Source organism: Micromonospora sp. NPDC005174, assembly GCF_040608495.1.
GTDB lineage: Bacteria > Actinomycetota > Actinomycetes > Mycobacteriales > Micromonosporaceae > Micromonospora.
Map to the genome: position 1 here is coordinate 1 of NZ_JBEXIJ010000035.1, position 57479 is coordinate 57479.

Genomic DNA, 57479 nt, shown 5'->3' on the forward strand with positions numbered 1-57479 from the left:
CCACACCGCCACCAGCAGCGACACCACAAACCCGAAGTCCAGCAAGAAATCAACGAATCCTCGACCACGCCGCACAGGTTAAAGATCAAGCTAGTTGACGCTCTCCGGGCGGTCGAGGAAGTGCAGCCGCGCCCGCTTGTCCGGCAGCTCGATCACCGGGCCGGCCCGGAACCCGCTGCGCCGCAGCCGGCGGAGCATCCGGTCGTTGCGCACGTCCGGCTCCATCACGACGCGCCGCCGCCCCGGCTCGGCGAAGACGAACTCCAGGACCGCCCTGAACAACGCGCCGGTGAAGCCCGGCTCGGCGGTGACCGTGGGCCCGACGAGCAGGTGGACGCCGACGTCGCCGGGGCGCACCTCGTAGCAGCCGCCGACCGGATCGGCCCCGGGCTCGTACGTCTGCGTCAGCGCCGCCGGCACACCGTCGCGGTGCACCAGGTACGCGTGGTGGGTGGTCAGCGAATCCAGGTACGCGTAGATCTCGTGCACCCGCTCACGGCTGGCGTCGCGCATTCCCCAGAACCGGGCCCGGTCCATCGTGACCCAGCCGTGCAGCAGGTCGGCGTCCTCGTCGGGGCGTACCGGCCGGATGGTGACCACCCCGAACCCGGGGACGTCGCGCCGATGGTGCTGTCCGTCAGTGCTCATCCCGCTCCTCGGTGAGGCGGTCCCAGTCGGTGGTCACCGGCAGCAGCTCACCGGTCAGCCACGCGGACTGCTGGTCGTCGTGGTGCTCGTCGCCGGGCACCCCACTGGCACCCAACGGGACCACCCACCGGCTGTCCTGCCGCCGGGCCAGGTCCCAGACGAAACGCGCGGCGGGCCCTCGGAAGCATCCGTGGGTGACCCCGGGAACGCTCGACGTGGCCAGCACGCAGTCGTGGTCGCCGTCGAGCCGTGGGCCGGGCGTGGCGTCCGGGTCGGGCAGGGCCCGCCACGCCGCCAGCCGGTGCAGGTCACCCCAGCGCATCGTGCGGTCCGCCGTGCCGGCGACCTCCTCGGCCGCCGCGCGCACCACCGCCGCGGTGTCGACGCCGGGCAGCGGGGCCGCGCCGAGCAGGTGCTCCAGCGCGTAGCCGACCCGCGGGGTCAGCGCCAACCAGGGCGCGAACACCTCGGGGTACGCGGGCGGCTCGGCCAGCGCCGCCAGGGCTGGGTGTGCGGCGATCCGGCGTACGACGGCGGCCCGCAGGAGGGCGAAGTCGGCGGCGTCGGTGCTGTCCGCGTCCATCCGCCGGTCCCAGCGCAGCAGCCGGTCCCGGAGCGCGGCGGCGGCCGGACCGAGCCCGGCACTCCTGTCGAGCACCGCCAGCAGCGCGTCCGCCGAGCCGAGGTACGTGTCGGTGTGGATCGTGGCCATGTCCCCGACCGTGAGGTTCCGGCTGGCGTCGAGCAGTTCGGCGATCCGGCGCGCGCGGTGCGGTGGTGCGAACTCGACGCCGAGCGGCGCCGCCAGAGCGCTCGCGTTGGCCATCACCGCCCGGTCGGTCACCTCGGCGCGGGGCATCGGCGCGTACCAGCCACGCCAGGCGTACGCGGCCTCCCAGGCGGGGACCGGACGCCGGCCGTTGTCCGGGTGCCGCAGCGGCACCGCGCCGGCGACGCGGTGCAGCAGGCCCCCGGCGGTGTCCGCCGCCTGCACCACGTTCACGGGCTCGACCCAGTGCCGCAGGGCATCGTCCACATCGGACACCGTGCGGGCACGCAGCAGCTCCGGTAACGCCGCGAAGCCCAGCTCGCGGCGGACCCGGGGCGGGTAGCGCAGGCTCAGCGCGGCGTCGTCCCCTGGCCCGCCGGCGATCACCGGCCCTCGTTCGGTCTCCACCACCTCGACCGGGACCGGGTCCGCGCCGGCCACCTCGATCGTCTCGACGTGGACGGACGCCTCCTGCCAGCCGTCCGGACCGAGGGCCAGGATCCCGGCGTCGTGCCGGCGCAGCCGCTCGACGTAGACGTCCTGGTAGTCGGCCATCGCGTTGGTGATCGCCCACGCCACCGCGCCGGTGTGGCCGAAGTGCGGGATGCCCGGCACTCCCGGCACCGCCAGCCCCAGCACGTCGTACTCCGGGCAGGCCAGCCGGATCTGCTGGTAGACGCCCGGGTCCTCGAGGATCCGGTGCGGGTCGCCGGCGAGCAGCGCGGCTCCGCTGGCGGTGCGCGAACCGGCGAGCAGCCACCCGTTGCTGCCGGCGACGGCCGGTCCGTCGACGGCGAAGGCCTCGGCCGCCGCCGGGCCGAGGTGCCGCGCGACGTGCTCGCGCCAGAGCTTGCTCGGGAACCCCGCGAAGAGGATGTGGTGCCCCAGCCACACCGCGAGCGGCGTCCACGGCTCCCACCGGCCCGGGGTCAACCCGGTGGCGGCGAACTCCGGCGCTCGGGCCGCGCCGGCGGCGAGACCGGCGTTGACCCCGGCCACGTACGCGCCCACCCACTCGGCGGTCGCCGGGTCCAGGTTGGCGTGACAGCGGCGGGCGGTGTCGTCCAGCCGTACCTGCCGGGCGAAGCGGTCCCAACCGAGCGCGTCGACGCCGAGGAAGGCCGCGCTGGTGCCCTGCGACCGGTGCCGCTCCACCTCGATCTGCCACGCCCGGTCGTACGCGGTCACCCGGCCCTGCGCCGTCGCGAGGGCGAGCGGGTCGTCCGCGCGTATGTGCGGCACGCCCCACGGGTCGCGGAACAGCCGCGTCGTCATGCGGGCTCGGTCGCTCGCCGGCGGGCGGCCGGGACGACCAGCGGGGTGCCGGTCTCCGGGTCGTCGATCACCCGGCAGGGCAGCCCGAACACCTCGGCGACCAGGTCGGCGGTCACCACGTCGCGCGGGTCGCCGGCGGCCACCACCCGACCGTCGCGCATGGCGATGAGGTGGGAGGCGTACCGGGCGGCGTGGTTGAGGTCGTGCAGCACCGCGACCAGCGTGCGGCCCTGCTCCTCGTGCAGCCGGGCACACAGGTCCAGGATCTCGATCTGGTGGGCGATGTCGAGGTACGTGGTCGGCTCGTCGAGCAGCAGCAGCGGTGTCTGCTGGGCCAGCGCCATCGCGATCCAGACGCGCTGCCGCTGGCCGCCGGACAGCTCGTCCACCGGCCGGTCCGCGAGGTCGGCGACCCCGGTGGCGGCCATCGACTCGTCGACGATCCGCTCGTCCTCGCGCGACCACTGCCGCAGCAGACCCTGGTGAGGGTAGCGACCCCGGGCGACCAGCTCGGCGACGCCGATCCCGTCCGGCGCGATCGACGTCTGCGGCAGCAGGCCGAGGGTGCGGGCGACCTTGCGGGCGGGCTGGTCGTGGATGTCCCGGCCGTCCAGCAGTACCGCTCCGGCGCTCGGGCGCAGCATCCGCGACAGCGCGCGCAGGAGCGTCGACTTGCCGCACGCGTTCGGACCGATGATCACCGTGAACGAGCGGTCGGGCACCGCCACGGTCAGGTCCTCGGAGATGGTGCGCCGGTCGTAGGCGAGGGTCAGCGCGGTGCCGCCGAGGCGGGAGGTCATGGGTGCTCCTTGTCCAGGGGTGTTCACAGCCGGCCCGCCCGGCGTTCGACGGCCAGCAGCCAGACCAGGTAGCCGCCGCCGAGCACGCCGGTCACCACGCCGACCGGGAGTTGGTGCCCGGTGAACGCGCGCTGGGCCACCAGGTCGGCGCCGACCAGCAGCGCCGCGCCGACCGCCATCGAGGGCAGCAGGTTCGGCCCGGGCGCACGGGTCAGCCGCTTGGCGACGTGCGGCGCGACGAGCGCGACGAACGACACGGGACCGGCCGCCGCCGCCGCGAACGACACCAGCAGCACCGCCGCGGCGAGCAGCACCAGGCGCATCCCCCGTACCGGCACACCGAGCGCGCTCGCCGTGTCGTCGCCCAGCTCCATCATCCGCAGCGCCGGGGCGCAGCCGACGAGCACGAGCGGCGTCAGCACGGCGGTGACGGCCAGCAGCGGCCCGGCGTTGGCCCAGCCCCGCCCGTCCAGGCTGCCGGTGAGCCACAGCACCGCCCGGGCGGCGTCCATCAGCGGGGCCCGGGTCAGCAGGTAGCCGTTGACGCCGGTGAGGATCGCGGCGACGCCGATGCCGACCAGCACGAGCCGGTAGCCGTGCACGCCGCGTCGCCACGCGAGCGCGTAGATCACCAGGCCGGTGCCGAGCCCGCCGACGACCGCCGCGCCGGCCAGGGCCAGGCTGCCGCCGCCGAGGACGACCACCACCAGCGCGCCGGTCGACGCGCCCTGGGTGAAGCCGAGGATGTCCGGGCTGCCCAGCGGGTTGCGGACCAGCGACTGGAACAGCGTGCCGCCCAGCGCCAGCGCCGCGCCGACCAGCAGGGCCGTGACCAACCGCGGCAGGCGCAGCTCGGTCACGATGAACTGCTCCGCCACGCTCCCGCCGCCGGTCAGGGTGCGCAGCACGTCGGTCGGGCCCATCGGGTAGTCGCCGCTGCCCATCGCGACCAGGGAGAGCCCGGCGGCGAGCAGCGTCGCGCCGACACCGACGGCCAGGGCCCGGGGGCGGAACCGCACCGACAACCCACCGGGGGTACGGATGACCGCGCTCACGGGTGGGCCACCCGTGAACGGCTGACCAGCCAGAGGAACAGCGGACCGCCCAGCACGGCGGTGACCATGCCGACCTGGAGTTCACCCGGGCGGCCGAGCACCCGGCCCAGCACGTCGGCGCCGAGCAGGAGGACCGGCGCGAGCACCGCGCAGTACGGCAGCAGCCAGCGCAGATCGGGCCCGGTGAGCGCGCGTACCAGGTGCGGCACGAGAAGTCCGACGAAGACGATGGGACCGCAGGCGGCGGTCGCCGCGCCGCAGAGCAGGGTGACCGCGACGATCACGGCGGCCCGGATCACGGCCGGGCGGGCGCCCAGGGCCCGGGCCGCGTCGTCGCCGAGCGCGAGGGCGTTCAGCGGACGGGCCGCGCCGAGGGCGACCAGCAGGCCGACCAGGATGAACGGCGTCACCCGGGCCACCGTCGCGGCGTCGGCGCTGGCCAGCGAGCCGACCGTCCAGAACCGCAACCGGTCCAGCGAGGCGGTGTCCAGCAGCATGACCGCGCTGACGAACGAGTAGAGGGTGGCGTTGAGCGCCGCGCCGGCCAGCGCGAGGCGGGCCGGGGTGGCGCCCCGTCCGCCGCCAACGGCGTAGACCAGCGCGGTGACCAGGGCCGCGCCGAGCAGCGCGAACCAGACGTACCCGCCGATGGCCGTGACGCCCAGGAAGGCGGCGGCGGTGGCCACGGCGGCGGACGCCCCGGCGTTGATGCCGAGCAGCCCGGGGTCGGCGAGGGGATTGCGGGTGAGGGCCTGCATCACGGCACCGGCCACGCCGAGCGCCGTGCCGGCGAGCAGCCCGAGCAGGGTGCGGGGCAGGCGCATCCGGTGCACCACGGCGTACTCGGTCGCGTCGCGGTGCAGCAGCCCGGACCAGACGTCGGCGAGCGGCAACGACTTCGCGCCCACCGCGATGCTGAGCACCAGGATCACGCCGAGCAGCGCCACGGCGGCGAGCAGTCCGGCGGCGCGGGCCGCATGGCGTCGCTTCGGAACGGGTGCCGCCGGCGCGTCGGGCACCGAGGGTGCCGGTGCGGTGACGGTGGGTGTGGCGTCCAGTGTGGGCTCCGGGAGTGTGGCGACACGGCGAACCGCTGTTGACAATGACCGAGGTTAGGCTAACCTAACCCCGCTGTCCCGGTCGACCCCGGCCTTCCCTTGATCGAAAGACGACACCATGCCCGATGCACTGTCCGCCCGTCGCCTCTCCCGTCGTGGCCTGCTGGCCGCTGGCGGTGCCGCCACGCTGGCCGCGCTGCTCGCCGGCTGCGGCAAGGACGATGCCGCCAAGCCTGCGGGCAGCGACAACGCCGCTGGCCCCTGGTCGTTCACCGACGACCGCACCAAGAAGGTCGAAGCGCCGGCCCGCCCGGCACGCGTGGTGGCCTTCACCGGTGTGGCGGCAGCCCTGGTCGATTTCGGTCTCGACAAGCAGCTCGTCGGCGTGTTCGGCGAGACCAAGCGCGCCGACGGCACGAAGGACCCACAGGCCGGCGACCTGAACGTCGAGACCGTCGAGATCCTCGGCAACGCCTGGGGCGAGTTCAGCCTGGAGAAGTACGCGGCCCTGCGTCCCGAGCTGCTGGTCACGCACATGTACGACCCGGACGCCCTGTGGTACGTGCCGGACGAGAGCAAGGACAAGATCCTGCCGCTCGCGCCCAGCGTGGCGATCACCACCGCCCGGGTGCCGATGACCAAGCCCATCGAGCGGTACGCCGCGCTGGCGGAGTCGCTCGGGGCCGACCTGTCGGCCAAGAAGGTCACCGACGCGAAGGCCCGCTTCGACGCCGCCTCCGACGCCGTCCGCCAGGCCGTCAAGGCCAACCCGGGCATCAGGGTGATGGCCTGCTCCGGCAGCCCCGACCTGTTCTACGTGTCCAACCCCAAGGTCAGCACCGACCTCATGTACTTCGCCGAGCTGGGCGTCGACATCGTGGTGCCGACCAAGCTGGAGGCCGGCGACTACTTCGAGGCGCTGAGCTGGGAGAACGCCGGCAAGTTCCCCGCCGACCTGATCCTGCTGGACAACCGCAGCACCGCGCTGCAGCCCAAGGACCTCACCGCCAAGCCGACCTGGGCGCAGCTCCCCGCCGTCCGGGCCAACCAGGTGACCCCGTGGGACGCGGTGCCCCGCTTCTCGTACGCCGGTGCCGCGCCACTGCTGGAGAACCTCGCCACCGCCATCCGGAACGCGAAGAAGGTCGGCTGACACCATGAGCACGAGCGTCGTCGAACCCGTAGCCCTGCAGTACCGCTTCTTCGCCGCGCACGTCGTGCGGGCCCGTCGGGTCGGCGCCTCGCTGATCCGGGTCACCTTCGGCGGCGCGGAGCTGGTCGACTTCGCCGGCGGCGGCCGGGACCAGAGCGTCTCGCTGTTCCTGCCGCACCCGGGCCAGGACGCCCCGGTCGTCCCGGTCGAGCGCGGCGAGGACTGGTTCGGCGCGTGGCGGGCCCTGCCGCCGGATGTCCGCGCGGTCATGCGCTCGTACACCATTCGGGAACACCGTTCGACGGTCGGCGAGGTGGACATCGACTTCGTCGGCCACGGCGGCACCGGTCCCGCCTCCCGGTGGGCCAGCCTGGCGGTGTCCGGTGACCAGGTGCTGCTGCTCGGCCCGGCGGTCTACGACAACCGCAGCGTCTGCTTCCGCCCACCGGACGACACCGACCTCGTGGTGCTGGCCGCCGACGAGACGGCGCTGCCGGCCACCGCCGGAATCCTTGCCTGGCTGCCCGCCGGCACCCGGGTCCGCGCCTGGATCGAGGTCCCGGACGCCGCCGACATCACCGAGCTGCCCACCGAGGCCGACGCGGAGATCCGCTGGATCGTGCGCGGCAGCACCGCCCCCGGCAGCGACCTGCTGGTCAGTGCGCTGCGCGCCGCCCGGCTTCCCGCCGCCACGCCGTACGCCTGGATCGCCGGCGAGTCCGGTGTGGTGCGGTCGCTGCGCCGGCACCTGGTCGGCGAGCGCGGCTTCGACCGTCGACGGGTGACCTTCGCCGGCTACTGGCGGCGTGGGCTCTCCGAGGAGGACCTGCGCGCCGAGGTGCTGGCCGGCGCCACCGCCTGACCGGCGATACCACCCAACGCAGCACGGCCCCCGGCGCGCGGACGCGCCGGGGGAGGGTTCCGGCTGCCCATCGTCAGAACGTGGAAGGACATCCCGTGACCGTGCCGACGTACCCCGGTGAGACCGACAGGCCCTCGCCGACCGGAGCGCAGGCCGCTCCACAAGCGACCGGAGCGTCGGCCGCGGCGCGGGCGCACCTGCTGCACGACGGTTCCGTCGAGCAGTACCGGCGGGCCATCGCCGACGGCGTCGACCGGGTCGCCCGCCGGGTGGCCACGGTGGACCGGCCCGCGACCGGCGTCGCCCCGGCCGAGCTGGCTCCGCTTGTCGACGGCGTCGACCTGGACCGGCCCCTGGGCGACGCCGGCGCGGCCCTGGACGAGCTGGAGAGCGTCTACCTCCGCGACGCGGTCTGGTTCCACCACCCCCGCTACCTGGCGCACCTCAACTGCCCGGTGGTCATCCCGGCGCTGCTCGGCGAGGCGGTGCTCAGCGCCGTGAACTCCTCCCTGGACACCTGGGACCAGAGCGCCGGCGCGACCCTCATCGAACGTCGGCTGATCGACTGGACCGCCGACCGGATCGGCCTCGGCCCGGACGCCGACGGCGTGTTCACCAGCGGAGGCAGCCAGTCCAACCTCCAGGCGCTGCTGCTGGCGCGGGAGGAGGCGTGCGCCGAGGCAACCCCGGCGGCACGTCTGGAGCTGCTGCCCCGGCTGCGCGTGCTCACCTCCGTCGCCGGGCACTTCAGCGTCCAGAAGTCCGCCAAGCTCCTCGGTCTCGCCCCGGACGCGGTGATCGCGGTGCCCACCGACGCGCGGCGGCGCATCCAGCCCGCCGCCGTCCGCGAGGAGATCGCCCGGTGCCGGGCGGCCGGACTGGTCCCGATGGCCGTCGTCGGCACCGCCGGCACCACCGACTTCGGCTCCATCGACCCGCTCGCGGAGCTGGCCGAGGTCTGCGCGGCGGACGGCGTCTGGCTGCACGTCGATGCCGCGTACGGCTGCGGGCTGCTCGTCTCGCCGACGCGCCGGCACCTGCTCGACGGCATCGAGCGGGCCGACTCGGTGACCGTCGACTACCACAAGTCGTTCTTCCAGCCGGTCAGCTCCAGCGCGCTGCTGGTCCGCGACCGGCGGACGCTGCGGCACGCCACCTACCACGCCGACTACCTCAACCCGGCGCGGATGGTGGAGCAGCAGATTCCCAACCAGGTCGACAAGAGCCTGCAGACGACCCGCCGTTTCGATGCGCTCAAGCTCTGGCTGACGCTGCGGGTGATGGGCCCGGACGCGCTCGGCGCGCTCTTCGACGAGGTGGTCGACCGGGCGGCGGATGCCTGGCAGCTCGTCAGCGAGGACCCACGCTTCGAGGTGGTGACCCAGTCGCAGTTGAGCACAGTGGTCTTCCGCTACCTGCCCACCGGCCCGGCCCGCGAGCTGGCCGACGCCGCGAACCTGCACGCCCGGGAGGCGCTGGCCGCGTCCGGCCTCGCCGTGGTCGCCGGCACTCGCGTGGACGGCCGGCACTTCCTCAAGTTCACACTGCTCAACCCCGCCACGACCGTCGACGACATCGGCCACGTGCTCGAACTGATCGCCGGCCACGCCGGGCGGTACGTGCGGGACACCATCGCGGCCGACCTGACCTGCCCCGTCGGCTGACCCCGAACCCGCGCCTGGAGAACAAGATGTCCACCCACGATTTCGTCGCCATCGGGCTCGGCCCGTACAACCTGGGCCTGGCCTGTCTCACCGCGCCGATCGACGAGCTGGACGGGGTGTTCCTGGAGGCTCGGGCCAGCCTCGCCTGGCACCCCGGCATGCTGCTGGAGTCGGCCCGGTTGCAGACCCCGTTCATCGCCGACCTGGTCAGCCTCGCCGACCCCACCTCGCCGTACTCGTTCCTCAACTACCTCAAGGAGATCGGCCGGCTCTACCCGTTCTACATCCGGGAGAGCTTCTACCCGCTGCGCAGTGAGTACGACGCGTACTGCCGGTGGGCGGCGGCGAAGCTGCCGAACGTGCGCTTCGGCCAGACGGTGACCACCGTCGAGTACGACAGCGCCGACGAGCGGTACGTGGTGCGGGCCACCACCGGCGGGTCCGAGACCGCCGAGTACCGGGCCCGGCACCTGGTGCTCGGCACCGGCACGCCGCCGCACCTGCCGGCGGCCGTCGCCGAGCTGCCCGGGGACGCCGTGCACAACTCGCGCTACCTGGAGCACCGGGACGCGCTGCGGGCCAAGCGCAGCATCACCGTCGTGGGCAGCGGGCAGAGCGCCGCCGAGATCTACCACGACCTGCTCGGCGACATCGACAGGTACGGCTACCAGCTCAACTGGGTCACCCGCTCGCCCCGGTTCTTCCCGCTGGAATACACCAAGCTGACGCTGGAGATGACCTCACCGGACTACGTGGACTACTTCCACGCGCTACCGGAGGAGACCCGCTACCGGCTGGAATCCGAGCAGAAGGGCCTGTTCAAGGGGATCAACGCCGACCTGATCAACGACATCTTCGACCTGCTCTACGCGCACAGCGTCCACGGCCCGGTGAACACCCGGCTGATCACCAACACCGAACTGGTCGACGCCGCGTACCGCGACGGCGAGTACACGCTCGGGTTGCGACACGTCGAGCAGGAGCGGGACTTCACCCTGCGCACCGAGGGTCTGGTCCTGGCCACCGGCTACCACTACCGGGTGCCGACGTTCCTCGAACCGGTCCGCGACCGCATCCGCTGGGACGCGCACGGCCGCTTCGACGTGGCCCGCAACTACAGCATCGACCACGACGGGCGGGGCATCTTCCTGCAGAACGCGGGCACCCACACGCACAGCATCACCTCGCCCGACCTGGGCATGGGCGCGTACCGCAACTCCTGGATCATCCGCGAACTGCTCGGCCGGGAGCACTACCCGATCGAGAAGGGCATCACCTTCCAGGAGTTCGGAGCGGTCTCGTGAGCGTCGTCTTCACCCGCGTCGACGACGGGCTCGGTGAGTTCGCCCTGCGTACCCTCGATCCGGAGGCCGACGCCGCGCTCCTGCACCGTTGGGTGACCCACCCGAGGTCGGCGTTCTGGCTGATGCAGGACGCCGACGAGGCGCAGGTCGTCGAGGAGTACCGGCGCATCGCCGCGCACCCGCACCACGACGCGTACCTCGGTCTGTGGCGGGGCAGCCCGGCCTTCCTGGCCGAGCGCTACGACCCGGCGCACGTCGAACTGGTCGGCCTCTACGACCACCAACCCGGTGACGTCGGCATGCACTTCCTCTGCGCGCCCGCGGGCACTCCCGTGCACGGCTTCACCCGCGCGGTGATCCGTACCGTCATGGCGTGGCTCTTCGCCGACCCGGCCACCGGGCGCGTGATGGTCGAGCCGGACGTGCACAACACCGCCGTGCACGCGCTGAACGCCGTCGTCGGCTTCGAGGTCGTCGGCCCGGTCACCAAGCCGGAGAAGGAGGCGCTGCTCAGCGCCTGCACCCGCGCCCAGTTCCTGGCCGCCACCGAGCCGGCCACCGCCACCGCAGAAGAAGGAGTCCCGGCGTGACCACCACCGCCGTCCCCACCTCGCCGACCGTCGCCGGCCCGGCCACCCCGGGCGACCCCGTCGCGCACCTCACCCCGCAGCGCTGGGCGCGGGCCAACCGGATGCTGGTCCGCAAGGCGCTCGCCGAATTCACCCACGAGCGGCTGCTCACCCCGGCGCCCGTGCCGGGCCCCGACGACCGCCAGTGGTACGAGGTCCGCAGCGACGACGGCACCGTCACCTACCGGTTCGCCGCCCGGGTGCTCGCCCTGGCCCACTGGCAGATCGACGCCGACAGCATCACCCGACACCGCGACGGCACGTCGGTGCCACCCGACGCGGTGGACCTGATCGTCGAGCTGCGCGGCACCCTCGGGCTCTCCGCGCGGGTGCTCCCGGTCTATCTGGAGGAGATCACCTCCACCCTCGCCGGTACGGCGTACAAGCTGTCCCAGGGTGCGCCGAGCGCCGCCGACCTGGCCGGGGCCGACTTCCAGACCATCGAGACATCCATGACCGAGGGCCACCCCTGCTTCGTGGCCAACAACGGCCGGCTCGGCTTCGGCGTCGACGAGTACCACCGCTACGCCCCGGAGACCGCCACGCCGGTACGCCTGGAGTGGCTGGCCGCCCACCGCGACCACTCGACGTTCAGCAGCGCCACCGACCTCGACTACGACGCGCTCATCGCCGGCGAGCTGGATGCCGACACCCGAGCCCGGTTCGCGGCCACGATGACCGGCCTCGGCCTCGACCTCGCCGACTACCACCTCATCCCGGCGCACCCGTGGCAGTGGTGGAACAAGCTGGCCGTCACGTTCGCGGGGGAGTTGGCCGAACGCCGGCTGGTGCACCTCGGCCCCGGTCCCGACTCGTACCTGGCGCAGCAGTCCATCCGTACCTTCTTCAACGTCACCGAGCCCGGCCGGCACTACGTCAAGACCGCGCTGTCGGTGCTGAACATGGGCTTCATGCGCGGGCTGTCGGCGGCGTACATGGCCGCCACCCCCGCCATCAACGACTGGCTGGCCGACCTGATCGCCGGCGACGAGGTGCTGACCGGCACGGGCCTGACCGTCATCCGGGAGCGGGCCGCGATCGGTTACCGGCACCGGCAGTACGAGGCGGCCACCGAGCGGACCTCCCCGTACCGCAAGATGCTCGCCGCGCTGTGGCGGGAGAGCCCGGTGCCGAATCTGGCCCCGGGGGAGCGACTGTCCACGATGGCCGCGCTGCTGCACGTCGACGACGACGGCGGCTCGCTGGCGGCGGCGCTGATCGACCGGTCGGGCCTCGCGCCCGAGGTGTGGCTGCGCCGCTACCTGGACGCCTACCTGACTCCGCTGCTGCACAGCTTCTACGCCCACGACCTGGCCTTCATGCCGCACGGCGAGAACGTCATCCTGGTCCTCGACGAGCACCACACCGTCCAGCGGGTGATCTTCAAGGACATCGCCGAGGAGATCGCGGTGTTGAGCGCCGACGTCGAGTTGCCGGCCGAGGTGGAGCGCATCCGCGTGGACGTGCCCGACGACACCAAGCTGCTGACGATCTTCACCGACGTGGTCGACTGCTTCCTGCGCCACCTCAACGCCGTCCTCGTCGAGGCCGGGGTGCTCACCGAGGATGCCTTCTGGGGCACGGTGGCGGCCTGCGCCGCGGACTACTTCGAGCGGGTGCCGCACCTCGCCGAGCGCGTACGCCACTACGACCTGTTCGCCCCCGAGTTCGCGCTGTCCTGCCTCAACCGCCTCCAGCTCCGCGACAACCAGCAGATGATCGACCTGGCCGACCCGTCGGCCGCCCTGCAGTTCGTCGGCACCCTCACGAATCCGCTGGCCCCGCACGCCCCGGCCCGCTGAACACGGCGGATGTACGCGTGCCCGCGCGGTGGACGCCGCCGCGCGGGCCTGGCCGGCCTACCGGTAGTCGGCGAAGATCCGGCGCTCCACGCCGTCGACGGTCACCGGGCCGCCGTGGGGGAGGATCCACTGCGGTCTGGTGTGGCCGAACGGAACGCCGACGCAGACGACCGCCTCGGGGTTGTAGCGGCGCACCACGTCGACGACGATGTCGCGCTGCTGCTCGCGTAGGCCGGCCCGTTCCTCGGCCGTGGGTCTGCGGGTGAAGTCGGAGACCGGGGGACGGGCGGCCAGGAGACCGCGTTCACCCAGCGCGCGGACGATCCAGCCGACCTCGCGCGCGGGCAAAAGCTCCTCCGATGTCTCGATGATCAGCACACCGCCGTGCAGGATCTCCGGCGAGAACGGGAAACGTCCCGCCGTGAGGGTCCACTGGAGGACCTCCAGGCAGCCACCCCAGGTGGGGCCGGTGACCGCGCGGCGCGGGCCGTGCCAACTCCACGGCTCGGTCGGCTCGCGTTCCCCGTACGACTGCAACGCCCGCGGCGAAGGATGGCGACAGGACCGCGATGCGGTCGCCGGGACGCGCCTTCGGGGGACGAACAAGATCGTGCTTCATCCCGGGATTCCATCAGCGACACCCGTCGGCGCGCACCCCGTTTCGGGGGCTGGTGTTATCGATAACACGAGGCGATCAGCCATCCCACCCTCTCCTCGTCGGACCTGATCTCCCTGCTCAGAACAGGTGCACAGCGAGCTGTAATAGTTAGAACCTTGAATTCGTGCGCCATCGAGCCGTAACATGCCGAACACGGATGTGAACGCTAACGTTCGGACCCCTGCATCCTGCCGAGCCCGTCCCGCCCGGTTGTCGTCCCATCGCCGGTAGCGCTCATTTGGAGGTCCCATGTCGTCCCTGCCCCTCAGCCGACGCCGCGTATTGCAGGCGGCCGGCGCCACCGCCGTGCTCTCCGCGACCGGCGCCACGACGCTCGGCGCGGGCCCTGCCGCCGCCGCGGTGGTGCCGCCAGCGCGGGCGGACATCGGCGTCGCCGCCTACGCCTTCGACCCCGGTCAGGTGCGACTGACCAGCGGCCGTTGGTTCGACAACCAGAACCGTACGTTGAACTACCTGCGCTTCGTCGACGTCGACCGCATGCTCTACAACTTCCGCGCCAACCACCGGCTGTCCACGAACGGCGCTGCCACCAACGGTGGGTGGGACGCGCCGAACTTCCCATTCCGCACCCACATGCAGGGGCACTTCCTGACCGCGTGGTCCCATGCCTATGCGGTGCTGGGCGACACCACCTGCCGGGACAAGGCGAACTACATGGTCGCCGAGATGGCCAAGTGCCAGGCGAACAACGGCGCGGCCGGCTTCTCGGCCGGCTATCTGTCCGGCTTCCCGGAGTCGGACTTCGCCGCGCTCGAGGCGCGGACGCTGTCCAACGGCAACGTGCCCTACTACTGCATCCACAAGACGCTCGCCGGCCTGCTCGACGTGTGGCGTTACACCGGCAACACCCAGGCCCGTACGGTGCTGCTGGCCCTCGCCGGCTGGGTCGACACCCGCACGTCCCGGCTCAGCTCCAGCCAGATGCAGTCGATGCTGGGCACCGAGTTCGGCGGCATGAACGACGTGCTGACGGACGTCTACCAGATGACCGGTGACAGCCGGTGGCTCACGACGGCCCAGCGGTTCGACCACGCCGCGGTGTTCAACCCCCTGGCCAACAACCAGGACCAGCTCAACGGTCTGCACGCCAACACGCAGGTGCCCAAGTGGATCGGCGCCGCCCGCGAGTTCAAGGCGACGGGGACCACCCGCTACCGGGACATCGCCAGCAACGCGTGGAACATCACCGTGGGCGCGCACTCCTACGTGATCGGTGGCAACAGCCAGGCCGAGCACTTCCGGGCGCCCAACGCGATAGCCGGGTACCTGAGCAACGACACCTGCGAGCAGTGCAACACCTACAACATGCTCAAGCTGACCCGCGAGCTGTGGCTGCTCGACCCGAACCGGGTCGACTACTTCGACTTCTACGAGCGCGCGATGATCAACCACCTGATCGGCGCGCAGAACCCGGCCGACAGTCGCGGTCACATCACCTACTTCACCCCGCTCAAGCCCGGCGGACGGCGGGGCGTGGGCCCGGCGTGGGGCGGCGGCACCTGGAGCACCGACTACAACTCGTTCTGGTGCTGCCAGGGCACCGGCCTGGAGATCAACACGAAGTTGATGGACTCGGTCTACTTCTACAACGGCACGACCCTGACGGTGAACCTCTTCGTGCCGTCGGAGCTGAACTGGTCGCAGCGCGGCATCACGGTCACCCAGAGCACCACGTACCCCGTGAGCGACACCACCACCCTCACGCTCTCCGGCACGATGAGTGGCTCGTGGAGCATCCGGGTGCGCATCCCGGCGTGGACGAGCGGCGCGACCATCAGCGTCAACGGTGTGGCGGAGTCCGTCACCACGACGCCGGGCAGCTACGCCACCATCACCCGCACCTGGGCCGCCGGCGACACCGTCACCGTTCGACTGCCGATGCGGGTGGTCATGCGGGCCGCGAACGACAATCCCAGCGTCGCCGCCGCCACGTACGGCCCGAGTGTGCTCTGCGGCAACTACGGCAACACCACGCTCAACGCGTTGCCGTCCCTCGTGGTCTCGTCGGTCGCGCGGACGAGCACCAGCTCGCTCGCGTTCACCGCCACCGCGAACGGGTCCACCGTCAACCTCGCGCCGTTCCAGGACGCCCACGGCTACAACTACACGGTCTACTGGAACACCAGCGGCAGCAGCGGTGGAGGCAGCTACCGGCTGGTCAACGTCGGCAGCGGGATGGTCCTGGGCATCCAGAACATGTCCACCGCCGACGGCGGGCTCGCTCTGCAGTGGGACGACAGCGGCACCGCCGACCACAACTGGGTCATGATCACCGACGGCAGCGCCGTCCGGTTCCGCAACGTCAACAGCGGCAAGGTCCTCGGTGTGGAGAACATGTCCACGGCCGACAACGCCCGCGTCCTGCAGTGGTCGGACAACGGCACCGCCGACCACCGGTGGACCCTCGTCGACAACGGCGACGGCACCTACAAGATCCGCAACGTCAACAGCGGCAAGCTGCTCGGCATCCTGAACAACTCGACCGCTCGTGGCGCGCAGGCCGTGCAGGACCCGGACAACGGCAGCGCGGACAACCGCTGGCGGTTGGTGGCGAACGCCTAGACGGCGGGACTGGCCCACCCTGCCACCATGTCGAGGAGCGGTATACCTCAGAGGAATATTTATTCCTCTGAGGTATACCGCTCACCACCGCTTCCGCCCCCGAACGAGGTGACCGACGGTGACCGCGCTCAGTCGGCTGCTCCCGCGCGCCGGAACGCGCGGGCCAGCTCGGTCAGGTCGAGACCCTCGAAGTGGCGCAGGAACCGTCGACGTACGGCCGCCAGGTGGCTGGGCCAGGACTCCTGAAGGCGGGCGAAGCCCGCGTCGGTGAGCACCGCGTTCCAGCCGCGGGCGTCCTCCTCGCACCGTTCCCGCTTGACCAGCCCCTGGCTCTCCAGCCGGATGATCGTCCGGGTCATGCCGCTCAGCGAGAGATAGCAGGCCGTGGCGAGTTCGTGCATCCGCATCCGTCGGTCCGGGGCCTCGGAGAGGTTCATCAGGGCGGTGTACTCGGTCAGCGGCAGCTGGCGATCACCGACCATGTCGGCGTCGATCGTGCGTGGCACCACGTACATCACCTGGCCCAGGGCGCGGACCAGCGCCTCCTCGTCGGGTTCGAGGGGTCGCAGAGCCTCGGGGCGGGGATCGGGCATTCCGCAAGCATAGTTGCTTGATTGAGCAATTGCTTACTCAGCGTGTGAGCACGGTCATGGGAAGCCCATTTGCTTGACGAAGCAAGGAGAGGCTAGCGTTCCCGCGTCAGGTTCGGACAACAACCGAAAGGCGCAGCCATGACCAGGATCGGGATCATCCTCGGAAGCACCCGCCCGGGGCGTAACGGCGAAGCCGTCGCCCGCTGGGTCCACGAAATCGCCCAGCAGCGCACCGACGCGCAGTTCGAGCTGATCGACCTGCTCGACTACAAGCTGCCGCACCTCGACGAGGCGATGCCGCCGGCGATGGGTCAGTACAGCCAGCCGCACACGCAGCGCTGGGCCGAGACCATCGCGTCGTTTGACGGTTTCGTGATGGTGACGCCGGAGTACAACCACTCGACCTCGGGCGTCCTGAAGAACGCCATCGACTTCCTCTACAACGAGTGGAACAACAAGGCCGTCGGGTTCGTCAGCTACGGCTCCCTCGGTGGCGCCCGCGCCGTCGAGCACCTACGCCTGATCGCCGGTGAGCTGCAGATGGCCGACGTGCGCTCGCAGGTCGCGCTCTCGCTCTACACCGACTTCGAGAACTTCAGCACCTTCAAGCCCGGCGACCAGCACCTGCAGGCGCTGACCACCACCCTGGACCAGGTCGTGGCCTGGAGCGCCGCTCTCGCGCCGCTGCGCCAGGGCTGACCCTTCCCGGTACGCCTCGAGACGGCCGCGGGACTCGCTCCCGCGGCCGTCGGCGTACCCACCGCCGGCGTCGCGCACGATAGCCTCGGCGAGATGAGCAACGCGCCCCGGCTGGCCCGGGCCCCGCTGTGGCGGGACCGCTCCTTCGGCACGTACTGGATCGCACAGTCGCTCTCCGCGGCGGGCGACGCGTTCGCCTACCTGGCGGTGCCACTGCTGGTGTTGCAGGCGACCGGATCGGTGGCGCAGATGGGCCTGCTCACCGCCGTCGCGGGCGCGGCGTCCGTGGCGGCCGGCGTCTTCGGCGGGGTGCTGGTCGACAGGTACGACCGCCGTACGCTGATGATCGTCGCGGACCTGGTCCGGCTGGTCCTCTACGGTCTCGTGCCCCTCGTCTGGCTCGCCGGCCCGCGCGTGTGGCTCCTCTTCGTCGTGCTGCCGATCTGCGAGGCGGCCGGCATGCTGTTCCAGGTCGCGGCGGTGACCGCCGTCCGCAATCTCGTCGACGCCGACCGGATCACCGAGGCCAACGGCCGGCTCCAGGCGACGTTCGCGGCCACCGCCGTCCTCGGGCCGCTGCTCGCCGGAGTGGTGTCGGCCCGCTTCGGCCCGGCCACCGCCATCGCCGTCAACGCGGCGAGCTTCGCGCTCTCGGCTGCCGGCCTGCGGCTGGTCCGGCTGCGCGCCGCCCGGCCAGCAGACGCCCCGGAGGTGCCCCGGGGCAGCCCGCTGGCCGAGTTCCTGGCCGGAGCGCGGTTCCTGTGGCGACAGCCCGTGCTCCGCGCGCTGACCGTCCTGCTGTCGGTGTTCGTCTTCCTGGTCTACGGCTTCACCGACGTGCTGATCTACCACGTGACACACGACCTCGGCGGGAGCGAGGGGACGGTCGGCACCGTACTCGGCCTGGCGGCGCTGGGCACTGTCGCCGGGGCGCTGCTGGTGGCCCCGCTGCGTCGTCGGCGCGGCTTCGGCACGACGTGGATCGGCGCGCACGCCGTCTGCGGGTTCGCGGTGGCGGGCGTCGGCGCGGCGACGACGGTGCCGGCGGTCACCGCCCTGACCGCCGTGTACCTGTGCTGCCTCAGCATCGGCGGGATCTGCTCGATGTCACTGCGCCAGGAGATCACTCCCGACCATCTGCTCGGCCGGGTCACCTCGGCGTTCTGGAGCACGCACTACGCTCTCGGGCCGGCCGGCGCGGCGATCATGACCTGGACGGCCGGCCGGTACGGCGTACCGGCGGTGGCGCTCGTCGCCGGAGCGGGTTGCCTGCTGGTGGCGGTCGGCGGGCTGTTCACCCCGATCCGCCGCGCGGGCACCGAGCCGGCCGCCGACCCACGCGGGCTCGGACCGACACCGGCCGTGGGCACGACCGGCGGCTGAGGCGCGTTGCCGGCGGGGGAGTCAGAACTCCAGGTACATGACGTGCAGGCCGACCCGGCCGAGGGTCCGGTGGCGGAACGCGCCCGGCACGGTGCCGACCACGTCGAAGCCCTCGCGCCGGTACAGCTCGACCGCCGTCCGGTTCGTCTCCACCACGGCGTTGAACTGCATGCCGGCGTACCCCTGGTCGCGCGCCCAGGTCAGGGCGTCGCGGCACAGCGCGGTGCCCACGCCTTGGCCACGCGCGTCGGCGGCGACCAGGAAGCTGGCGGTGGAGACGTGCGCGCCGGGCCCGGGCCGATTGGCGCCCATCTTCGCGCTTCCGAGCACCCGCCCGCCGTCCACCGCGACGACGGTCCGCCCGGGCGGGGTCTCCACCCAGATGTCGTACGCCTCGTCAGCGGTCATCCGGGGGTCGTAGGTGAAGGTCTCCTGTGCCCGGATGACGTCCTCGACGATCGGCCACACCTGCGACCAGTCCTGGTCGGTGAACGTACGGATCAACACTGGCGCAGGCTACGCAGGACGGGCTGGCGGAGCAACGGGTTTGCGCGGCCCAGGTCGGCCGGCCCCGTCACGAGGCGGTGCCGGCTCGCCGGGCGCGGGGAGTCGACGTCGCCGTGTCGCGCGGTCGGCCCGCCACCGGCCCGGAGGTGTCCCGGCGGATCAGCTCGGCGGGGAGCACCTCGATCCGGGGCGTCGGCGCGGCCGTCCCGAGCACCAGCGACATCGCCCGCACTCCCATGTCGACGAGGGGGAGCCGCACCGTCGTCAACGCGGGCGTGACGTCGCGGGCGATCGGCATGTCGTCGAAGCCGACGACGGAGATCTGCCCCGGTACGGCGAGCGAGCGGGCCCGCAGGGTGGCGAGCGCGCCGATGGCCATCGAGTCGTTGAGCGCCACGATCGCGGTCAGCTCCGGATCGGCGTCGAGCAGCCGGGCGGTGGCCTCCGCGCCGCCGTCGCGGTCGAACTCGGCGTACCGGACCCGCCGCTCGGGCAGGTCGAGGCCGTACGCGGTGAGGGCCTGCCGGAGCCCGGCCAGCCGATCGGTGGTGGTGGTGAGGATGCGCGGGCCGGCGACCACGCCGATCGCCCGGTGGCCCAGCTCGCAGAGTTCGCGGCCGGCGAGGTCGCCGCCGGCCCGGTTGTCGGGCATGACGGCGTCGCCGGAGTGCTCGTGGCGGCCGATGACCGCGACCCGCCCGCCGGTCGCCTCGTACGCCGCCAGCTTCTCGTTGAGCTGTCGGGTGAAAGCATCGTCGTGGTAGCCGGACCCGGCGAGGATCAGCGCCGCCACCTGGTGGCCGCGCAGCAGTTCCACGTACTCCAGCTCGCGATCCGGGTCGCGGTAGCTGTTGCAGATCATCAGCAGCCGGCCCTGGTCGGTGGCGACCCTCTGCAGCCCGCGCGTGATCTCGGCGAAGTACGGGTCGGAGACGTCGTGCACGATCACGCCGACCGCGCTGCGGTGCGAGCGGGCCAGCAACTGGGCGTGCGCGTTCGGCACGTACTGCAACTCGGCCACGGCCGCGAGGACGCGCTCGCGCAGCTCGTCGGTGACGGGTTTGCTGCTGCCGTTGATGACGCGTGAGGCCGTGGCGGGTGAGACGCCCGCGCGCCGCGCCACGTCGGACAGGGTCGCCATGGCCCGCCCCCTCGGTCTGTTGACGGCGTTTCGCCGCGCCGGCTAGCGTCACCGTACCGCAGAGAAAGCCCTTTCCCGCAGGGAGGCCGGCCATGTCGGATCGCTTCGCGGCACTGCCCGGCGGGATCGGTGTCTCCCGGCTGCGCGTCTACGACACGGCCGCGCCGGACGGTGTGGTCGGTGGTACGCCGCACGTGCACCTCTGCTGCACCGAGGGGTACGTGGTGACCGGGGGCGAGGGTGCGGTGCAGACCCTGACCAGCGCCGACGGCTTCTCCGAGACCCCGCTGCGCCCGGGCGCGGTGGTCTGGTTCGAGCCGGGCACCGTGCACCGTCTGGTCAACGGCGGCGGTCTGACCATTGTGGTGCTCATGCAGAACAGTGGCCTGCCCGAGGCCGGTGACGCGGTGCTGACCTTCCCGCCGGAGGTGCTCGCCGACCCCGAGGCGTACGTCGCGGCGGCAGCGCTGCCGGACGGGGGAGCGCCGGGGGCGGACGTGCGGGCCGCGTACCACCGCAGGGATCTGGCGGTGAACGGCTTCGCGGCGCTGCGGTCCGGTGGTCCGGCGGCGCTGGCGGCCTTCCACGCGGCGGCGGCGGCGCTGCGCCAACCGCTGCTGGCGGCCTGGCGGCAGCGGTGGGCCGACGGCGCGGGTCGGGCCGCCGCCGGCACCGGCGCCCAGTTGGACGCCCTGGAGCGGGGCGACTGCGGACATCTGGGCGAGGCTGGCGTGTACGCGGTGGACGCACCCGCGGAGCGCGGCCGACTGGGCATGTGCGGCCTGCTCGACACCTACCCGGCTGCCGGCTGACGCCGCGAGCCCGGCGTGGTCCAGTGCGGATCTTGAGGGTGGTGTTCGCCCCGGGTTCAGGGAAGTCGCGGTGTCCGAGGGCGAGGGAAGGCCCGGTTTCCAGGAGGCCGAGTCCACCTCGGGCGACGCCTTCACCTGGCGGCCCGGCTGGCGTCGAATAGATCGAGGAAAGGCCTTGCCTGCCGTCTGGACGCCGCCTACGCTCCAGGAAAGCGTTTGCCTGACCCGCCGACTGGCCCGGCTCCCGGGTGCCGCGCCGGGCCCCGAGGAGGTTCGCGTGACGGAGAACTCTTTGGACACCGCAGGCCGGCGCGCCGCTGCTGACCAGGCGAGCGGTGAGCGGGAAGGCGATTCAGCCGCCACGGCTCAGTCCTCGCCCGGATCGGCCGAAGCTCCGGATCACACCGACGGCGCATCTCGATCCACAGTGGTCGCTGCGCCACCCGCCGGCGGTGGCCGATCGCCCCGACCCACGCTCGGCCGCCGCGCCGCGTCGGTCGCCGACTCGATGTGGCGCCCGGCGCTCGTGCTGGCGGCCTTCGTCCTCGCCTGGTGGTTCGTCGCCGCCCGGGAGTACGTGCCGAACTACCTCGTACCCACCCCTGGCCAGGTCTGGACCACGATGACCGACCAGTGGTCCGAGTTGGCGCGACACACCCTGGTCACCCTCTACGAGACCGTGCTCGGCTTCGTCCTGGCCGCCGCGCTGGGACTGGCCACCGCGGTCGCCATCGCCTACTCGCGCACCCTGGACAAGGCGCTCTACCCGATCGTCCTGTTCGCGCAGGTCATCCCGAAGATCGCCATCGCGCCGCTGCTGGTCGTCTGGTTCGGCCTGGGTCTCACCCCGAAGATCATCCTGGCGGTGCTCATCGCGTTCTTCCCGGTGGTCATCTCCGGGGTGGCCGGCCTGCGCTCGACCGACCCGGAACTGCTCGACCTCTCCGCCACGATGGGCGCCGGGCCGTGGCGTACCTTCCGCAAGATCCGCTTCCCGAACGCTCTGCCGCACCTGATGGCCGGTCTGAAGGTGGCGGTCACCCTCGCGGTGGTCGGCGCCGTGGTCGGCGAGTTCGTCGGCGCCAGCGAAGGGCTCGGCTACGTCCTGTTGCTGGCCAACGGCAACCTCGACGCCCCGCTGCTGTTCGCCGACCTGATCCTGATGTCCGCCATCGGCATCGTCCTGTTCGTCCTGGTCGAGATCGCCGAGGCGCTGCTCATCCCGTGGCACGCCAGCCGCCGCGCCGGCGTGTCCCTCACCACCTCCTGACCGACCCCATCACGGAGGCACCGATGAAACGCACCGCCACCACCATCCTGGCCACCGCCGCCCTGCTGCTCGCTGCCACCGGCTGCGGCGACAGCGACTCCGCCGGCACGACCGGCGCCGACGGGAAGAAGCAGGTCACCCTGACCCTCAACTGGGTGCCGTACGGCGAGCACGCCCCCTTCTACTACGGCCTGCAGAAGGGTTACTACTCCGCCGAGGGCATCGACCTGAAGATCCTGCCCGGCAACGGGTCCGGCAACACGGTCAAGCAGGTCGCCCAGAAGCAGACCGACTTCGGATGGGCCGACAGTCCCGTCCTGCTCAAGTCGGTGGCCAGCGGGATGCCGGTGCGCAGCCTCGGCGCGTACCTGGAGAAGGGCCCCTCCTCGGTGGAGTTCTTCACCGAGAAGAACATCAAGACCCCGGCGGACCTGAAGGGCAAGACCGTCGGCGGCACGCCCGGCGACGCCCTCTACGCGACCTTCCCGGCCTGGTTGGAGAAGAACGGCCTCAAGAAGGACGACGTCAAGGTGGTCAACGTGGACGCCGCCGGCAAGATCGCCGCCCTGGCCGAGGGCAAGGTCGACGCCATCATGGGCTTCTTCCACGACCAGGCACCCACCATCGAGAGCAAGACCGGCAAGAAGGTCGACGTGCTGCTCTTCGCCGACTACGGGATGAACCTGCTCGGCACCGGCCTGATCGCCAACACCCAGACCCTGCAGAAGGACCCGGAGCTGGCCCGCAAGTTCGTGCGCGCCACCCAGAAGTCCTGGGCCGACGCGGCGCGCGACCCGGCCGGCGCGGTGAGCGCCATGGTGGCGCTCGCCGAGAACGAGCCCGCCCCCGAGGTACTCACCAAGCAGCTCACCCTCAACCTGCCGCTGCTCGGTGCCGACGGCCCGCCCGGGGTGAACACCGACGCCCAGTGGTCCGAGACCATCGACCTGATGTCCCGCTTCGCGGAGCTGAAGGAACCGGGCGCGCCGGACGCGTACTGGGACTCCTCCTACGCGGCCAAGGGGTGACGGGGTGAGCGCCGCGCCGGCGACCACCGGCACCGCCATCGGGATGTCCGGCGTGACCGTCCGCTTCACCACCCGACGGTCGCAGACCACCGCCCTCGACGACGTGTCCCTGCACATCGAGCCGGGGGAGTTCGTCACCATCGTCGGCCCGTCCGGCTGCGGCAAGTCCACCCTGCTGAAGATCGTCGCCGGCCTGGTGAAGCCCACCAGCGGAGAGGTCTCGCTGCTGCGACAGCCGGTACGCGGCCCACAGAAGGAGATCGGCTTCGTCTTCCAGAAGGCCGCGCTGCTCGAGTGGCGTGGCGCGCGGGCCAACATCCTGCTCCAAGCCGAGATGCGCGGCATGGACCGGGCACGCGCGGCCCGCCGCGCCGACGAGCTGATCGAGATGACCGGCCTGACCGGCTTCGAGAAGGCGCTCCCGCACGAGCTGTCCGGAGGCATGCAGCAGCGGGTGGCGTTGTGCCGCGCGCTGCTGCACGCCCCGCCGGTGCTGCTGATGGACGAGCCGTTCGGCGCCCTGGACGCGCTCACCCGCGAGCAGATGAACGCCGAGCTGCACCGCATCTGGCGGGAGACCGGCACCACCGTCGTGCTGGTCACCCACTCCATCGCCGAGGCGGTCTTCCTCGGCACCCGGGTCGTGGTGATGAGCGCCCGGCCCGGCCGGATCATCCGCACCTTCGGTGTCGAGCTGCCGGCGCACCGCGACTACGCGCAGGTGATGTCGGACTCCCGCTTCGACCGGCTCGCCACCGAACTGCGTGGGTTGCTCGGCAGCGCGGCCGCCAACCACTGAACGACCAGCACGACGAAAGGGATCACCATGACCCGCAGGTCGATCGGCATCATCGTCAACGGCGTGACCGGACGCATGGGCTACCGCCAGCACCTCGTCCGGTCCCTGTTGGCCATCCGCGAGTCGGGCGGCGTGACGGTGGCCGACGGTACGACCATCTGGCCGGAACCGGTCCTGGTGGGACGCAACGAGACCAAACTCCGCGAGCTCGCCGAGCGACACGGCCTCACCGACTGGACCACCGACCTGACGTCCGCGCTGGCCCGCGACGACGTCGAGATCTACTTCGACGCCCTGGTGACCCAGCAGCGGGAGAAGGCGATCCGCCAGGCGATCGAGGCCGGCAAGCACATCTACACCGAGAAGCCGCTCGCCGAGGACACCGCCGCCGCGCTCGACCTGGCGCGCGCCGCCGACGCGGCCGGTGTCCGCACCGGTGTCGTGCAGGACAAGCTGTTCCTGCCCGGGCTGCGCAAGCTCAAGCGGCTCGTCGACGGCGGCTTCTTCGGCCGGATCCTCTCGGTGCGCGGCGAGTTCGGCTACTGGGTCTTCGAGGGTGACTGGCAGCCGGCCCAGCGCCCCTCGTGGAACTACCGCGCCGAGGCCGGCGGCGGCATCACCTCCGACATGTTCCCGCACTGGCACTACGTGCTCCAGGAGCTGTTCGGCCGGGTCACCGCGGTCTCCTGCGTGACCCGCACCCACGTGCCCGAGCGGGTCGACGAGGACGGCCGCACCTATGCGGCCACCGCCGACGACGCCGCGTACGCCATCTTCGAACTCGAAGGCGGCGTGATCGCGCAGATCAACTCGTCGTGGGGTGTGCGGGTGTACCGCGACGAGCTGGTGGAGTTCCAGGTCGACGGCACCGAGGGCAGCGCCGTCGCGGGGCTGCGCAACTGCCGGGTGCAGCACCGGGCGGTCACCCCGAAACCGGTGTGGAATCCGGACCTGCCGGTCACCGAGGACTTCCGCGCCCAGTGGGCCGAGGTCCCCGACAACGAGGAGTTCGACAACGGCTTCAAGGTGCAGTGGGAGGCCTTCCTGCGGCACGTCGTCGCCGGCGAGCCCTTCCAGTGGGACTTCCTGGTCGGCGCGCGCGGTGTACAGCTCGCGGAGCTGGGGCTCCGCGCGGCCCGCGAGGGTGTCCGCGTCGAGGTCCCGGAACTGCACGCATGAGGGTCGCCGAGGTGGTCCTGCCCGGCGGTCGGCGACACCGGCTGGCCGGGGCGGGTGGCTTCGGCCGCCCGGCCGGCCCGGCGACCGGCCGGATCGGGTACGCCGCCGCGCACGTGGTCGCCGACCCGAGGGCGGAGAACGTGCCGGGCGCCCCGGCGGTGGTGGACTGGGACACCACGCTCGCCTTCCGGCGGCACCTGTGGTCGTACGGGCTGGGCGTCGCCGAGGCGATGGACACCGCCCAGCGCGGGATGGGGCTGGACTATCCGGCGACCCGGGAGCTGATCCGGCGCAGCGCCGCCGAGGCCCGCGCGGTGGGCGGCCGGATCGTCGCCGGCGTCGGCACCGACCAGCTCCCGACCGGCCCGGCCACCCTGGCCGAGGTCACCGCCGCGTACCGCGAGCAGCTCGACGACGTCCGGGCCGCCGGCGCCCGGCCGGTGCTGATGTGCAGCCGGCACCTGGCCGCCGCCGCCCACGGCCCCGAGGACTACCTACGGGTGTACGACGAGCTGCTGTCCGCCGCCGGTGAGCCGGTGGTGCTGCACTGGCTGGGCCCGATGTTCGACCCGGCGTTGACCGGTTACTGGGGGTCCGCCGACCTGGACCTGGCCGCCGACACGGTCCTCGAACTGATCAAGGCGCACCAGCGGACCGTGGACGGCATCAAGGTGTCGCTGCTCGACGCCGACCGGGAGGTGGCGTTGCGCCGCCGGCTGCCGGCGGGCGTACGCCTCTACACCGGCGACGACTTCCACTATCCGGAGCTGATCCGGGGTGACGAGGTGGGCCATTCCGACGCGCTGCTCGGCGTGTTCGCGGCCATCGCGCCGGCCGCCGCAGCCGCGCTGTCCGCCCTCGACCGGGGGGACCTGCCCGCGTACGACGAGATCTTCGCCCCCACCGTGCCGCTGGCCCGGCACCTCTTCGCGGCGCCGACCTGGCACTACAAGACGGGCATCGTGTTCCTGTCGTGGCTGGCCGGGCACCAGGACCATTTCACGATGGTCGGCGGTGCGCAGGCCGGCCGGTCCCCGGCGCACCTGGCGACCCTGCTCACCCTCGCCGACGCGGCCGGGCTGCTGCCCGACGCCGAGCTGGCCGCCGCTCGTGCCCGGGCGTTCTTCACCGTGGCGGGGGTTGTCCAATGAGTCTCGCCCGTTTGTCGTTCAACCAGGCGACCGCCCAGCACTGGCCGCTGCCCGAGGTGGTCGCCGGTTGTGTGGCGTCCGGCGTACCGGGCATCGGGCTGTGGCGGGAGCCGGTGGCCGGGTACGGGTTGGCCCGCGCGGCGAAGCTGGTCCGCGACGCGGGGCTGACCGTCACCTCGCTGTGTCGGGGCGGCTTCTTCTCCGCCGACGACTGGCAGGCGGACAATCTGCGCGCCATCGAGGAGGCGGCCACGCTGGGCGCGCCCGAGCTGGTACTCGTCTCCGGCGGACTGCCGGCGGGCAGCCGGGACGTCGACGGGGCCCGGCGTCGGGTCGCCGACGCCATCGGTGAGCTGGCGCCGCACGCGGCGGCGGCCGGCGTACGGCTGGCGATCGAACCGCTGCACCCGATGTTCGCCGCCGACCGATGCGTGATCGCCACCCTCGGCCAGGCGCTCGACATCGCCGAACGGTTCGACCCGGCGGTGGTCGGCGTGGTCGTCGACGCGTACCACGTGTGGTGGGACGACACGGTGTACGCGCAGATCGACCGCGCCGGCGCGCGGATCGCCGCGTTCCAGGTCTGCGACTGGGTGACGCCGCTGCCGGAGGGCGTGCTGCTCGGACGCGCCCTACCCGGCGACGGGTGCATCGAGCTGCGACGGTTGCGCGAGGCCGTGGACGCCGCCGGCTACCGGGGTCCGATCGAGGTGGAGGTCTTCTCCGCCGAGGTCTGGGCACGGCCGGGCGCGGAGGTGCTGGACGCCGCGATCGCCGGCTACCTGCGCCACGTCGTCTGACCACCGCGACGGGTACGGGCCCTGGGCCGATGCCACCCGGCGGGTAAGGTCGTCCGCGTGGATCTGTCCGAGACCGCGGCCCTGCTCGGGGCACCTGTCGAGGCCGTCGAGCGTGTGCACCGGCTCGCCGGCGACCGGCCCTCGGCCCCGCTGCCCGCCAAGGCCGACGTGCCCGCGATCCTCGAGCGGCTCGCGGTACCTCCGGACGACATCACCGAGATCATGGCAGGCTGGCCGGACGACGGGTCACCACTGTGGACGCCCGAGCTGCGCTGGCTGCTCGACCGTTCGATCGCGCTGGTCCGCGCGGATCTCGGCGGCTACGCCTGGCTGCCACCCGGCCCGGAGCTGCCGCTCGACCGTGGCCCCGCCTGGCGGCATCTCTACGTGTACGCGTACCTCGCCCTGGTCGAGGTCGTGCGGGGCTACCACCGCGACCACGGCGTTCCCGACGCCGTGTCCTGGGCGACCCTCGCGGACCTGGGCCGCAACCTGGCGGTCGACCGGCGGATGCGCGGCGAGGGTTGGCCGGTCATGCAGAGCTGGCTGACGCTGCACGTGCGCGGCGCGGTCTACGAGTTGGGCCGGTTGCAGCACCACCGCGGCGACGGCGCCATCGGGCTGCACATCCCCGACGCGGGGCCGCTGACCCCGGAGGCGGTCTCGGCGTCGCTCGACGAGGCCCGCGTCTTCTTCGCGCGCCACTTCCCGGACGAGCACTACACGGCGTTCTCCTGCGGCTCGTGGCTTCTCGACCCCCAGTTGCGGGAGTACCTGCCCGAGGACTCCAACATCATCCGGTTCCAGCGACGGTTCGAGCTGGAACCCTACGAGGAGCCGGAGGGGCTGGACGCCGACGTCGAGGTGCTGCGGTTCGTGTTCCGTACGCTGACCACGCCGCTCGACGAGCTGCCGCGCCGCACCGTCCTGCAACGCGCGATCGTCGATCATCTGTCGTCCGGCCGGCACTGGCAGTGGCGTCAGGGTCGCTTCCCGATCTGAGCCGCACTGACGCGGCCCGGCTGGTCCGGGTGTGCGTGGACCCCGGGTCCCCGGTTCGCTGCACCCGCCGGAGCCCGCTGGCCGGAGCGGCTGATTCTTCCTCAGTCGCGGCGAAAAAACATGATCTAGGCACGGTCGAAACATCGTGATCTTATGTGCACCGGCGATCCGTAACACCGTTCGAACCCTCGATTAACCGTCGCGGGCTTAGGTGGGGGAGCGCTCCCATGCGGGTCGCGGTCAACAGGAAAGCTCCACAGAGGAGCGATGGAAGGGAGTCTCGTGTCGACAAGCACGAGCGGGAACAACCTGCGAAGACTGGCGCTACCCACGCTGGTCATCGCGATGATCACCGGCACAACCGGTGTCGCGGGATCGGCGTCCGCGGCCCCCGCGGACCGGCCGGCCAGCGGTAGCCCCGGCTACTTCTCCAACGGATCCGACAAGCGCACCACACTGACCGACGGGGCCGACCGTCGCGCCGACGCCGACGGGACCAGCCCGAAGAGCGCCGTGGACGCCAACGGCTCCGGGGTCTACGTCGTCGAGCTGGCCGAGGAGCCGCTGACCACGTACGTCGGCGGGACGTCGGGGCTGGCGCGGACCCGCCCGACGCCGGGCAACCGGCTGGACGTGACGTCGGCACCGTCGCAGGCGTACCGCCGGCACCTCGACGCGCAGCGGTCCGCCGTCACGTCCGCGGCCGGTGTCCAGGTCAAGACGGCCTACACCGCCGCCTTCAACGGGTTCTCGGCGACGCTGACCGCGAAGCAGGCGACCGCGTTGCGGGCCGACAAGCGGGTCCGCGCCGTCACCGCCGCACGGGCACTGGGCACGCGCTCGGCGACGCCGCTCGCGGCCTCCCCGAACGCCACCACCGCCGGCACGCCGACCTCCACCGCGGTCGCTCCGTCCACCACGGACGACGCCGCCAAGCCCACCGCCCCCGCCAAGCCGGTCAAGCCCGGCCCCGGTACCGGAGCGGGCATGGTGGTCGGCGTCCTGGACACCGGCATCTGGCCGGAGAGCGCCTCGTTCGCCAAGACGATGCCCGCGCCCAAGACGTGGCACGGCACGTGCCAGACCGGCGTGGCCTTCGTGGCGGGGCACTGCAACGGCAAGATCGTCGGTGCCCGGTACTTCGCCGACACGTGGCTCGCCGGCGGCGGCTCGGTGCCCGAGGGTGAGGTGCTGTCCCCCCGCGACATGTCGGGACACGGTACGCACACCGCGTCCACGGCAGCCGGTCTGCCGGTCCGGGACGTCACGATCGACGGCCGCTCCTTCGGTTCCGTCTCCGGTGTCGCGCCGGACGCCCAGATCGCCGTCTACAAGGTGCTCTGGGGCGGGATGGGCTTCGACGCCGACATCATCGCCGGCATCGACGCGGCAGTCTCGGACGGTGTGCAGGTCCTGAACTTCTCCATCGGCAGCGACCTCGGCGACTGGGAGGCCAACACCCCGATCGGCGTCGCCTTCCTCAACGCCACGCTGTCCGGGGTCTTCGTGGCGGCGTCGGCGGGCAACACCGGCATCGTGAGCGGTGCCATCAGCAACGCGGCGCCCTGGGTCACCACCGTGGGCGCGGCGGTGACCAACCCCAACGAGGCGACGGTCAAGCTCGGTGACGGCACGAAGCTGGTCGGCGGCTCGCTGGACGCCCTGCCCGGCGACGCCTCGCGGCCGATGGTCTTCGGCGACCAGGCCGGCTCGCTGGAGCAGGGCTCGGCGTACTGCGAGCCGGGCAGCCTGGACCCGGCCAAGATCAAGGGCAAGGTGGTCGCCTGCGCGCTGTCGACCCCCTTCAACTCCGCGCTGGAGGTGAAGGAGAAGGGCGGTGCGGCGATGGTCGTGTTCGTCCCGGAGGGCAACTACCGGGTCAACTCGGTCTACAACTTCCCGGTGGTCTACCTGAACACCGAGAAGCAGGCCGGCACGCTGTTCAACTACCTGATGCGCCACCCGGCCGACGCCAGGGTGTCGCTGCGCACCGGCGGCGACGGCTCCAGCGTTCCGGGCGTACCGAGCGTGGCGGACTTCTCCTCCACCGGCCCGGACAAGGTGACCCTCGGCGTCTTCAAGCCGGACCTGGTCGCGCCGGGTACGGACATCATCGCCGCGGTCTCGCCGGCGGGTAACTTCGGCCGGAACTACGACGCGTACTCCGGCACCTCGATGGCGTCGCCCTATGTGGCCGGCGCGGCGGCGATCCTGCGGGCCACCCACCCGACCTGGTCGCCGGGAACCGTCGCCTCGGCCCTGCGGACCACTGCCACCGACACCCAGGGCACCAGCAGCCCGTTGGACCAGGGTAGCGGTTTCATCAACCTCGCCGGGGCCAAGGACCCGGGTCTGGTCATCGAGCCGACCGCCGCCGATCTGGTCACGTTCAGCGAGACGGCCCAGCCCGACGGCAAGGAACTCAACCTTCCGGCCATCTCGCTGCGCGAGTACGACGGCACCCGCCCGGTGACCCTCACCCGCACGCTCACCAACGTGGGCAACACGCGGGAGACGTACCGGTCGTCGGTGTCCGGCCTGCCCGGTATGACGGTGACGGTGTCGCCCGCGTCGGTGACGCTCGCGCCCGGAAAGTCCGCGACGGTGACCATCACGTTGCGTCGGGGCAGCGCCCCCTGGGACCGGTACGTCACCGGGTCGATCACCTGGAAGGGCAAGGCCCACAGCGCCCGGATGCCCGTCGCCGCCCGCCCGTGGGGCATCACCCCCCGGCCGTACGCCGACGACGGCGAGGAGTTCGGCCGGATGACCAGCGGCTCGTTCGGCTACGCCCAGCCGGGCTTCACCGGGCCGCTGACCGGACGCAGCACCGGCTACACGCCGATGCGCCGGGAGTCGTACTCGATGCCGGCCGGCGTGTACGGCGGCGTGTTCGACCCGAGCGCGTCCGGGGTGAAGAAGGTCGACTTCACGGTGCCGGCCAACACCGCCGGCATCATCGTCGAGGCCAACACCGAGGATCCGAACACCAACCTCGACCTGTACCTGTACAAGGGCGACAAACTCGTCTACAGCAGTGACAGGTACTGGACCAGCGCGGAGCAGGCGTACAAGTTCCTGCCCGAGCCGGGGCGCTACACCGCGTACGTGTTCGCGCAGGTGCCCGGTGGCCCGGTCGTGGACTTCCAGTTGAGCCACGCCATCATCGGCCGCAACGCCACGTACGCGCCGGCCACGCTGACGTTGCCGTCGACGACGGAGCGCGGGCAGAGTCTCAACTTCACGTTGAAGCCCAACCGGCCGCTGCCCGAGGGTGACTTCTGGGCGTACACCGAGTACCGCACCAACGGCACGGTCGTCCCCGGCAACCTCGTGTCCACCCAGCAGAGCGCCTGGGAGGAGTAGCCGTACGAAACAGTGGGGCGGCGCCGTCGTGCGCCGCCCCACTGTTCTTTCTAGCGCTGCCAGGCGTCAACGGCGTGCACGCCGTCGCGCATGGTCCGGTCGAGGATGGTCGGGTTGCCGCTGCTGCCCTCCCAGCCCTGGTCGTCGAACACCGTCACGACCCCGTCGACCCGGGCCACGGCGATCTGGCTGGAGCCGGCACCGCCCGAGCGCTCACCGTTCATGCTCGTCGCGCTCCACGTCCGGGTCACGAGCAACGCGTCGTCCCCGACACCGGTCACCGCCTTGCTCTCGACCGTGACCGTGCTGCCCTGCTGGTCGAAGGAGGGGCACGCCCGCACCGCATCGCCCACGCGCCGCAGGTAGTCGGTCGCGCCGTCACCGTCGAAGGTGAAGATGGTCTGGTGGATCATGCCCTGCGGTGTGTTGCTGTCGGGCTCGCCGGCCTTCTTGTACGTCACCGTCATCGCCGCGCTGGCGGTGACCTGCCGGCCTCCGGTGCCGAATTCGTTGGCGCAGAGCTTCGGCAGGGCTTCGGCGACGGGCGTCGACCGGCGGGGAGACTTCCGCAGCTCGGGCGGTAGCTCCACGAAGGCCGACGTCGGAATGGTCGTCGGAGCGCTGGCGCTTCCGGATGGCTGGTCGGCCGGACTCGCCGGGGGCGACGTCGTCGACGCGGTCGACGGCGCCGCGTCGGACGTGCCGTCGCCGGTCGTGCAGGCCGTGCTCAGCGCGACGATGCCCAGCAACGGCAGGATAAGTGCTCGGGTGGTCGACGACAGTGCGTATGTGCTCACGGTTCCCCCTCTGCCTCGATTTGAGCAGTTCCCTGCCGCGAGCGAGCGGAAACGATCAACCACCGCGCCGGCGTGTCCCGGTGGCGTCAGCGCGTCTGTGCACTCAGGCGCGGGTCTGCGAGACGAGGATGCCTATGCCGGTCGTCAGCGGCTCCGCGGGGGCGGGCAGGGTGTCCCGCCCGCCCCCGGGCCATGGATCAGGTGACCGTGACGCTCAGGTTGAGCGAGCGGGTCTCCCCGCCGGTGTAGGTGACCGTCACCCGGGCGGTGAAGGTGCCCTTACGTGCGTAGCTGTGACTCGTCGACCGCAGCGTCGTACCGTGCGTCACGGCGCTGTTGTCGCCGAAGTCCCACGCGTAGTCGGTGATGCTCTGCCCCGACGGGGCTGTCGCGGTGGCGGTCAGCGTGGTCGTCAGTGGAGCTGCGCCGCCGGTCGGGTTGGCCGCGATCGTGAGGGTGCCGCCCGGCTCCTGCTTGACGCCGGCGCCGTTGAAGCGCATCCAGTCCAGCGACATCAGGTCCGGTGTGCCGCCGACCTGGGCGGCGTTGACGAACGTCGTGTACAGGGTGGTGGTGCCGGTCGGTTTGTTGGTCAGGGTGACGGTGGGTGACACCAGGTTGTCCCACCCTCCGGTCGAACCGATGGTGGCCGTGCCGATCAGGGTGCCGGTGGGCGAGCCGGTGCGCAGCTCGATGGTGCCGCCGAGACCACCGTTGGTCACCCCGAGCGTCACCGAGCCGATGTTGCGCAGGTCCACCGGCCCGTACGCCGACCAGTCGTTGTGGTCGACGTCGCCGAGCCGCTTGCCGGCGCGGGCGGTCGTCCGGTCGTTGACGATTAGGCCGGACTGCGCGCTGAAGTGCTCCGACTCCTTGCTCTTGGGCTGCAATTGGACCCGGGTCGAGCCGGTCAGCGCCGGTACGCCGCCGGCCGCGCCGCCGTCGGTGTACTGCGCGGTGATCAGGGTGTAGAGGTTCTGCCCCGGCCCGTGTCCGTCGCCGGCGTCCGCCTCGGTGGCCAGCAACCCGGAGCAGCCGGTGTAGACGTCCAGCGGGTGGGCGTGCGTGTCGTGGCCGAGCTGTGTCTGCACGGTCACCTTGGCGCAGTCGATGGTGGTGTCCTCCGGGTCGGTGACCGTCACCGTGTACGGGATCTTGTCGCCGAAGTCGAAGAACCCGCCGTTGGGCACGGTGATGGTGACCGTCGGCCTGGTGTTGCCGACGACGACGTCGGTCACGGCGGTGGCGGTCAGCCCGTTGCCGCTGTTGCGCACGGTCAGTCGGGCGGTGTGTGTCCCGGCGGTCGGGTAGGTGAAGCTCGGGTTGGCGGCGGTGGAGTCGGTGGTGCCGTCGTTGGTGAAGTCCCAGGCGTAGCTGAGCGCCGTGCCGTCACCGGCCGTCGTGCCGGCCGAGGAGAAGGTGAACGTGAGCGGTGCGCGCCCGCTGTCCGGGGTGGCGGCGATCTTCGCGGTCGGTGGTCGGCCGTTTGCCACGTAGTCGATCCGGTAGATGCCGGCGCCGGCGTTGCTGCCGCCGCGACCGCTGCCGGTGCCTTCGCCGAAGTCGATGACGTAGAGCGAGCCGTCCGGGCCGAACTCCGCCTCGAAGGGCTGGATCCAGCTCATGTTCTCGAAGATCCCGTTGATCGACTGGAGGTCGCCGACGGCGGTGGGACCGAAGCGCGAGGTGGTGAAGGTCTGGGCCGTCCGGTGGATCGAGAGCGTCTTGAACCACTTGCGGGTGAACTCGTACGTGATCCACTTGCCGTCGAAGTACTCGGGGAACTTGGTGGTACGGGTGTTCGCCGGGTCGTAGTCGTAGACCGGGCCGCTCATCGGGCCGCCCCCGCCGGTGCCCACCTCGGGGAACTGGGTCGAGGCGGAGTAGGCGTACCAGACCAGCGCCGGCTTCGCCGCCGGCAGCGTGGTGAGGCCGGTGTTGTTGGGGGAGTTGTTCGTCGGTGCCGCGCAGTTGAACTTCGCCCCGGAGGTGCTGGTGGCGAAGTTGTAGTCGTTGAACGGGATGTTGTTGCCGACGCAGTACGGCCAGCCGTAGTTGCCGGGGGCGGTGATGCGGTTGAACTCGACAGTCCCCTCCGGGCCACGGTTCGCATCCGCGGCGCGGGCGTCCGGGCCGTAGTCACCGACGAGCACCGCGTTCGTTCCCGCCTCGATGGTGATCCGGAACGGGTTGCGCATGCCCATCGCGTAGATCTCCGGCCGGGTCTTCGCCGTACCGGCCGCGAAGAGGTTGCCGCTCGGCACGGTGTACGTACCGTCGGCCTGCGGGGTGATCCGCAGGATCTTGCCGCGCAGGTCGTTGGTGTTGCCGGCGGTGCCCTGGGCGTCCCAGGCGGCCCGGCCGGACTGCTCGTCGACGGGGGTGTAGCCGCTGGAGGCGAACGGGTCGGTGTTGTCGCCGATCGCGGCGTAGAGGCGACCGGCCGCGTCCATGGCCAGCGACCCGCCCATGTGCGAGTTGGCCCGACCCACGCCTCGGTACGTCGGGACAGTCAGCAGCCGCTTCTCCGAGGAGAGCGCGACGCTGTTGTTCGCCACCGTGAACCGGGACAGGTTGAGCTGTTTGAGGGTCTTGTCGGACCAGAGCAGGTAGACCCAGCCGTTGCTGGCGAAGTTGCGATCCAGGGTCATCCCGAGCAGTCCGTCGGACTGGTCGGTCATCGCCGAGGTGTACGCGAAGTCGAGCAACGTGGTGACCTGGAGCGTGTTCGAGTCGACCACCTTGAGCGCGCCGGTCCGCTGGATGTAGTAGACCCTGCGGTCGGGGGCGACGGCCAACTCGAAGGGGTCGGCCAGGTTCTCGGTGACCAGACCCACCCGCTCGAAGGTGCCGGTCTCGGTCGCCGAGCAGTCGCCGGCGACCGCGCCGGCGGCCCACTCGATGCCGTAGCGCAGATGCTCCAGGAACGCCGGCTCGCTGAACCGGGAGCTGGCGTGCCCGCCGGCGGTGAACCAGGACCGTCCGCCGTCGTAGCGCTGACACCAGGAGTACGCGTGGTCGACGCCCTCGTCCAGGCCGTTGATCCCGTCACGCACCTTGATCTGCGCGAGGGTGTGCACGTTGCCGGTGGGGTTGGTCCGCCAGTTGTACCACTCCTCGCTCTGCTCCCACAGCTCAGGCAGGTTGCGGGTGGAGGGGTGGGCCCGGTCGAGGACCTTGACCCGACCCGGGTACGTCCCGCCGGTGGCCGAGAAGTCGGGGTGGTAGTCGAAGATGGTGCCGACGAGGCCCTCGTACCAGGGCCAGTCCCGTTCACTCGCCGAGGCGGCGTGCAGCCCGGCCCAGCCGCCGCCGTTGCGGATGAACGTCTGCAGCGCCGCGCGCTGGCTGGCGTTGAGCAGGTCGCCCGAGGCGGGGGTGGAGTTGGTGTTGTTGAAGACCAGGGCGTCGAAGGTGGCGAGGTTGGCGTCGGTGAAGGCGGCCGCGTCGGTGGTGGCGACGACCTCGAAGTTGTGCGCGGTCCCGAGCTGCTGGATCGCGGCGACGCCGGCCGGGATCGAGTCGTGGTAGAAGTTGGTGATCTTCGAGAAGACCAGCACCCGGAAGCGTGGGGCAGCCTCGGCGGGCAGGGCGGTGGCGGTGCTCAGGACGGTGGCGACGGTGAGCAGGGCGAGGCAGATCGCGCGCAGGTGTTTGGGCATGGGGGCGCTCCCTGTCGGACGGTGAGGGTCGGAAAGCGCTTTCTCGCTGCCCGCATCACGGTACTGACAGCCAGTTACGAGCGTCAATAGAGCAGAGGTAAGCGGTTTCCTGCTGCCGCCGGATCGGCCTGACACGCGGTACGGGTAACCGCACCAGCATCGTGCGGGCCACCCGGATGTCCGGATCGCCGCCAGCGTCGAGGGTGGGACGCATGGACAACGTGGTGGAACTCGACGCGGTGACCCGTACCTACGGGTCGCGCAGACGGCCGGTCGTCGCTCTCGGTGGCATCTCGCTCGCGGTGCCGGCTGGCACATTCGTGGCGGTGATGGGTGCCACCGGGTCGGGCAAGAGCACCCTGCTGCAGTGCGCGGCGGGACTGGATCGGCCGACGTCGGGCCGGGTCCGGTTGGTCGGCCGGGACGTCACCCGCCTGCGCGAAGGCGCGCTGACCCGGCTGCGCCGCGACCGGGTGGGTTTCGTCTTCCAGTCGTACAACCTGCTGTCGGAGCTGACGGTGCGGCAGAACGTGCTGCTGCCCCGGCGGCTGGGCGGACCGCGCCCGCGCCCGCTCGACGAGGTGCTGGCCGAGGTGGGTCTGTCCGGGCTGGCTGGCCGGTCCGTCGGTGAGTTGTCCGGAGGTCAGCGCCAGCGGGTCGCCATTGCCCGTGCGTTGGCCGGCCGTCCCGCCGTCGTGTTCGCGGACGAGCCGACCGGGGCGTTGGATCCGACGACCGGTGAGCAGGTGCTGCGTTTGTTGCGGGGCGGGGTGGACCGATCCGGGGTGACGGTGGTGATGGTCACCCACGATCCGCTGGCTGCGGCCTGGAGCGACCGGCTCATCCTGCTGCGCGGCGGAGAGGTCGTGGCGGACGTCCCGACGCCCGATCCGGCGAGCATCGCCCAACGGTTGCGCGCCACCACGGGTGACCCGGTGGTGGCCCGGTGAGCGCGGGGCTGACCAGGCAGGCGCTGCGCAAGCAGCCGTGGTCCTTCGCCGGTCCGTTCGTCACCCAGTGTCTGGCCGCCGCGCTGGTGTCCGGAGCGTTGGGCGCCAGCTCCTCGATGTCCGGCGCGCGGTTGGACCCGAGCGCCCGGCAGGTGCTGACCGAGAGCTCGATCCCCGAGATGGCCACGCTGTTCGTGGTGGTGTCGGTGTACCTGACCGCGTTGATCGTCGGGTTGACCATGACGTCGTCGATCGCCCGACAGGCCCGGGACATCGCGCTGGTGCGGGCACTCGGTGCCACTCCGGGCCGGGTGCGCCGCGCGGTGGCGACCCAGGCCGCCGTGGTGGCGGTGCCGGCGAGCGTGCTCGGCGTACCGCTCGGTGCCCTGCTCGCCCACGCCTGGTTGGCGGGACTCACCGGACATCAGGTGATCCCGCCCGGCGTGACGTTCCACCCCTCGGCCGCGGCGCTTCCCGCCGCGACGGGCATCACCGTCGGGGCGTCGCTGGTTGGTGCGCTGATCGCCGCGCTGCGCCCGGCCCGGGTACGCCCGGCTGCCGCGCTGACCGAGACGGCCGTTCCGCGACGCCGGATCGGTCTGGTGCGTACCGCGATCGGGTTGGTGCTCATGGCCGGCGGCGTGGCGCTGTCGATTCGGATCGCGGGTGGCGACCCCGCGAAGGCCGGCGAGTCGAGCTTCTTCACGATGCTGGCGATGTGCGTGGGGGCCGGCTTCCTCGGTCCGGTCCTGTTACGGCTGGCCGCCCCACTGACGCGACTGTTCGGGGGCACCGGGGCGCTGGCCGCGGACAACCTCGCGGTGCGCGCCAAGGCGCTGTCCGGCGCTCTGGTACCACTGGTCCTGGCGATCGCGTTCGCCATGGTGAAGGTGGTCACGCACACCACGTCCGTGCACGTGCGCGGCGTCGCGGAACCTGCGGCGCGGGTGTGGACGGAGTACTCCGGGACCGTCGTCTACGTCGCCTTCGCCGCCGTCGCCGCGGTGAACACGTTGGTGACCGTCCTGCTGGCCCGACGCCGGGAGCTTGCGGTGACCCGGCTGGTCGGCGCGAGCAGGATGCGGGCGCTGGCCGTGGTCGTGTGCGAAGCCCTGCTGGTGACGGTGACCGCTCTGGCGGTAAGTACCGTTGTCGCGATGGTCACCATGCTGCCGATGCTGCACGGCATGCTGGGCACGTGGACGCCGTACCTACCGACCGGGCAGCTGGCCGGTGGCCTGGCCGTGGTGATCGGACTGGTGCTGGTGGGCACCGTCGTGCCGGCGCTGGTCGCGATGCGCCGCCCGGCGGTGGAATCGCTGGCGGTCGACTCGTGAGGCCGGTCGTCAACGCGGTCCTGCGTGCTCCCACAGCTGCCCGTACCTGGCGCGAGGTCGGATACACGCTCACCGGAACCGTGCTGGCCGTGCCGACGTTCGCGATAGCACTGCTGGGACTGGTGTTCTCCGCGCTGTCGCTGCTGACGATCGGGCTGCCCCTGCTGACCGGCGTGCTGGTGCTCGCGCGGCTGACCGTGCGGTACTTCCGCGGACCGGCCCGGCTATTCCTCGGCTGGAGCTGGCCGAACCCTCCACCCCTGCGCCCCCGTGGGCCGGGCCCGGTGCGGTGGACCGCTGCGGTGCTGACCGACGCCAGCGGTTGGAAGGCCCTCGCGTACTGCTTCGCGCGGCTGCCGCTGATGGCCGCGGCAACCTACCTCGGCGGGGCCATCATCGTCGGAGGGCTGGTCGGCGTCACCTATCCCGTGTGGATGCACCGCTTCCCCCAGGATCCGCCGTGGGGCGGCACCTGGGGGCTGGTCGCCCAGGGTCTGGTGGCGCTGCTGGTGTTCCCCTGGTACTTCCGGCTCATCGTGTCGCTGGACCGGTGGTTGGTGCGGGCCCTGCTGGAGCCGGGCCCCGAGCGGGTCCGGATAGCGGCTCTGGAGGCCAGCCGCGCCGCGCTGCGGGCGGACGCGGCCGCGCTGCTGCGGCGGGTGGAGCGGGATCTGCACGACGGCCCGCAGGCCCGGCTGGTCGCGCTCGGCGTGGCTCTGTCGCGCATCGAGCGGCGGGCCGGCGAGCCGGAGCTGAAGGCGATGGTGACGCAGGCCCGGGGCGCGGTGGTGGAGGCGCTGGCCGAACTGCGGGACATCGTGCGGGGCATCCACCCGCCCGCGCTCGACGCCGGCCTGAGCACCGCGATCGAGACCCTCGCCGCGCGCAGCGCGGTGCCCGTCGACGTGCGCGTGGACCTGCCCCAGCGGCCGACACCCGACCTGGAGTCGGCGCTGTACTTCAGCGCCGCCGAACTCCTCACCAACGTCGCGAAGCACGCCGGAGCCAGCCGGGTCCGGCTGGACCTTCGCGCCCAGGGTGGCATCCTGCGCCTGACCGTCACCGACGACGGGCGCGGCGGGGCGCGATCCGGGAGCAGGGGTACGGGTCTGGCGGGGCTGATCCGGCGAGCCGAGTCGCTCGACGGCGCGCTGCGGCTGGACAGCCCGCCCGGTGGACCGACGACCATCATCGTGGAGCTGCCGTGCGAGTAGTGATCGCCGAGGACAACCCGTTGCTGCGCGACGGGATCACGTTGCTGCTGACCGATCACGGAATCACCGTCGTGTCCACCGTCGACAACGGAGACGATCTACGTGCCGCGGTCGACGAACACCGGCCGGACGCGGCGGTCGTCGACGTACGGATGCCACCGACCTTCACCGACGAAGGCCTGCGAGCGGCGCTGGCGATCCGCGCGGCCCACCCGGAGACCGGCGTGCTGGTCTTCTCCCAGTGGGTGGAGACCCGGTACGCGCGGCAACTGATCGCCGAGCACCCGGGCCGGATCGGCTACCTGCTGAAGGACCGCATCGTCAGCACCGAGGACTTCGTCGACGCGCTGCGGAGGGTGGCCGCCGGTGGGACGGCGCTCGATCCGGAGGTGGTACGCCAGTTGTTGGCGGCGCCGTCGGTGGACGCGGGCGTAGCCCGGCTCAGCGAGCGGGAACGTGAGGTCCTGGGGATGCTGGCCGAGGGCCGGTCCAACCTCGCCATCTGCGAGGCACTCCACCTCGCCCCGCGCAGCGTGGAGAAACACGTGACAGCCATCTTCACCAAACTCGACCTACCCCAAGCGCCGACCGACCACCGGCGCGTCCTCGCCGTGCTGCGCTATCTGAACGCGGCACGCTGAGCGGGGACCCCCTCTTTCGAAGGAGCGACCCGTGCACGTCAGTTTCGCGACGAGCGCCGGTAGGGCCGGCAGGCCGAACGAGGACTTCGTCGGGGCGGTCCCCGGCGCTGTCGTACTGCTCGACGGTGCCGGCATTCCGGGAGCCGAGGCGCTCTGCGCGCACGGGGTCGCCTGGTACACCCACCGTCTCGGCGGCACACTGCTCGGCGGCCTCTCCCGGGCCGACGGGCGGGACCTCGCGGCAATCCTCGCCGACGCCATCGCTGAGACGGCCGCCGCCCACCGCGCCACCTGCGACATCGCCGACCCGAGCAGCCCTCAGGCCACCGTCCTGATGGCCCGCGCCCACCGGGGACGGCTGGACCACCTCCTGCTCGCGGACTCGTACCTCGTGCTCGACCAGGTCGGCGGCGGCGTGCGAGTGGTCACCGACGAGCGCGAGCTGGTCGCCAGGCGGGAGTGCGCGGCGCCCCTGGCCGGCGTCACACCCGCAACCCCGGAGTACGACCGCATCCGCGCCACCTGCGTCGCGGCGCTGCGCGCCCGCCGGAACCAGCCGGACGGTTACTGGATCGCCAAGGACGATCCGCAGGCGGCCTGGGAGGCGGCCACCGGCAGCCACCCCCTCGACGAGTTGAACGGCGTCGCGATGCTCAGCAACGGCGCCAGCCGAATCGTCAGCCCGTACGGCCTGACCAACTGGCCGGGCGTGCGGGATGTGCTCGCCGTCGACGGTCCGTCCGGTGTCATCCGCCGGGTCCGTGAGTTCGAGGACCAGGTGCGCGGCGACCCTGACGCTCTGGTTCCGGACGACGCCACTGTGGCCTGCTGCCGGCTCGCGCCATAGACGTCTCGGCCGGGTCTTGGGGCACGCCGTCCCTACCGAAAGGGTTCCGCGTGGTCTGATGCCGTCATGGAGTACGACTTCGAAGGTGCCGTGTGGGAGTGGCGAGGGCCGTCGCCTTACCACTTCGTGACGATCCCGCCGGAGTGCGTCGACATGGTGCGTCAGGTGGCAGCGGCGGTCACCTACGGCTGGGGCATGATCCCGGTGGAGGTCCGGCTGGGGCGAAGCCGGTGGCGCACCTCGCTGTTCCCGAAGGACGAGGGCTATGTCCTTCCGCTGCGGGACTCGGTGCGCGACAAGGAGGGCATCGCCGTCGACGACGTCGTGCACATCCGCCTCGCCGTACGGCCGCGGTAACGCGGATGCCCCGCACGCCCTGGTCGGACGCCGAGCCACAGCGTCCGACCAGGGGCGGCTGCTAGAGGTACGGGCGCGTGATCAGTTCGATCGCGTGTCCCGCCGGGTCCTTGAAGTAGAACCCTCGGCCACCGTGTTCGGTGTTGGTCTCTCCCGGCCGCTTCATGTGCGGGTCGGCCCAGTACGTGATGCCTCGCTCCTGGATGTACGCCAGGCCACGCGCGAACAGCTCGTCGTCGACGAGGAACGCGTAATGCTGCATCTGGATGTCCACCGGCGGCTCGGCGAACTGGAGCAGCACACCCTCGTCCAGCAGGACGTTGACGAACGGCCCCCACGAGGGCGCCTCCGGGAGTCCGAACAGTTCCCGGTAGAAGGCCGCCGACGCGTGTTTGTCCGTCGCGGCGATGATGGTGTGGTTGAACGTGACTGTCACGCGTACCCGTCTTTCGGTCGATCCGAAGACCCGACCGGAAGCACACGGCGTCCAGCAGCCGTACTGATTGACAGACCCCGAAGGCAGCAATGCCCCGGACCCATGCGGGAGACGCGTACGCGTCGATCTCGGCATGGCGGCTGAAGTAGCCAGAACCTCCGGGGGTAGGCCCATCTGGGGCGCACGAGCAGGCTAACACGACGTCCTGTCACGTGCGTGACCACCACGGGCCTCCAGGCGAGCTCGAAGCTCGGGTGCTTGGCTATCGTTCTGGGATGTCGTCTGACCTGTCCGGTGCCGTCGGCGCGGCCTTCCTTGCGGAGGGTCCGGCCGATGGTGTCGACCTCAGCCTGTTCGGGCAGTTCGCGGGCTCCTGGGCGCTGGACTGCACCGAGTACGACCCCGACGGGTCCTCGACTGTTCGCCGAGGCGAGTGGCACTTCGGCTATGCGCTCGGCGGGCGGGCGACCACGGACGTCTGGATCCTGCCCGGGGTCGAACACGGTGTCAGCGTGCGATTTCCCGACCCCTCGGCCGGTGCTGGGATCTGGCGCTCGACGTGGGTGGGCCCGACCCGGCGGCGGACGCACACCTTCCTGGCGTCGCGCGTCGGTGACGAGATCGTGCTGGACGGCGGCGACCTGCGGTGGACCTTCTCCGATATCGGCTCGGACGAGTTCCGCTGGCGCAACGAGGCACGGCAGCCCGATGGCGTGTGGCGGCTCCAGCAGACGTTCCAGGTGTGGAGGCGGTCCTGAATGCGCCGGCGGTGAACGGCGGGGATGCGCGGCTGCCGGAGACGTGGTGCGTCCCGGTGATCCGTGCCGACTTCAGCGACCACGGGGTATGGGAGCGACTCACGGGCGAGATCCGCAGCCCGACGGGAGTGGGCTTCGGTGCCACCGTCGACTTTGTCGAGGACCGGACCCTGAGCGGTTTGAGCGGTGTGACGATCGCGGCTGGCTTCCCGCGCGACTATCCGGCTCGGTACCGGCATCCGGTGCTGTTCGTCGTCGATTCGGTCACCGTCGCGCTGCCGGAGCACCCCCTGCTCGTCGTCAACCTGAACGAGAGGGTCGACGCGTCCCCATTCCGGACCGTGCCCCGGCAGGTCCAGTCGATCGGGGACAACCTGTCCCTCGCCAACATGGACTTCGACGATTTCGCGCGCTCGACAGGCCCGGACGGCGTCTTCCGGGGTTTCTGAGCACGCGGCGGAACGCCCGGGTGCGGCGCGGAGCCTACGGCCGAGCGGGTGGCAGGAGTAGCGCCTCTGCGCCGACCGGGCGGAACCCGGCCGCCTGGAAGGCGCGCACACTGCGGGCGTTGCCGGCGGCCTGCTGAGCCCAGACCGGTTGCCCGTCGGGCACGAGATGCCGGGCGGCCGTCGCCAGCGCCCGTCCCAGGCCCCGGTGACGGCACTTCTCGTCGACCTCGATCGCCGTCTCCCAGCGACCCGCCACGCCTCGACCCAGGACGACCACCCCGCCGTCGGCGGCCCAGACCCGGACGTCGTCGCGACGCCGACGCGACCGGCCCACGCGGCCGTGCCCGCTGTTCGTCACTTCGCGCAGCGTCACCGGGGGCGCGCCGGAAAGAGAGCCCGCGACCGTCAGGAGGTCGATGGTGTCGGTGGATCGCCCGGTGCGGTCGAGCAACGCGGCGAGGAAGCGCGGGTTCATCGTGGCCGCCAGGCCGTCGCAGTCGAGAGTCGCCAGGGTGCGGCGTACCCACTGGGGATCTTCGTCGGTGAACACCACGGAGTGCGCGGTGAACGCGATGACTCCGGCGTCGCGGTGGCACGGCTGCGGTACGACTGTGGTCCCGCCGTCCGCCGGCGGGAAATGCCCGTTCGCTGCGGCCTGCAGGATCTCGGCCAACGTGGTGTCGGCGATCGTCGTCTCCTCGGGAGGGGGCGGAACGCGCTCGACGGCCGGCGCGTGCAGCGCCGGCCGCCGAGGACTAGTCGATTTCAGCTGCCGGTGCAGGTGGCGGTGGCTCCGCTGCCGTTTCCGGTGCCCTGGAATCCGAAACTGGTGCTCTGACCCACGGCCAGCCGTCCATTGTAGCTCTGGTTCGTGACGGTGATCGTCCCGCTGCTGCCGGTCGCGACACCGTTCCACAGCGAGGTGACCGAGGCGCCACTCGGCAGGTTGAGGGTGACCCGCCAACCGCTGAGTGCGGTGCTCCCAGCGCTCACGGTGACGTTGGCGACGAATCCGCCGTTCCACTGGTCCTGCACGGCGTAGGTGGCGGTGCAGGCGTCGCCGGTCGGCGGCGGCGTGGTGGGCGGGGGAGTGGTGGGCGGGGGCGTGGTCGGCGGGGGAGTGGTGGGCGGGGGCGTGGTCGGCGGGGGAGTGGTGGGCGGGGGCGTGGTCGGCGGCGTGCCGCCGTCGAGCGTCAGGTTCTTCTGCTGGACGGTCCACTGCGTACGGCAGAGACCGCAGTTGGTTCCGACGAAGTTGGCGCCGGCAGTGGTGTCGCCCTTGAGGCGCCACTTGAGGTAGAGCACCGCGACGCGGCCGAACTCACCGCCGTTGGCCTGGTCGTAGGTGCCGCCGTGCCCCACGTTGAGGTTGCCCATGAAGGCGGGCAGCCCGGACGGCAGCTTGCCCCAGTCGTCGATGGCGTTCGGGTAGGCGATGTCGCTCGGGCCACCGATGATGTAGGCGATCGGCTTGGTCAGTCGCCTGAGCTGGTAGTCGTCGGCGTCGTTGAGCAGGCCACTGCTGAAGATGCCGGTCGTGGTGACGCGTGGGTCGTTGGAGACGGCGTACGCCTCCAGTCCGCCGCAGGAGAAGCCCGCGACCGCGACCTTTGTCGTGTCGATCTTGTTGAAGTACTTGCTGCCCTGGCGGGAGTTCTCCGCGATGGCCCAGTCGATCGACTGGGTGAGCATCTGCGAGTTGGTGGAGCCGGACCCGTTCGGAGCGCCGTTGGCGATGGCGAGGAAGCCGTGCGAGGCGATTTCGCGCAGGAAGTTGCCCTGGGAGAGGCCGTTGGCCGAGCATCCGCCATTGCCCCAGACAAAGATGGGCAGGCGTTCGGACGGGAGCGTCTGGGGCCGGAAGATGGTGTGGTTGGCCAGACTCGCCGAGGTCTCGTAGTCGGCGGGATAGGGGCCGGAACCGCCGACGGCGGCACCTGCCGGTGTCGCGCCGAGCGCGATGATCACCGAGGCGACCGGGACGACGGCGGCGGCCAAGCCCGCGTAGATCTTCGCTCTTCTTCTCATGCACCCCTCCAACGGATGTCACGTGGGGCTCCCTGCGGCGGCGGTGGCGGCTGTTCGTTCGCGCAGCGACCGGTGGTCGGCGCAGGCCACGGGCCAGGTCTATGTGTACGCGTCGACCACCCGGCGGGGTCCCCACAGGCGATCCGATTGGGAGCGGTGTGCAGTTACTATCACTGCCGTAACGAAATGTGTCAATGTCTTGTCTATCCTGCGGCCGCCCACCGACGCCGTCGGCCCGCGCGCCGACCGGCGGTCGTTCCCGATGCCGAGAGGTCGTCCGACGCCTCGAAGTGGGTGATCCAGGCGGCGGCGTCCGGCCAGTGCGGCGTCGCCAGCTCGACCAGCCGAGCCTGCGCGAGCGCGCCGAGCGCGGTGTGGATCTCCAGGAAAGTCTCCCTGGCCTCCCGGCGGGGCCACGGCGTCGGCAGCAGATGATCGGGCAGGTCCGGGTCGATGTCGGCGAACCTCCGCCAGGAGTCCATGGCCGAGGTCCGGGCGACCAGCGCCCGTGCCGCGCCAACCGTGTTGTCGCGCACCGCGATCCGCAGCGGCGCGTACCGCTGGATGAAGGTCGCGTACGCGGACGCGAGCCCGGCCAGGTCGTACGCGGCGGCCGGTCCGTGCGGTCCGGACTCCTCGTCGAACCGGACGTGCATGACCGACCACCGGGCGCCCTCGACGTGGCTCAGCAGTTCCCTCAGCACGCCCCTGGCGGGTGCGGCGTCGGACCCCGGCCGGATCCACACGCTGTCGTACAGGCCCGCGAAGCGCAGCGCGCCCAGCGCCCTGCGCACGGCGTGCCGCGACGCCTGACCGGAGCTCGGGATCGAGAAGGAGGCCAGCACCCAGTCGCCGGTCCAGTGCGGCGGCTGGGCGCCGAACGTCAGGAACTGCCGCATCCGCGCGTGGTGCCGGGCGATCGCCTCGGGCGTCAGGTGGTAGACCGGTGGTCTCCGGCCCGCCCTCGTCGCGATGAGGCCACGCTTGACCAGGCGGGACAGGGCGGCACGAGCGCTGGACTCGCTGACGCCGAACTCGCGCAGGATCGCGATGACCGCCACGGACGGCAGGTCGGCGTCCGTCGAGTCCAGATACTCGCCGAGCACTGTCGCCAGAAGGTGCTGCGGGCTGGACCCGGCCTGGGCGCGAGGGGCTCGCACGTCGTCACCGTTCACGTCACCAGACTGCCCCACCGGATGGCACACGGACCTCAGCCCAGCGTGGCCGCCCTGCGCAGCAGCACGGCGCGTTCGCGCTGGTTCGCACAGAGCCGGGCTGCCAGCTCCAGCTCGACACGGGCTTCCGCCGAACGGCCGAGCCGGGCCAGCAACTCACCGCGCACGGTCGGGACCAGGTGTGATCCGGGGAGCCGGCGGGCGGTGACGAGCTCCTCCACGATGGCCAGCGCCCGCGCCGGACCGGAGGCCATGGCCACGGCGACGGCCCGGTTGAGGTCGACCACCGGCGACGGCGTGACCCGGCCGAGCGCGTCGTAGAGCAGCACGACGCGGTCCCAGTCGGTTGCCCCCACGGAGGGCGCCGCCGCGTGCGTGGCGGCGATCGCGGCCTGTAGAGCGTAGGGACCGGGATTCCGAGGCGACGTCCTGTTCAGCGCGGCCAGCCCCCGACGGATCGCCGAGGTGTCCCACAGTCGCCGGTCCTGGTCCTCGAGCAGGACCGGCGTACCGTCCGGGTCGGTCCGGGCCGGAAAACGCGCGGCTGTCAGCTCGCAGAGCGCGAGCAGACCGTGCACCTCGGCCTCGTCGGGTTGCAGAGCGGCCAGCGTACGGATCAGTCGGACCGCCTCGTACGCCACGTCCGGGCGCAGCAGGTGGTCGCCCGAGGTGGCCGTCGACCCCTCGGTGAAGATCGCGTACAGGACGTGGAGCACACCGCCCAGCCGTGCGCGACGTTCGTCGGCCGGCGGCAGCTCGAACGGCACCCTGGCCGCCGCGATGGTCTTCTTGGCACGGGTAATGCGGGCCTGCACGGTCGGCACCGGAACGAGGAACGCGCGGGCGATCTGCTCGCTGGACAGGCCGCCGACCACGCGCAGGGTCAGCGCCACCCGGGCCGCAGGCGGGAGCACCGGGTGGCAGCTGACGAACATCAGGGCCAGGACGTCGTCGTCGATCCGGTCGGGGTCGACGTCCTCGACCCAACTGGCCGCCGGATCGCCTGCCGCGTCGACCGCCAGCAGGGCATACCGATCCCGCAGCGCGGTCCGTCGGCGTATCGTGTCGATGGCCCGCCGACGTGCCGTGGCCATCAGCCAGCCGGCGGGATTGGCCGGGGAGGCACGGGGCCACGACACCAACGCCTCCGCGACCGCCTCCTGGGTGGCGTCCTCGGCCAGCCCGAGATCGCCGGTGAACCGGGTCAGCGCGGCGACGATCCGCGCCGACTCGACCCGCCAGACGGCCTCGACGTCGACCGCACCCATCAGATCCGGCCATTCTTTCCGCTGCCCGGCGGAACCTCGTCGGCCTCGGCCACCCGCCGGACCTCGATCTTGGATCCGCGGACCGCCGGAACGCGCCTGGCCCACTCGACGGCCTCCTGCTTCGAGGCGACGTCGAGCAGGAAGTAGCCCCCGAACAGTTCCCTGGTCTCGCCGTACGGGCCGTCCGTGACCACCGGGGCGTCGCCGCCGAAGTCCACCACGACGCCCTGGCCCGGATCGTCCAGCCCTTCGGCCGCGAGGAGGATGCCGGCCTGCACCATCTCCTCGATGAACCGGCCGGTCGCGGCCATCGCCTCGTCGATCGACGCCATCAGGGCCGCGTTCGACTCGTCGGTTCCTCGCATGATCAGCATGTACTTCGCCATTGCCTTCTCCTCCTCGGCGGGGCCGCCACTCGTCCCTCGCGCCCCTATGTCGAACGAGCGGCCCGCGCATCGACACCATCGCAGAAAAGAAGTCAGCTTCCACCGGAGCTGACCGTCAGGGTGGCGCGTCGACCGGCCGGTCGCCCCGCCCGGGCGACAGCGCCCAGGACGGGCGCCACGTCGCCGCGGGCGACGGCGCCAGGCCCGCGCAGTGGTCGATCACCGCGCGTAGCCCCGGGTGCGGGTTCGCGCGGCGCAGGATGAGCGAGAGGGGGTACGCGAGCGTCGGGCCCGCGATCGGGATGCGGCGCAGGTCGTGGCCGGGCGGCCAGAGATACCGGTCGCGCGCGCCGACGAGGGTCGCCACGTCGGCGGATGCCGCGAGGATGTCGAGCAGCACCTCGTTGCCGAAGTTCGGGCCGGCGGCGTCGATCCGCAGGTCGAAGGTGGTGGTGAGCTGGTCGTAGAAGTCCGCCCACTCGCTTCCGGGCGCGATGCCCGGCACCCAGATCCGGTGCCCCCGCAGTCGGGCCGGTGTCAGCGTACGCGCGGCGGCGAGCGGGTGCCGTGGGCCGACGAGCAGTTCCAGCGCCGAGTCGAACGCGTGGACCATCCGTACGTCGCGCGGCAGCGTCGCCGGGTCGGTGACCGACCGGAACGAGGCGTCGACGTCGCCCGCCTGGACGGCGGCGACCGCCTCGCGCGGGTCGGTGACCCGCAGGGTCACCACGTCGAGATCGATCTCCGGATGTGACCGCCAGTAGTCGTGCAGGACGACCGCCTGCGCGGAGCGCAGGCCGAGCACGTCGATCCGCAGGGCCCGCGAGCCCGGCCTGATCGCGGCGACCGCGCGGTCCACCCCGGCGACGATGCCCCGGGCGTGCGGGAGGAACGCCTGGCCGTCGAGCGTGAGCTCGACCCCTCGGGGGGTACGCGTGAACAACCGCACGTCGAGGGCACGTTCGAGGGCCGCGATCCGCTTCGACACGGCCTGCTGCGTCACCCCCAGCTCGTCGGCCGCGTGCTGCAACTGCCCGAACTCGGCCGCCCGCACGAACGACCGCACCGCCTCGGTATCCATCGGCTCATCATCCACCCGCACAACCGACGGTTGTGACGCGCCCGACGGTCAGTTGTTTGCGCTGACGTCGGGCGCGTTGGTGTGCTGCCCGGACCCGAACATCGGTTGTCACGAGGGGGGCGGATGGGCGTGCGATTGGGGTCCGGTTTCGGTTGGCTGTGGTCGGCCTACGCCGTCAGCACGTACGGCACGTGGATCGCCTTCGGCGCGTTCCCGCTGATCGCGGTTCGCGTCCTGCACGCACCGGCGTTCGCCGTGTCGATCCTGGCGGCGGCCGGACCGGCCGTCGCGGCGGTCGTGGCGTTCTCGCTCGGACCGTGGGTCGAGAGCCGGGCGAAGCGTCCGGTGCTGGTCGCCATGGACCTGCTCCGGTTCGTGGCCATGGCGAGTATCCCGCTCGCGTACGCCTTCGGTCTGCTGTCCTACGGCCAGTTGCTGGTCGTCTCGGTCCTTTCCGGGACCGCGAGCATCGCCTTCGCCGCCGCGTCCGGCGCGTACCTCAAGTACCTCGTCCAGGGCGATCACCTGCTGGTGGCGAACGGGCGGTTCGAGGCCACGAACTGGGCGGCGACCGCGGTGGGCCCACCCCTCGGTGGCGCGCTCGTCGGGCTGCTCGGTCCGGTCGTCACCGTCGCGGCCGACGCCCTCAGCTACCTGCTGTCAGCGCTCGCGGTCCGGCGCATCCGCGGTGGCGACGTCGCGTCACCCCGGGCCCGTGCCGGTCGTCCGCGCGGCGCCGATCTCCTGGTCGGCTGGCGGTTCATCCTGCGCGACCGGGCCCTGCGGGGGCTGTTCCTGAACTCGATACTGGTCGGCGGCCTCATCATGGCCACCGCGCCGCTGCTGGCCGTGCTCCTGCTGGGCGAGTACCAGCTTCCGGCGTGGCAGTACGGTCTCGCCTTCGGCATCCCGGCGCTCGGCGGCCTGGTGGGTGCCCGCCTGTCCGGGCGCCTCGTGGCCCGCCACGGTCGACACCGGGTCATGATCGTCTCAGGGTGGCTGCGCTCGGTCTTCCCCCTCGGTCTCGCGTTCGTCCAGCCGGGCATCCCCGGACTCGTCACCGTGATCGTCGTCGAGGGACTGCTGATCACCTGCATGGGCGTCTTCAACCCGATCTACGCGACCGAGCGACTGCACCGCACCCCGCTCGGCCACGCCGCACGCGTCCTCAGTACGTGGAGTGCCGTCAGCAGACTCGTCCAGGCGGTCCTGGTGGTGGTCTGGGGCATCCTCGCGACCCTCACCAGTCCGCTTGCCGCGATCACCATCTCCGGCGTTCTCCTGCTCGCCACCCCGCTCCTGCTGCCCGGGCGGACACCGTCGGTGGCCACCGAGCCCAGCCCGTCCGAGCGGGGTGTCCGGGTCGGATGACGCATCCAGGGACCGCTGGCTTCATATTTCAGTTCGTCGATGTTAACGTTAACTTAACTCGGCTGTCTGCCGGTCGGCATGACCGTCGGCGGGGCCCCGGTGAGATCGGAGAACGCTTATGACCACACCCCGCAGGGTCCTTCGCGTGCGCCCGCTGGCCGTGGTGACGGTGTGTGCTCTCGCCGCCACGGTGTCGCTGGCCTCCCCGGCGTCGGCATCAGCGACCATCACAGTGGCCGCCGACGGCAGCGGCACCTTCACGACCGTCCAGGCGGCGATCGACAGCGTCGCGGCGAACAACAGCGTGCCGGTCACCATCACCATCAAACCCGGCACCTACCGGGGCGTGGTCACCATTCCCGCCAACAAGCCCTACCTCACCCTGGTCGGCACCGGCAGCTCCGCCGCCCAGGTGGTGATCGTCGAAGGGCACGCATCCGGCCAGACCAAGCCCGGTGGTGGTACGTACGGCACGTCCGGCAGCGCCTCGGTGTTCGTCAACGCCAACGACACCACGATCCGAAACCTGACCATGTCGAACGACTTCAACGAGGCCGCCAACACCCTCGACGCCGAGCAGGCCGTCGCTGTCAACACCTCCGGCGACCGGGTGCAGTTCGACAACGTCCGCGTCCTCGGCAACCAGGACACCCTGCTGGTCAACGCGCCCAGTGTCAGCTCGGTCCGGCGTCTCTACGTCCGCAACTCCTACGTGGAGGGGGACGTCGACTTCATCTTCGGGCGGGGCACAATGGTCTTCCAGAACGGCACCGTGCACTCGCTCACCCGGGGCTCGTCGTCGAACAACGGCTACATCACCGCCGCGGCCACCGACATCAACAACAAGTTCGGCTTCCTGTTCTGGGGCACCACACTGACCAGCAACGCTCCGGCCAGGACGGTCTACCTCGGCCGGCCCTGGCACCCCAGCGGCGACGTCAACGCCCGCGGTCAGGTCCTCTACCGGGGCGTCGCGATGGGCGCACACATCCGCACCGACCCCTGGACCGACATGTCCGGCTTCTCGTGGAGGACCGCCCGGTTCGCCGAGTACAGCAGCACCGGGCCGGGCGCCGTCATCAACGCCGACCGGCCCCAGATGAGCGCCTCCACCGCCACCCAGTACACACCCACCGCGTACCTGGCGGGCAGCGACGGCTGGAACCCCATCCGATGAGGCGGATTCGTTCCCTGCGTACCGCGGCCCTCATCGCAGTCGCCGCCGGGGTACTCGCCGCGGGTCTGCCGGTCCTCAGCGCCGAGGCCGCGGTCGGTGACGGCACGCCGACCGACTCGAACATCAGCTTCGTCGGCCGGTGGAACACGACGAACGCCTCGGCCTACGTGCCCTACTGGGCCGGCGCGTACCTGCGGGTCGGGTTCACCGGCAGAACGGTGAAGCTCCGGCAGCGCAACACCATCCAGCTGTGGGCCAGCATCGACGGTAGGGCGTTCACGTCCTTCACCGGCTCCGGCACGATCAACCTGACGCCGACCGCGCTGGCTGCCGGCAACCACACGTTGATCGTCAGTTACCGGCAGGTGGCCGGCTCCTACACCGGTGACGCGGTCTTCCAGGGGCTGATCCTGGACTCGGGCGCGGGCACGTTCAAGCCACCAGCCCGCCCCAAGCTGGTCGAGTTCATCGGTGACTCGATCACCGCCGGTGCCACGAGCAGTCAGCTCGCCGTGACGGACTACGGCTTCAAGGTCGGTGAGCGGCTCGGCTACGACCACACCCAGATCGCGATCGGTGGCATGTGTCTGGCCGAGACGACCGATGGGTGCTGGGCGCAGGCGACACGCTACTGGATGTCGTCCGGTGGCCAGGTCGGCACCGATCCGTGGGACTTCTCCCGCTACACGGCCGACGGTGTGGTGATCAACCTGGGGACCAACGACAAGAGCCATGGCGTGAGCGCCGCGGCCTTCCAGGCGACGTACACCACCTTCCTGACGAGGATCCGGGCCAAGTTCCCGAACGCCAAGCTCTTCGCCCTGCGGACGTTCATCGGTCGCTATGCGACCGAGACGGAGGCGGCGGTGCGGGCGCGCAACGCCGCGGGTGACGCCAACGTGTTCTACGTGGACACCACCGGCTGGCTGCCGTCCGGGGGCCTGAGCGACTCGGTGCACCCGAACGACGCGGGTCACCAGGCCATCACCGACAGGTTGGCCCCGATCCTCAGCGCACGACTCACCACGACCCCGGAACCGACGACGCCGGCCCCCACGACGCCGGCCCCCACGACGCCGGCCCCGACAACGCCAGCGCCGACCACACCCGCGCCGACCGCTCCTGGGGCCGGCGCCTGCACGGTCACCTACCTCAAGACCGGTGACTGGGGTACGGGTGCGCAGTTCGACGTGACGCTCGGCAACACCTCCACCGTCGGGGTCAACGGGTGGACCCTGACCTGGTCCCTGCCGGGCAGTCAGCGGATCACGCAGTCCTGGAATGCCACCGTTACCCAGTCGGGCGCTGCGGCCACCGCGGTGAACGCCGCCTGGAACGCGGTGATCCCGGCCGCCGGTTCGGCCAGCTTCGGAATCATCACCGACAGCCCGCTCGGCGGAGCGACCGGCTTCGCCCTCAACGGTTCCCCGTGCGCCGCCGTCACGTGATGGCGAGCGTCTCCGATCGAGGCAGGAGTAACCCGATGACGGTTCGCCGATCGCGTCTCGTGGTCCTGACGGCAACGGTCCTGACCGTCGTGGCCGGCGGGCTCGGCATCGCCACCGCCCAGGCCGCCACCCCGGCCTGCGCTGTCGACTACCGGATCACCAGCCAGTGGGCCGGCGGGTTCGGGGCGGATGTCGTCGTCACCAACCTCGGCGACGCGGTGACCGGTTGGAGCGTCGCGTGGAGTCTTGCCCCCGGGCAGGGCGTGCAGCAGGCGTGGAACGCCACCGTCACGGTCGCCGGTTCGGCGGTGACGGCCACCAATGTGAGCTACAACGGTGCCGTCGGCTCTGGCGCATCGGTCAACTTCGGCTTCACCGGCTCGTGGAGCGGCAGCAACCCGGTGCCGTCGTCGTTCTCGTTCAACGGCACCACCTGTGCCGGCTCGCCGCCAGCAACGCCCACCGCGCCGACGCCGACTGCCCCCACGCCGACGCCGACACCCACCGCTCCCACACCGACGCCCACTGCGCCGACGCCGGAGCCGACACCCTGCACCGGCCCGAGCACACCGTCGGCCAGCCCTTCCCCGTCACCGACACCCGCGCCGATCAGGGTGTGGATGGCCGGCGACTCCACCATGATGAACGCCGGTTCCTGCCCGATCGGCTGGGGTAGCCAGTTCGCGCCCTCCTTCACGTCGGCAGTCACCGTGCAGAACAGTGCCGTCGGCGGTCGCAGCATCCAGACGTGGCTGTACGAGGGCAACGTGACCTCCACCAAGAACTCCGCCGGCGAGTGCACGCTCAGCTCGACTGCCTACAGTGCGCGGTGGTCGGCGATGCTGGACACCGGCAGCGGCTTCAAGACCGGTGACTATCTGATCATCCAGTTCGGCATCAACGACGGTGACTCGGCCTGCCCGCGACACGTCGGGACCAATCGCTTCAAGGAACTGCTCGGCGTGATGGCGACGGCCGCCAAGGCCAGAGGGGTGAAGCCGATCTTCGTCACCCCGGTCGCGGCGATCACCTGCAGCGGCGGCACCGCCGTCGGCAACCGCGGTTTCGTCGCCGAGACGACGGCTGCGGCCGCCGCCAACGGCGTACCGGTCATCGACCTGCACGCGAAGAGCGTGGCGCTCTACAACTCGCTCAGACTGTGCCCGAACAACGGTGACTACTCGACGGGCGCGGTCGGCGCGTTCTTCTGCAACGACCACACCCACTTCGAGGCTGCCGGCGCCAGACAGATCGCCGGCCTGATCGTCACCGCCCTCCGGGCGCAGAACATCCCGCTCGCCGCCCACCTGAAGTGACAGCCACCCTCCGGCCGCGCTGCCCGACGACAGGAGCCATGCTGCTCGGCCAACCCCGGATCGCCCGGGTGGAACACGTCCGGCGGGTCAGCTCTGCTGGTAGTTCACCGCCGTGAACCCACACGGCTGGTGCAGGTGCAGGTAGTAGGCACCCTCGCCGTAGTCGTCCAGGTCCGCGCCGCCGATCAGACCCACGTAGTCCATCGGATCACCGCAACCGGGACAGTCGGGGTGCTCGGCGTCCTGGATCCACTCGGGCCGGCCGCCCAGCGTCGATCCACCCTGGTCCCAGGCGCTGACCTGGTACGGGCTCGCCAACGCCTGCCCGAGCACCGGCGCCAGCGTCGGCGGGTCCTCCGGTTCGTCATCGTTCGGGAGATAGTCCGGGCGGGTGTTGCCGGCCCACCAGGTGGTGCCACCGGCCGGAGTGGCGTAACTGTACAGCGTCGTGAAACAGGCGCAGAAGTGGCAGGTCTCGATCACCAACCGCCCTGACCAGCCGGTGTGGGCCAGCGCGGCGGCGATGGAGGCATCCGCGGTGTCGAGGTCTGCGGCGACCCACAGCGGCGAGGCGCACCACGGGCACGTGGGCCGGTCTGCGCCGGGCGCCGTTTCGCGCATGACCCACCGGTACGTGATGTCGCCGCACAGGTCGCGTCGCCGGCCGTCCGAGCCGACCGCCCAGCCGCCCTCGTGGGCGTAGCCGAGCGCGTTGACGTGCAGCTCGTCAGAGCCGGCCGGAGGCTGCGTCGACCAGCGGCGCATGGCGCTCTCGGCGGACGGGTGGGCACTGTGCGCCAGGATCAGGAGCAGGTCGTTCAGCTCATCGGGTGTCCGACCGCTGTCGACCTGCTCGATGACCCGGCGGACCAGGTCGGCGTCCGCCGCGCGGTACAACTTCGCCGGACACAGCACGTCGAGGTCGAGCAGGAGACCCAGATGCGGGGTCAGCCTGCGGGGGTCGGTGTCCGCGATCGCGGACAACTCCTCGATCGCGTCGTCGTCCTCTACGGCAGCACGTCTGATCAGATCCTCGATCACGAGGGGATGGTATCCACGTACTGCTTGGCGTCGCAGCGTCGCGGCTGGCTCGTAGCAGACCCCTGATGAGCCACCGTCCACATCGGCCCCGTTCCGCAGCAGCCCGGCTGCCACAGTCTGCAGCGGGATGACGATCACGATGAATGCTGGGGAGCGAATGCGGATGCGAATGAAGACGAGGGCGATGCGCCGGGCCGGTGCGCTGGTCAAGGTGCCGACGACGGTGGCCCTCGTGCTGGTCGGAACCGCCTCCGCGGCGTCGGCGGGAACGGGCACGCCGAGCGGTGCGCCACCGGCGGCCAACGGTGTCGATGTGTGGTGCGTGTCGACGACCGGCGCGAAGGCGTGCTTCGCCGCGTACGGGGACCGGGTCTGGGTGAAGGACACCAACGCGAACGGCGCGTCCGCCGCCGGCACGATCCAGGGACCGGATTGGAGTCGTCAGTGCGTCAACAACAGCGGAGCGGACGCCGGCTGGGTCCTGTGCGACTTCGACGTGCCGGAGTACGACGAGGGCCTGCTGTGGGCCGTCAACAACCCGTTCATCGGCAACGAGAACAGCACGAAGATCTACACCAGCGGCCCGATCTGATGCCGGAGCTCGGGCGTGTTGGCGGCGTCCGGGGACTCAGCGTGATCGGGCACCTCGACGTGGTCCAGCAGCAGCCAGGTGTCCGCGGGGATGTGCGGCTTACCGGGAACGGCGCGCCGTTCCTCGCGGTGGCCCGTCGGGCAGACCTCGACGGCGAGCCGGCGCCAGAAGCGGGCGGCACCCGGGTTCTCCTCCTGAAAGGGAATCTCCCAGGCGCCCGGGTGCGCTGTGAAGAGGTGCCGAGCGGCGAGTCGGCCCACCCCCGAGCGGCGTACGGCTCGCACGACGAAGAACTCGGCGACACGCAGCGGCTGGATCTCCACGCCGGAGACGAAGGCGAAGCCCACGGGCCGCCTGCCCTGGCAGATGAGGTAGCCAGAGCTGTTCGGGTCGTTGAGGTAGGTCGAAAGGCGGCCCGGGGTGAACAGACCCGTATCGTCCGGCAGACTGTCGCGGAACTCGGACAGGTCGTGCCGGTACAGCTGCCACAGCCGTTCCACGACCGGCTGGTCATCGGGCTGGATCGACCGGAGGGTGACGGGGTTCAGCACGCCGTCATCCTGCCCGATCCCGAGGGCAGGGAGGCTCGCAGGCTGACTGACGCTGGCAAAAGCCATCCCCTCACACCAACCGGCCGCCCTCGCCGGCTGCGTGAACGCCCTCGGGAGCGGTGATCGGTGCGGTGATGATCCGGCTCGGCAGCACCGGCGCGTCCCGGCCGGTGCCCCGGCGCGCGCCGTCGTCGGTCGACTGTTCGTGGTAGTCCTGCTCCACGTTGACCGACCAGACGTCGTGCGTGCTGCCGGTGACGATGTTCTCGACGGTCAGCATCGCGGTGAGCATCGAGTGGTCCTGGTTGTTGTAGCGGTGCATGCCGTTGCGGCCCACCGGGTGCACGTTCGGCACGGCCTCGGCCAGCCAGGCCCGGATCACGTCCACGTTGTGCTGGTAGCGCTCGTCGTACACCGGGTAGGCCTTGGGCATGCGCACGACGTGCCCGGCCTCGACCACACCCGGGCGGACCAGGCCCAACCGCTCCAGCTCCGCGGTGGCCAGGGCCACGAGATCGACATCGGGGGTACGCCACATCTCGTCGTCCTCGAAGACGAAGTACTCCAGGCCCAGGCAGGTGCGACCGTCCTTGACGAGGTACGGCGA

51 protein-coding genes and 1 pseudogene (1 of these 52 running past the window's edge) are annotated in these 57479 nt (G+C 71.4%); 31 read left to right on the forward strand and 21 right to left on the reverse strand.

The window, feature by feature from the left end; translation table 11 throughout:
- Nucleotides 1-90: 90 nt before the first annotated feature.
- From ABZU91_RS27935 to ABZU91_RS27955, 5 genes are read right to left on the reverse strand one after another with little or no spacing between them, the layout of a single operon-like run.
- Nucleotides 91-648: a GNAT family N-acetyltransferase gene (locus ABZU91_RS27935; protein WP_355246591.1), complete on the reverse strand. Its 558-nt coding sequence runs from the start codon at nt 646-648 to the stop codon at nt 91-93.
- Entirely contained in the window at nt 638-2692 is a 2055-nt protein-coding gene (locus ABZU91_RS27940) for a penicillin acylase family protein (protein ID WP_355246594.1), read from the reverse strand. The genes ABZU91_RS27935 and ABZU91_RS27940 overlap by 11 nt, the downstream gene beginning before the upstream one ends.
- Nucleotides 2689-3492: an ABC transporter ATP-binding protein gene (locus tag ABZU91_RS27945; RefSeq protein ID WP_355246596.1), complete on the reverse strand. Its 804-nt coding sequence runs from the start codon at nt 3490-3492 to the stop codon at nt 2689-2691. Before ABZU91_RS27945 ends, ABZU91_RS27940 begins: the two co-directional genes overlap by 4 nt.
- A gap of 23 nt (nt 3493-3515) precedes the next feature.
- Nucleotides 3516-4547 carry an iron chelate uptake ABC transporter family permease subunit gene (locus tag ABZU91_RS27950; RefSeq protein WP_355246599.1) on the reverse strand — a complete coding sequence of 344 codons (1032 nt, stop codon included), beginning with the start codon at nt 4545-4547 and terminating at the stop codon, nt 3516-3518.
- A complete protein-coding gene (locus ABZU91_RS27955; protein ID WP_355246760.1) occupies nt 4544-5494 on the reverse strand; it encodes an iron chelate uptake ABC transporter family permease subunit in 951 nt (316 codons plus the stop codon). Before ABZU91_RS27955 ends, ABZU91_RS27950 begins: the two co-directional genes overlap by 4 nt.
- Nucleotides 5495-5723: 229 nt before the next feature.
- Here ABZU91_RS27955 and ABZU91_RS27960 point away from each other — a divergent pair, with 229 nt between their 5' ends.
- The 6 genes from ABZU91_RS27960 (at nt 5724) to ABZU91_RS27985 (ending at nt 13019) form a co-directional block, all read left to right on the forward strand.
- Nucleotides 5724-6758 (forward strand): ABC transporter substrate-binding protein, encoded by a 1035-nt coding sequence (locus ABZU91_RS27960; protein ID WP_355246602.1) that lies wholly within the window; start codon nt 5724-5726, stop codon nt 6756-6758.
- Nucleotides 6759-6762: 4 nt separating this feature from the next.
- Nucleotides 6763-7620 (forward strand): siderophore-interacting protein, encoded by an 858-nt coding sequence (locus ABZU91_RS27965; RefSeq protein WP_355246605.1) that lies wholly within the window; start codon nt 6763-6765, stop codon nt 7618-7620.
- Nucleotides 7621-7715: 95 nt separating this feature from the next.
- A complete protein-coding gene (locus ABZU91_RS27970; RefSeq protein ID WP_355246607.1) occupies nt 7716-9284 on the forward strand; it encodes an aspartate aminotransferase family protein in 1569 nt (522 codons plus the stop codon).
- Nucleotides 9285-9310: 26 nt separating this feature from the next.
- Nucleotides 9311-10588 (forward strand): lysine N(6)-hydroxylase/L-ornithine N(5)-oxygenase family protein, encoded by a 1278-nt coding sequence (locus ABZU91_RS27975; protein WP_355246610.1) that lies wholly within the window; start codon nt 9311-9313, stop codon nt 10586-10588.
- Complete coding sequence (locus ABZU91_RS27980) at nt 10585-11178, forward strand: GNAT family N-acetyltransferase (RefSeq protein ID WP_355246613.1); 594 nt, start codon at nt 10585-10587, stop codon at nt 11176-11178. The genes ABZU91_RS27975 and ABZU91_RS27980 overlap by 4 nt, the downstream gene beginning before the upstream one ends.
- A gap of 101 nt (nt 11179-11279) precedes the next feature.
- On the forward strand, nt 11280-13019 hold the full coding sequence (locus tag ABZU91_RS27985) for an IucA/IucC family siderophore biosynthesis protein (RefSeq protein WP_355246763.1): 1740 nt from the start codon (nt 11280-11282) through the stop codon (nt 13017-13019).
- Nucleotides 13020-13076: 57 nt separating this feature from the next.
- On the opposite strand, the pseudogene ABZU91_RS27990 reads toward ABZU91_RS27985, so the two are convergent.
- Nucleotides 13077-13565: pseudogene (locus ABZU91_RS27990) on the reverse strand (LD-carboxypeptidase); the annotation flags it as partial.
- Nucleotides 13566-13926: 361 nt separating this feature from the next.
- Here ABZU91_RS27990 and ABZU91_RS27995 point away from each other — a divergent pair.
- Complete coding sequence (locus ABZU91_RS27995; RefSeq protein ID WP_355246616.1) at nt 13927-16260, forward strand: beta-L-arabinofuranosidase domain-containing protein; 2334 nt, start codon at nt 13927-13929, stop codon at nt 16258-16260.
- Nucleotides 16261-16388: 128 nt separating this feature from the next.
- Here ABZU91_RS27995 and ABZU91_RS28000 read toward each other — a convergent pair whose 3' ends face one another.
- Entirely contained in the window at nt 16389-16853 is a 465-nt protein-coding gene (locus ABZU91_RS28000) for a MarR family transcriptional regulator (RefSeq protein ID WP_355246618.1), read from the reverse strand.
- 138 nt (nt 16854-16991) lie between these two features.
- Here ABZU91_RS28000 and ABZU91_RS28005 point away from each other — a divergent pair, with 138 nt between their 5' ends.
- The gene (locus ABZU91_RS28005) at nt 16992-17552 is read left to right on the forward strand and encodes an NAD(P)H-dependent oxidoreductase (RefSeq protein WP_355246621.1); all 561 of its coding nucleotides are present in this window, start codon (nt 16992-16994) and stop codon (nt 17550-17552) included.
- A gap of 93 nt (nt 17553-17645) precedes the next feature.
- Nucleotides 17646-18935: an MFS transporter gene (locus tag ABZU91_RS28010; RefSeq protein ID WP_355246624.1), complete on the forward strand. Its 1290-nt coding sequence runs from the start codon at nt 17646-17648 to the stop codon at nt 18933-18935.
- Nucleotides 18936-18956: 21 nt separating this feature from the next.
- On the opposite strand, the gene ABZU91_RS28015 is transcribed toward ABZU91_RS28010, so the two are convergent.
- Together ABZU91_RS28015 and ABZU91_RS28020 are read right to left on the reverse strand one after the other, a co-directional pair.
- Nucleotides 18957-19442: a GNAT family N-acetyltransferase gene (locus ABZU91_RS28015; RefSeq protein WP_355246627.1), complete on the reverse strand. Its 486-nt coding sequence runs from the start codon at nt 19440-19442 to the stop codon at nt 18957-18959.
- Nucleotides 19443-19509: 67 nt separating this feature from the next.
- The gene (locus tag ABZU91_RS28020; protein ID WP_355246630.1) at nt 19510-20583 is read right to left on the reverse strand and encodes a LacI family DNA-binding transcriptional regulator; all 1074 of its coding nucleotides are present in this window, start codon (nt 20581-20583) and stop codon (nt 19510-19512) included.
- Nucleotides 20584-20675: 92 nt separating this feature from the next.
- Here ABZU91_RS28020 and ABZU91_RS28025 point away from each other — a divergent pair, with 92 nt between their 5' ends.
- The 9 genes from ABZU91_RS28025 (at nt 20676) to ABZU91_RS28065 (ending at nt 31990) form a co-directional block, all read left to right on the forward strand.
- Nucleotides 20676-21395: a cupin domain-containing protein gene (locus tag ABZU91_RS28025; RefSeq protein WP_355246633.1), complete on the forward strand. Its 720-nt coding sequence runs from the start codon at nt 20676-20678 to the stop codon at nt 21393-21395.
- A 427-nt stretch (nt 21396-21822) separates the two neighbouring features.
- Nucleotides 21823-22665 carry an ABC transporter permease gene (locus ABZU91_RS28030; RefSeq protein WP_355246636.1) on the forward strand — a complete coding sequence of 281 codons (843 nt, stop codon included), beginning with the start codon at nt 21823-21825 and terminating at the stop codon, nt 22663-22665.
- 23 nt (nt 22666-22688) lie between these two features.
- Complete coding sequence (locus tag ABZU91_RS28035; protein ID WP_355246639.1) at nt 22689-23693, forward strand: ABC transporter substrate-binding protein; 1005 nt, start codon at nt 22689-22691, stop codon at nt 23691-23693.
- A gap of 4 nt (nt 23694-23697) precedes the next feature.
- Entirely contained in the window at nt 23698-24492 is a 795-nt protein-coding gene (locus ABZU91_RS28040) for an ABC transporter ATP-binding protein (RefSeq protein ID WP_355246642.1), read from the forward strand.
- A gap of 27 nt (nt 24493-24519) precedes the next feature.
- Nucleotides 24520-25671 carry a Gfo/Idh/MocA family oxidoreductase gene (locus ABZU91_RS28045; protein WP_355246645.1) on the forward strand — a complete coding sequence of 384 codons (1152 nt, stop codon included), beginning with the start codon at nt 24520-24522 and terminating at the stop codon, nt 25669-25671.
- Nucleotides 25668-26822, forward strand: a complete 1155-nt coding sequence (locus ABZU91_RS28050; protein WP_355246648.1) for a dihydrodipicolinate synthase family protein — start codon at nt 25668-25670, stop codon at nt 26820-26822. Before ABZU91_RS28045 ends, ABZU91_RS28050 begins: the two co-directional genes overlap by 4 nt.
- Nucleotides 26819-27622 (forward strand): sugar phosphate isomerase/epimerase, encoded by an 804-nt coding sequence (locus ABZU91_RS28055; RefSeq protein WP_355246650.1) that lies wholly within the window; start codon nt 26819-26821, stop codon nt 27620-27622. Before ABZU91_RS28050 ends, ABZU91_RS28055 begins: the two co-directional genes overlap by 4 nt.
- 57 nt (nt 27623-27679) lie before the next feature.
- Nucleotides 27680-28624 (forward strand): acyltransferase domain-containing protein, encoded by a 945-nt coding sequence (locus ABZU91_RS28060; protein ID WP_355246653.1) that lies wholly within the window; start codon nt 27680-27682, stop codon nt 28622-28624.
- A 282-nt stretch (nt 28625-28906) separates the two neighbouring features.
- Nucleotides 28907-31990: a S8 family serine peptidase gene (locus ABZU91_RS28065; RefSeq protein WP_355246656.1), complete on the forward strand. Its 3084-nt coding sequence runs from the start codon at nt 28907-28909 to the stop codon at nt 31988-31990.
- 50 nt (nt 31991-32040) lie between these two features.
- Here the strand turns inward: ABZU91_RS28065 and ABZU91_RS28070 are convergent, their stop codons facing one another.
- Nucleotides 32041-32787, reverse strand: coding sequence for a hypothetical protein (locus ABZU91_RS28070; protein ID WP_355246659.1), 747 nt, complete (start codon nt 32785-32787; stop codon nt 32041-32043).
- A 197-nt stretch (nt 32788-32984) separates the two neighbouring features.
- Nucleotides 32985-36449 carry a ThuA domain-containing protein gene (locus ABZU91_RS28075; protein ID WP_355246662.1) on the reverse strand — a complete coding sequence of 1155 codons (3465 nt, stop codon included), beginning with the start codon at nt 36447-36449 and terminating at the stop codon, nt 32985-32987.
- A 212-nt stretch (nt 36450-36661) separates the two neighbouring features.
- Here ABZU91_RS28075 and ABZU91_RS28080 point away from each other — a divergent pair, with 212 nt between their 5' ends.
- The 6 genes from ABZU91_RS28080 (at nt 36662) to ABZU91_RS28105 (ending at nt 41795) form a co-directional block, all read left to right on the forward strand.
- Nucleotides 36662-37399, forward strand: coding sequence for an ABC transporter ATP-binding protein (locus tag ABZU91_RS28080; RefSeq protein ID WP_355246664.1), 738 nt, complete (start codon nt 36662-36664; stop codon nt 37397-37399).
- Entirely contained in the window at nt 37396-38736 is a 1341-nt protein-coding gene (locus tag ABZU91_RS28085) for an FtsX-like permease family protein (protein ID WP_355246668.1), read from the forward strand. Before ABZU91_RS28080 ends, ABZU91_RS28085 begins: the two co-directional genes overlap by 4 nt.
- Nucleotides 38733-39950, forward strand: coding sequence for a sensor domain-containing protein (locus tag ABZU91_RS28090; protein ID WP_355246672.1), 1218 nt, complete (start codon nt 38733-38735; stop codon nt 39948-39950). The genes ABZU91_RS28085 and ABZU91_RS28090 overlap by 4 nt, the downstream gene beginning before the upstream one ends.
- Nucleotides 39941-40591: a response regulator transcription factor gene (locus ABZU91_RS28095; RefSeq protein ID WP_355246675.1), complete on the forward strand. Its 651-nt coding sequence runs from the start codon at nt 39941-39943 to the stop codon at nt 40589-40591. Before ABZU91_RS28090 ends, ABZU91_RS28095 begins: the two co-directional genes overlap by 10 nt.
- A gap of 31 nt (nt 40592-40622) precedes the next feature.
- The gene (locus tag ABZU91_RS28100; RefSeq protein ID WP_355246678.1) at nt 40623-41438 is read left to right on the forward strand and encodes a hypothetical protein; all 816 of its coding nucleotides are present in this window, start codon (nt 40623-40625) and stop codon (nt 41436-41438) included.
- 66 nt (nt 41439-41504) lie between these two features.
- On the forward strand, nt 41505-41795 hold the full coding sequence (locus ABZU91_RS28105; RefSeq protein ID WP_355246681.1) for a DUF1905 domain-containing protein: 291 nt from the start codon (nt 41505-41507) through the stop codon (nt 41793-41795).
- A gap of 61 nt (nt 41796-41856) precedes the next feature.
- On the opposite strand, the gene ABZU91_RS28110 is transcribed toward ABZU91_RS28105, so the two are convergent.
- Entirely contained in the window at nt 41857-42231 is a 375-nt protein-coding gene (locus ABZU91_RS28110) for a VOC family protein (protein WP_355246684.1), read from the reverse strand.
- Nucleotides 42232-42506: 275 nt separating this feature from the next.
- On the opposite strand from ABZU91_RS28110, the gene ABZU91_RS28115 reads away from it, so the two are divergent.
- Together ABZU91_RS28115 and ABZU91_RS28120 are read left to right on the forward strand one after the other, a co-directional pair.
- Nucleotides 42507-42989 (forward strand): hypothetical protein, encoded by a 483-nt coding sequence (locus ABZU91_RS28115; protein WP_355246687.1) that lies wholly within the window; start codon nt 42507-42509, stop codon nt 42987-42989.
- Entirely contained in the window at nt 42974-43438 is a 465-nt protein-coding gene (locus ABZU91_RS28120; RefSeq protein WP_355246690.1) for a hypothetical protein, read from the forward strand. Before ABZU91_RS28115 ends, ABZU91_RS28120 begins: the two co-directional genes overlap by 16 nt.
- Before the next feature lie 34 nt (nt 43439-43472).
- On the opposite strand, the gene ABZU91_RS28125 is transcribed toward ABZU91_RS28120, so the two are convergent.
- From ABZU91_RS28125 to ABZU91_RS28150, 6 genes are all read right to left on the reverse strand, one after another.
- Nucleotides 43473-44126: a GNAT family N-acetyltransferase gene (locus ABZU91_RS28125; protein ID WP_355246766.1), complete on the reverse strand. Its 654-nt coding sequence runs from the start codon at nt 44124-44126 to the stop codon at nt 43473-43475.
- A gap of 77 nt (nt 44127-44203) precedes the next feature.
- A complete protein-coding gene (locus tag ABZU91_RS28130; protein WP_355246693.1) occupies nt 44204-45466 on the reverse strand; it encodes a cellulose binding domain-containing protein in 1263 nt (420 codons plus the stop codon).
- Between the two features lie 203 nt (nt 45467-45669).
- On the reverse strand, nt 45670-46641 hold the full coding sequence (locus ABZU91_RS28135) for a PaaX family transcriptional regulator C-terminal domain-containing protein (RefSeq protein WP_355246696.1): 972 nt from the start codon (nt 46639-46641) through the stop codon (nt 45670-45672).
- 35 nt (nt 46642-46676) lie between these two features.
- Nucleotides 46677-47909 carry a sigma-70 family RNA polymerase sigma factor gene (locus ABZU91_RS28140; RefSeq protein ID WP_355246699.1) on the reverse strand — a complete coding sequence of 411 codons (1233 nt, stop codon included), beginning with the start codon at nt 47907-47909 and terminating at the stop codon, nt 46677-46679.
- Nucleotides 47909-48295, reverse strand: a complete 387-nt coding sequence (locus ABZU91_RS28145; protein ID WP_355246702.1) for a YciI family protein — start codon at nt 48293-48295, stop codon at nt 47909-47911. Before ABZU91_RS28145 ends, ABZU91_RS28140 begins: the two co-directional genes overlap by 1 nt.
- A gap of 115 nt (nt 48296-48410) precedes the next feature.
- Nucleotides 48411-49376, reverse strand: coding sequence for a LysR family transcriptional regulator (locus ABZU91_RS28150; protein ID WP_355246705.1), 966 nt, complete (start codon nt 49374-49376; stop codon nt 48411-48413).
- 123 nt (nt 49377-49499) lie between these two features.
- Here ABZU91_RS28150 and ABZU91_RS28155 point away from each other — a divergent pair, with 123 nt between their 5' ends.
- The 4 genes from ABZU91_RS28155 (at nt 49500) to ABZU91_RS28170 (ending at nt 54688) form a co-directional block, all read left to right on the forward strand.
- A complete protein-coding gene (locus tag ABZU91_RS28155; protein ID WP_355246707.1) occupies nt 49500-50747 on the forward strand; it encodes an MFS transporter in 1248 nt (415 codons plus the stop codon).
- Nucleotides 50748-50892: 145 nt separating this feature from the next.
- Complete coding sequence (locus ABZU91_RS28160; RefSeq protein WP_355246709.1) at nt 50893-51924, forward strand: pectinesterase family protein; 1032 nt, start codon at nt 50893-50895, stop codon at nt 51922-51924.
- Nucleotides 51921-53372: a cellulose binding domain-containing protein gene (locus tag ABZU91_RS28165; protein ID WP_355246712.1), complete on the forward strand. Its 1452-nt coding sequence runs from the start codon at nt 51921-51923 to the stop codon at nt 53370-53372. The genes ABZU91_RS28160 and ABZU91_RS28165 overlap by 4 nt, the downstream gene beginning before the upstream one ends.
- Before the next feature lie 35 nt (nt 53373-53407).
- Nucleotides 53408-54688: a cellulose binding domain-containing protein gene (locus tag ABZU91_RS28170; protein ID WP_355246716.1), complete on the forward strand. Its 1281-nt coding sequence runs from the start codon at nt 53408-53410 to the stop codon at nt 54686-54688.
- An 87-nt stretch (nt 54689-54775) separates the two neighbouring features.
- Here the strand turns inward: ABZU91_RS28170 and ABZU91_RS28175 are convergent, their stop codons facing one another.
- Nucleotides 54776-55729 carry a hypothetical protein gene (locus tag ABZU91_RS28175; RefSeq protein ID WP_355246719.1) on the reverse strand — a complete coding sequence of 318 codons (954 nt, stop codon included), beginning with the start codon at nt 55727-55729 and terminating at the stop codon, nt 54776-54778.
- Nucleotides 55730-55892: 163 nt separating this feature from the next.
- Here ABZU91_RS28175 and ABZU91_RS28180 point away from each other — a divergent pair, with 163 nt between their 5' ends.
- Nucleotides 55893-56321, forward strand: a complete 429-nt coding sequence (locus ABZU91_RS28180) for a hypothetical protein (protein ID WP_355246722.1) — start codon at nt 55893-55895, stop codon at nt 56319-56321.
- On the opposite strand, the gene ABZU91_RS28185 is transcribed toward ABZU91_RS28180, so the two are convergent.
- Complete coding sequence (locus ABZU91_RS28185; RefSeq protein ID WP_355246725.1) at nt 56300-56872, reverse strand: GNAT family N-acetyltransferase; 573 nt, start codon at nt 56870-56872, stop codon at nt 56300-56302. The two genes, ABZU91_RS28180 and ABZU91_RS28185, sit on opposite strands and share 22 nt — an antisense overlap.
- 70 nt (nt 56873-56942) lie before the next feature.
- Nucleotides 56943-57479: the 3' portion of an NAD(P)/FAD-dependent oxidoreductase gene (locus ABZU91_RS28190; protein WP_355246728.1), read on the reverse strand. 1008 nt of this gene lie beyond the right edge of the window; only the last 537 of its 1545 coding nucleotides appear in the window; its start codon lies off the right edge, out of view; the stop codon is at nt 56943-56945.

Excerpts from the sequence above, each read along its gene's own strand:
- ABZU91_RS28055 (WP_355246650.1), top strand. The coding sequence starts at position 26,819 with ATGAGTCTCGCCCGTTTGTCGTTCAACCAGGCGACCGCCCAGCACTGG.
- ABZU91_RS28140 (WP_355246699.1), bottom strand. The coding sequence starts at position 47,909 with ATGGGTGCGGTCGACGTCGAGGCCGTCTGGCGGGTCGAGTCGGCGCGG.
- ABZU91_RS28155 (WP_355246707.1), top strand. The coding sequence starts at position 49,500 with ATGGGCGTGCGATTGGGGTCCGGTTTCGGTTGGCTGTGGTCGGCCTAC.
- ABZU91_RS27945 (WP_355246596.1), bottom strand. The coding sequence starts at position 3,492 with ATGACCTCCCGCCTCGGCGGCACCGCGCTGACCCTCGCCTACGACCGG.
- ABZU91_RS27975 (WP_355246610.1), top strand. The coding sequence starts at position 9,311 with ATGTCCACCCACGATTTCGTCGCCATCGGGCTCGGCCCGTACAACCTG.
- ABZU91_RS28005 (WP_355246621.1), top strand. The coding sequence starts at position 16,992 with ATGACCAGGATCGGGATCATCCTCGGAAGCACCCGCCCGGGGCGTAAC.
- ABZU91_RS27995 (WP_355246616.1), top strand. The coding sequence starts at position 13,927 with ATGTCGTCCCTGCCCCTCAGCCGACGCCGCGTATTGCAGGCGGCCGGC.
- ABZU91_RS28050 (WP_355246648.1), top strand. The coding sequence starts at position 25,668 with ATGAGGGTCGCCGAGGTGGTCCTGCCCGGCGGTCGGCGACACCGGCTG.
- ABZU91_RS28025 (WP_355246633.1), top strand. The coding sequence starts at position 20,676 with ATGTCGGATCGCTTCGCGGCACTGCCCGGCGGGATCGGTGTCTCCCGG.
- ABZU91_RS28075 (WP_355246662.1), bottom strand. The coding sequence starts at position 36,449 with ATGCCCAAACACCTGCGCGCGATCTGCCTCGCCCTGCTCACCGTCGCC.
- ABZU91_RS28045 (WP_355246645.1), top strand. The coding sequence starts at position 24,520 with ATGACCCGCAGGTCGATCGGCATCATCGTCAACGGCGTGACCGGACGC.
- ABZU91_RS28170 (WP_355246716.1), top strand. The coding sequence starts at position 53,408 with ATGACGGTTCGCCGATCGCGTCTCGTGGTCCTGACGGCAACGGTCCTG.
- ABZU91_RS28165 (WP_355246712.1), top strand. The coding sequence starts at position 51,921 with ATGAGGCGGATTCGTTCCCTGCGTACCGCGGCCCTCATCGCAGTCGCC.
- ABZU91_RS28130 (WP_355246693.1), bottom strand. The coding sequence starts at position 45,466 with ATGAGAAGAAGAGCGAAGATCTACGCGGGCTTGGCCGCCGCCGTCGTC.
- ABZU91_RS28145 (WP_355246702.1), bottom strand. The coding sequence starts at position 48,295 with ATGGCGAAGTACATGCTGATCATGCGAGGAACCGACGAGTCGAACGCG.
- ABZU91_RS27935 (WP_355246591.1), bottom strand. The coding sequence starts at position 648 with ATGAGCACTGACGGACAGCACCATCGGCGCGACGTCCCCGGGTTCGGG.
- ABZU91_RS28010 (WP_355246624.1), top strand. The coding sequence starts at position 17,646 with ATGAGCAACGCGCCCCGGCTGGCCCGGGCCCCGCTGTGGCGGGACCGC.
- ABZU91_RS28020 (WP_355246630.1), bottom strand. The coding sequence starts at position 20,583 with ATGGCGACCCTGTCCGACGTGGCGCGGCGCGCGGGCGTCTCACCCGCC.
- ABZU91_RS27985 (WP_355246763.1), top strand. The coding sequence starts at position 11,280 with ATGCTGGTCCGCAAGGCGCTCGCCGAATTCACCCACGAGCGGCTGCTC.
- ABZU91_RS27960 (WP_355246602.1), top strand. The coding sequence starts at position 5,724 with ATGCCCGATGCACTGTCCGCCCGTCGCCTCTCCCGTCGTGGCCTGCTG.
- ABZU91_RS28035 (WP_355246639.1), top strand. The coding sequence starts at position 22,689 with ATGAAACGCACCGCCACCACCATCCTGGCCACCGCCGCCCTGCTGCTC.
- ABZU91_RS28000 (WP_355246618.1), bottom strand. The coding sequence starts at position 16,853 with ATGCCCGATCCCCGCCCCGAGGCTCTGCGACCCCTCGAACCCGACGAG.
- ABZU91_RS28080 (WP_355246664.1), top strand. The coding sequence starts at position 36,662 with ATGGACAACGTGGTGGAACTCGACGCGGTGACCCGTACCTACGGGTCG.
- ABZU91_RS27940 (WP_355246594.1), bottom strand. The coding sequence starts at position 2,692 with ATGACGACGCGGCTGTTCCGCGACCCGTGGGGCGTGCCGCACATACGC.
- ABZU91_RS27965 (WP_355246605.1), top strand. The coding sequence starts at position 6,763 with ATGAGCACGAGCGTCGTCGAACCCGTAGCCCTGCAGTACCGCTTCTTC.
- ABZU91_RS28150 (WP_355246705.1), bottom strand. The coding sequence starts at position 49,376 with ATGGATACCGAGGCGGTGCGGTCGTTCGTGCGGGCGGCCGAGTTCGGG.
- ABZU91_RS28115 (WP_355246687.1), top strand. The coding sequence starts at position 42,507 with ATGTCGTCTGACCTGTCCGGTGCCGTCGGCGCGGCCTTCCTTGCGGAG.
- ABZU91_RS28105 (WP_355246681.1), top strand. The coding sequence starts at position 41,505 with ATGGAGTACGACTTCGAAGGTGCCGTGTGGGAGTGGCGAGGGCCGTCG.
- ABZU91_RS28180 (WP_355246722.1), top strand. The coding sequence starts at position 55,893 with ATGCGAATGAAGACGAGGGCGATGCGCCGGGCCGGTGCGCTGGTCAAG.